The sequence below is a fragment of the Pseudoalteromonas sp. MMG012 genome (genome assembly GCF_018100875.1).
In the GTDB taxonomy this organism is placed as follows: domain Bacteria; phylum Pseudomonadota; class Gammaproteobacteria; order Enterobacterales; family Alteromonadaceae; genus Pseudoalteromonas; species Pseudoalteromonas aurantia.
The window spans coordinates 1-57,671 of record NZ_JAGJEF010000026.1; the positions used below are offsets into that span (position 1 = coordinate 1).

Here is a 57,671-nt window from a genome sequence, read left to right on the forward strand (position 1 = left end):
CATTAGAACCTCAATAATACACTTCAGTAATATCACCATAGCAAGGGCTTATGACACTATAAACGTGTTTATAAAAACATACTCTTGTGAAAGCAAAAAAGCATAGTCTGCACTATGCTTTTTTGTTAAAAGGCCACTCGGTAACACTGCGAGTCATCTATAAGCGAATACCGCCATCTATTTCTATCACACGGCCTGTGAAAAAGTCATTTTCAATAATGTACTTTGCTGTATGGGCAATTTCTTGCGCTTCACCAAGTCGACCGACAGGCTTCATTTTAACCAGTCGCTCTTTCGCTTCTGGTTTCATCGCATCAGTCATTTGCGTACGAATAACACCAGGTGCAATTGCGCCTACACGTATACCAAAACGACCTAGCTCTTTTGCCCACGTTGTAGTCAATGCAACTACACCAGTTTTAGCGGCAGAATAGTTAGTTTGGCCCATGTTACCGGCACGTGCCACACTCGACATATTAACGATCACACCACCTTCACCACCTTCAACCATTTTCACTGCCGCTTCTCTACCACACAAGAAAACACCCGTCAAGTTCACATCAATCACTGATTGAAATTGCGATAAAGACATTTTATCAATAATCTTGCCTTCTTTAGCTTTAAGTAATAAACCATCACGTAAAATGCCTGCATTATTGATTAACACATCAATGCGACCAAAGTCATCAGCTATACAGTTAAATACGTTTTCAACATCTGCTTCAACACTGACATTAGCTACGTAAGTGCTAACTGTTGTACCTAACTTGCTTAACTCAGCGGATGCCGACGCCAAAACGTCTTCTTGCATATCGATCAGTGCCAAATTTGCGCCCAGCTCAGCCATTTGTGTGGCCATCGCAAACCCTAAGCCTTGCGCACCACCTGTGATCACTACCGTTTTGTCTTTAATATCCATAATGAATCTTATTTTTCGCTAAAAAGTTTAAAAATCGCGCTAAAATCTTCTGAGCCTTTGCCTTGATTTTGCATCAAGTTGTACAAATTCTTCGCAAGTGCGCCCATCGGCGTTGCCGAATTGGTCTGTTGTGCAGCTTGCTGTGCTAAGCCTAAGTCTTTAGCCATTAAGTCAACCATAAAGCCCGGCTTATAATCATTAGAGCTCGGGGCATTCTCAAGTACATCTGGACATGGATTATATAATTCTAATGTCCAATTTCGACCAGAACTGTTGAGCATGATCTCACTCAGTACTTTGGGGTCTAAACCATGATCAATCCCCATCTGCAATGCTTCACTGGTCCCTGCCATTAATATACTTAGCAGCATATTATTACAGATCTTCGCGACTTGACCCGCGCCAATTTCACCCGCATGAAAAATATTTTTACCCATATCAGGGAGCACTTTATTGGCGCCATCAAAATCGTTTTGGCTACCACCAACAATAAAGGTCAGTGTCCCAGCCGCAGCACCTGCGACTCCGCCCGACACTGGTGCATCAACAAAACTCACGTCAGCATCACCCAGTGCCTTACCTACAAACTGCGCAGACTCCGCGTCTATGGTTGAACAATCGATAACCAGTGTGTCGGTGCTTAAATGATTAATTAACCCATTCTCACCACAATAAATAGCGCGCACATGCTTGCCGGCAGGCAACATACTGATCACATAATCTGCACCATCACATACCTGTGTTACATCACTTGCTGTGGACGCACCTTGCTCCGCAAGATGTGCCATTGCATCATCACTTAAATCAAATACCATTACCGTATGTCCTGCTTTTACTAAATTGCAGGCCATTGGGCCACCCATGTTTCCTAAGCCAATAAATCCAATCTTTGCCATGTTGTTCTGCTCCCTACATATTTGCTAACGGGTGTGCGTCGTCACTCCAACGCGCGCTCGTAAATGCTGATACAGTCTCATCTGATACTGAACTTATTGCATCAAACTGCCATTGTGGCGCACCATCTTTATCAATGAGTAATGCGCGAACTCCTTCTTGAAACTCACCCGCTTCACCCGCTTGTACAGACATACCCAGCTCAAGTAAAAAACATTCTTTTAAAGATTTGCCTTTACCAAGCTTGAGCTGCTCACTCACCAACACCGCACTTAATGGTGAGCCATGTTTTAACGACTTTTGCGCTCGACTTAACCATTTATTATCATCGCTTGGAATTGATAAAATATAGTCAACTTGCGCTTGCAGATCATGACAATTATTCACGTGCGAAATTTGCTCTATATTCGCCTGAATCTCACTTTTTGGAGGCTCACCTGAAATATTAGTCAATTCGGTTAGCATATTTGTTAGCATGTTATGGTTTGAACTGGTAGTTATCCCCCACTCCACTCCCAATAAGCCAGCCAATAACTCACCATACTTTTCAGCATCAATAAAGTGATCTGCCAAACCAACAAATTGTGCATCAGCAGCATTAATCGATGCACCTGTTAGTCCTAAAAATAGCCCAACGCCTTCTGGCATCTTATTCAAAAAGTAGCTACCGCCGACATCTGGGTATAAGCCTATGGTGATCTCCGGCATTGCAATGCGTGCTGTTTCAGTCACTACCCTATGACTTGCGCCAGCCATTAAGCCTAATCCACCACCCATGGTGATGCCATTGCCCCACAATAAAATTGGCTTTTCATAAGTATGAATTTGGTAATCTAAGCGGTACTCTTCGCTGAAAAATGTTTCAATGTAAGTATTTTTATCATTGGCAGCCATTGCATTATAAAGGCTCACCACATCACCGCCGGCGCAGAATGCTTTCTCTCCTTCGCCTTTCATAACAACCATAGCTATTTGGTCATCTTGTGCCCAAACATCTAATTGCTTCGCTAACAAACGGATCATGTCTAAATTAAGTGCATTTAAAGCTTTCGGTACGTTCAGCGTCGCGAAGGCCACTTGCATACCGTTGTCGCTTTGCGCGAGTTCAAATACAACGGGCGCATCAGCTTGGTTTAATAACTGCAGCTTTGCCATTAGCCATTCACCCAATTTGCTTTACGCTTTTCTAAAAATGCATTAACGCCTTCTTTTTGATCTTGCGTATCAAATAAAGTAACAAATAACTCTCGTTCTAACGGTAACGCACTATTAATGGTCCCTGTACGCCCTTTTTGGATCAATGCTTTACATGCTGTCACAGCAACAGGGCTCTGATCAGCTACTTTGGTAGCCAAAGCAATGGCAGCTTCTAAAGACGTACCTGTCGCCACAACTTCTTCTAATAACCCTATCTCAAGTGCTTTGTCTGCTTTAAGGCGCTCGCCACATAAAATCATGCGTTTTGCCCAGCCTTCACCTACTAACCACGACAGGTTTTGTGTGCCACCTGCACAAGGTAATAAGCCCACTTTCGCTTCTGGCAATGCCATTTGTGCTTGCTCTTCACCAATGCGAATATCACATGCCAGTGCGACTTCTAAACCACCACCCATTGCAAATCCGTTAATCGCGGCAATCGATACCCCTCTAAAGTCACTCAAAGTTTCAAAAGCTTCGCCGAATACACGAGACATATCCGCCGCAACACCTTTGTCACCACTTGCAAACACATTTAAATCAGCGCCTGCTGAGAAAAACTTCTCACCTTCACCTGTAATAACCAGCGCGTAAATATTTTTGTCTTGATTAAGATCTATAACCAGTTCTTTTAAGCCCACTAATGTGTCACGAGTCCAAGTGTTCGCTGGGGGGTTGCTCATCGTGATTACGGCTGTATTACCTTGCTTTTCAAGTTTAAGTTGTGCTGTCATGGGAACTCCTTACAATACGCTCGCGGCGCCTTGGGCTAAAATTCGACGTGCTATAATGACACGCATGATTTCATTAGTACCTTCGAGAATTTGGTGTACACGAACATCACGTACGTGTCGCTCTAGTGGGTATTCTTTTATATAACCATAACCACCATGGATCTGTAATGCATCATCACACACTTTAAAGCCAACATCAGTTGCAAAGCGTTTTGCCATGGCACAGTATGTGGTTTTTTCACTATCATTAGTGTCTAACTTAAAGGCTGCCAAACGTACCATTTGACGCGCAGCGACAAGCTCGGTATTCATATCAGCGATTTTAAATTGCAATGCTTGAAATGCTGCTAACGGCTTACCGAACTGCTCTCGTTCTTGCATATATTCTTTTGCCGTATTCAATGCTTGTTGTGCAGTACCAATGGAACAGGTCGCAATATTGATACGCCCACCATCTAAGCCTTGCATAGCGAATGTAAACCCTTCCCCTTCTTGACCGAGTAAATAGCTCGCAGGAATACGTACATTTTCAAAGCTAACTAATCGAGTAGGTTGCGCATTCCAGCCCATTTTCTCTTCGGCTTTACCATATTCAACACCAGCTGCATCAGCAGGTACTAAAAATGCAGAAATGCCTTTAGGACCGGCTTCACCAGTGCGAGCCATTACCACCAACACATCGGTTTCGCCCGCACCTGAGATAAACATTTTTGAACCATTGAGTACGTATTCATCACCGTCTAACACTGCTTTAGTTTTAAGTGATGCCGCATCTGAACCAGCTCCTGGTTCTGTCAAACAATATGATGCCAGTAACTCACCCATTACTAATTGGTCAATGAAAGTGTCTTTTACGGTATCAGTGCCGAAACTGGCAATCATCCAAGTTGCCATATTATGAATGGTTAGCATCGCCGTTGTGGCGGTACAGCCCATAGCCAGTTGTTCAAAAATAATACTAGAGTCTAAACGTGATAAGCCTAAACCACCGGCCTCTTCAGGGGTGTATAAACCACAAAAGCCCAGTTCGCCGGCTTTTTTGATAACTTCTTTTGGAAATATATGTTCACGATCCCATAATGCTGCATTGGGTGCGAGTTCACTCATTGCAAATTGGTGGGCGGTTTCGGCGAATGCCTGTTGATCTTCGTTCAGATTAAAGTCCATAGAGACCTCTTTTGTTGTCTAATGCAAGCCCACCTAACGTAGGCTTGATTGTTTTAATTATTGATGCGCTAACCTGAAATCAGGTTAGGCTACTACTTAGTTTCTGCAACTCTATGTGGTTACTTGTTTGATAACTAAATAAATTATTTAAGGTTAATACTCATATTCGGACCAGATACAGCGCCATCTTCAAACCAGCGAGATGTTATGGTTTTAGTTTCAGTGTAAAAACGTACACCTTGTTTGCCATAGGTATGTTGGTCACCATAGAAAGACCCTTTCCAACCGGTGAATGAGAAAAATGGCAATGGCACAGGGATCGGTACATTGATACCCACTTGACCAACTTCAATATGATGCTGGAACTTACGTGCTGCTGCACCACTTGATGTAAATAATGAGGTACCGTTACCATATGGGCTATTGTTGATCAGTTCGATCGCTTCTTCTAATGTATCTACAAACATACACGCGAGCACAGGACCAAATATTTCTTCTTTATATAAGTCCATCTCAGGTGTTACATCAGTAAATAAAGTTGGACCAACCCAGTTGCCATTTTCATAGCCTTCGACGGTAAAATCTGAACCGTCAAGTAAACACGTCGCACCTTGTTGTTTTGCCCCCTCAATGAGAGATAAAATACGTGCTTTTGCCGCGCCGGTTGTTTGTGGACCATATGCAGCTTCAGGATCATTCCACACACCTGGGCGTACTTTGGTAAACGCTTCTTTTAAATCAGCAACCCACTCTTTAGAATCACCCACAAAGACCGCTACTGAAATACCCATACAACGTTGCCCTGCAGCGCCAACAGACGAACCTACCAAATTATTGATCAGCTGCTCTTTTTTAGAGTCTGGCATGATCACCATATGATTTTTAGCGCCTACACATGCTTGAACACGTTTTAAGTTTTGCGTGCCTTTTGAGTAAATATATTGACCTACACCACACGACCCAACAAATGAAATAGCGCGTACTTCTGGTGCTTCTAAAATTTGATCTACTTGCGCTTTGGTACCATGTACAACTTGAAGTACCCCTTTAGGTGCTCCCGCCTCTTCAAACAGTTCAACCAAACGCATCGGCGTGAGTGGATCTTGTTCTGATGGTTTTAAAATAAACGTGTTACCACACACGATTGCAAGCGGAAACATCCACAATGGGATCATTGCTGGGAAATTAAATGGGGTAATACCTGCACACACACCCAATGGTTGCATATAAGAGTAGGTATCAATATTACGTGCAACGTTACCAACAGTTTCACCCATCATCATAGAAGGTGCATTTGCAGCTTGTTCTACAACTTCAATACCACGCCATACGTCACCTTTGGCATCTTCAAAAGTTTTGCCTAACTCATGACAAATAATCGTCGCTATTTCATCATGATGCTCTTTAAGTAACGCAGCATAACGCATCATCACCCGCGCACGTTCCGAAATAGGCACTTCTTTCCATGTTTTAAAGGTTTCCTGTGCTGAAGTAATTGCTGCTTGAACTTCCGCCTCGGTAGCACACGGAACTTTTGCCAATACTTCTTGATTGGCAGGGTTAACTACGTCAATCCAAGTGTCAGATGATGATTGTGAAAATTCGCCGTTGATGTATAAAGGTACTTGGTGCATGACGCACTCCTCCCCAGAGTAAATGAGATAAGGCACCGCTGGTTAGTAATATTTTTTATACCAGTTATTCGATGCCCGAATTTTTTAAATTAATGTCAAGTAAACGTTACACTTCGACTGCCAATGCAACCGCCTCACCGCCACCAATACACAAAGAAGCAATACCTTTTGATAAGCCTCTATTACGTAGTGCGTGAATAAGTGTCACTAAGATACGTGCACCACTTGCGCCAATTGGGTGACCCAGTGCACATGCACCGCCATTCACGTTTACTTTGTTGGTGTCTAAGCCCATTTCATTGATAGCAAGCATAGTAACCATCGCAAACGCTTCGTTAATTTCCCAAAGGTCGACGTCTGTTTTGCTCCAGCCGGTGCGTTCAAGTAACGTATTCATTGCACCAACGGGGGCTAATGTAAATTCTTCAGGTGCTTGTGAATGTGTTGCATGTGCCGCAATTTTACACAAAGGCGTTAAACCTTGACGTTGGGCTTCTGACTCACTCATTAAAATTAATGCCGCTGCACCATCCGAAATGGATGATGAATTCGCCGCGGTAATGGTGCCGTCTTTTTTAAATGCAGGGCGTAAGCTTGGGATCTTGTCAGGGCGTGCATTGCCTGGTTGCTCATCAATGCTAATTTCAACGTCGCCTTTGCGAGTGCTAATGATGTGCGCTGCAACTTCCGCGCTAAAGCTACCGTTTTCAATTGCTGCGTTGGCTTTACTTAATGAACCCAATGCAAATTCATCCATATGCTCACGCGTAATACCATATTGGTCAGCGGTATCTTGCGCAAAACAGCCCATCGCTTTATTATCGTAGGCATCTTCTAAGCCATCTGACATCATGTGATCTTTAATTTCACCATGTCCCATGCGCATGCCACCACGGGCCTTCGGGATAAAATACGGTGAATTTGTCATGCTCTCCATGCCACCGGCAATTGCAGAGGAAATGCTGCCAGCTTTAATTAAATCATGAGCTAGCATGGCTGCTTTTAAACCTGAGCCACACACTTTGTTGATTGTTGTTGCGCCTGTTGAACGCGCAAGTCCGCCGTGCAACATTGCTTGACGTGCTGGTGCTTGGCCTAATCCTGCTGGCAGTACACATCCCATGATAACTTCATCAATAGATGCATCTGACAAACCCGTTTCAGACATCACACTTTTAATCGCAGTTGCGCCCAGTTCGGTGGCACTTGCACCAGATAAAGCGCCCATAAAGCCACCCATAGGGGTGCGTTTTGCGGCTACGATGACAACAGCATCATTACTCATTTTTTGCTCCTATTCACAAGCGATTTAGCTTGAACAATAAATTTTATGTTTCGAGCATACATAATATTTACGTTTACGCCAACGTAAATCTAAAATCAAACAAACTTCGTTGGCCTAATTTGTAAAGTTATGCTGCACACAATCCTTGCCAAACACGTAATTTCCTTATTACAGCCTCGCTTTTCATATCTAGAATGGCTATTTACAACTGCTACCAAAGTATGATTTAAATGTTCAGCTTTACCTTTACGTAAACTTCACTTATATTGGTCTAATCAGTCACAGAAGTAAATGTGTAAACACCATGCAAGATAACAATAACGAACCTACTTTTTCTATTAGTGATTTAGCTAAGGAATTTGACATTACCACGCGAAGTATTCGCTTTTATGAAGATCAAGGATTACTTTCTCCTGAACGCCATGGACAGACTCGAATTTATTCCAAACGTGACAAAGTTCGTCTCAAGCTCATTCTGCGTGGCAAACGTTTAGGATTTACGCTAGCCGAAACAGGTCGTTTATTTGAGCTATACGACGCAGATAAGTCTAGCGCAAAACAGTTAGTTACCATGTTGAATTTAATTGAAGAGAAAAAAGCCGATTTAAGTCAACAGATGGACGATATAAAAGTTGTATTGATGGAATTAGTGACCGCAGAACGTCGCTGCCGCGATACCTTAGGTAATTTAGAAGAATAACTCTCACAGGATTATTATTATGAGCACCGTATCTTTATACAAAGAAATGAATTTTGGATTAGGCGAAACTGCGGACATGATCCGCGATCATGTGAATGGCTTTGCTACCGCTGAAATTGCCCCCTTGGCTGAGAAAACAGACTTAGACAACAGCTTCCCAAATCAGCTTTGGCCTCAGTTTGGCGAAATGGGACTGTTAGGTATCACCGTGCCTGAAGAATTCGGTGGTGCAGGTATGGGTTATCTTGAGCATGTTATTGCAATGGAAGAGATCAGCCGAGCGAGTGCATCAATTGGTCTTAGTTACGGCGCGCATTCGAATCTCTGTGTGAACCAAATTAATCGTAATGGTAACAATGCACAAAAACGTAAATACTTACCTAAGCTAATCAGTGGTGAGCACATTGGCGCATTGGCGATGAGTGAACCTAACGCCGGTTCAGATGTTGTTTCAATGAAATTGAAAGCACAAAAGAAAGGCGATAAATATATCCTCAATGGTAATAAGATGTGGATCACCAATGGACCTGATGCAGATGTATTGGTGATATATGCAAAAACAGACTTAGACGCCGGCTCAAAAGGCATTACCGCATTCTTAGTAGAAAAAGATTTCCCCGGTTTCTCAACTGCGCAAAAGCTTGATAAATTGGGCATGCGTGGCTCAAACACCTGTGAGTTAGTTTTTGAAGATTGTGAAGTGCCTGAAGAAAATATTTTAGGAGGCTTAAACGAAGGCGTAAAGGTGCTTATGAGTGGCCTAGATTACGAACGCGTGGTATTAGCTGCCGGCCCATTAGGCATTATGCAAGCCTGTATGGATATCGTCACGCCTTACATTCACGAGCGTAAGCAATTTAATAAATCAATTGGTGAGTTTCAGCTTATTCAAGGCAAGGTCGCTGATATGTATACACAAATGAATGCAGCGCGTTCATATGTATATACCGTTGCACGCTCATGTGATCGTGGCGAAACCACTCGTAAAGACGCTGCGGGTGCAATTTTATATGCCGCAGAGCTTGCGACAAAAATGGCACTCGATGCCATACAAATTCTCGGTGGAAATGGGTATATCAATGAATATGCAACAGGCCGGTTACTACGCGATGCTAAATTATACGAAATTGGGGCCGGGACATCTGAAATTCGCCGCATGCTAATTGGTCGCGAATTATTCACTGAAAGCCGTTAAGGATATAATTATGACTGTACTTAACTCTTCTGTTAATCCCCACGACAGTCAGTTTAAAGCGAACAGCGATGCGATGGCATCGCTGGTTAAAGATTTAAACGACAAAGTCAGCATTCTTTCTCAAGGTGGTGGTGATGCCCTTATTGCACGCCACCAAGGTCGTGGTAAGTTATTTGTACGCGACCGAATTGATACACTTATTGATGAAGGTTCGCCATTTTTAGAGATTTCCCAATTCGCAGCCTTTGGCGTGTACGAGCAAGATATTCCATGTGCAGGCGTTGTGGCTGGTATCGGTCGAGTTAAAGGCGTCGAATGTATGATTGTCGCCAACGATGCGACTGTAAAAGGCGGAACCTATTTTCCAATAACAGTGAAAAAACATTTACGTGCACAAGAAATCGCCGAACGTTGTCACTTACCCTGTATTTATTTGGTTGACTCAGGTGGTGCAAATTTACCCGAACAAGATGAGGTATTCCCAGACAAGTTACATTTCGGCCGAATTTTCTATAATCAAGCACGTATGTCAGCAAAAGGGATCCCACAAATTGCAGTGGTTATGGGCCTATGTACAGCTGGTGGCGCATATGTACCGGCAATGGCTGATGAAAGTATTATCGTAAAAGAACAAGGGACCATCTTCTTAGCGGGCCCACCTTTAGTAAAAGCGGCCACCGGCGAAGAAGTCAGCGCGGAAGATTTAGGTGGCGCTGATGTGCATTGTAAAACTTCTGGTGTGGCAGATCATTATGCAGAAAATGATGAGCATGCACTTTCGATTGCACGTCAATGTATCCAACGTACTAACCACCAGCGACCAACAAAGCCCATTTTGAAAGATGTGAAACCGCCTCGCTATGATATTCGCGAGGTATACGGCATAGTTGGTACTGACCTGAAAAAACCATTTGATGTACGAGAAGTCATTGCACGCGTAGTTGATGATTCACAATTTGATGAATTTAAACGTTATTTTGGAGAAACCCTCGTCACTGGCTTCGCGCAAATATACGGGCACCCTGTTGGCATCGTCGCAAACAACGGTATTTTATTTTCGGAGTCAGCACAAAAAGGCGCCCACTTTATTCAGCTATGTGCACAACGCGATATCCCCCTGCTATTTTTGCAAAACATCACTGGGTTCATGGTAGGTCAAAAATATGAGGCTGAAGGTATCGCCAAACACGGTGCTAAAATGGTAACTGCGGTATCTTGTGCAGATGTGCCAAAATTCACGGTATTGATCGGGGGATCGTATGGCGCTGGTAACTATGGTATGTGTGGCAGAGCTTACGAGCCAACGATGATGTGGATGTGGCCCAATGCCCGTATTTCAGTCATGGGTGGCGAACAAGCGGCTGGCGTACTAACTCAAGTTCGCCAAGATGGTTTAGCCCGTAAAGGTCAAAGTATGAACGACCATGAAGTTGCTGAGTTTAAAAAACCCATTATCGAGCAGTACGAAAAACAAGGCCATCCTTATTACGCCAGTGCACGCTTGTGGGACGATGGCATTATCGACCCTGCCGATACACGCACTGTGTTAGGTTTGGCACTCGATGCTGCGGCTAACGCGCCAAGCAAAGAATCTAAGTTCGGTATTTTCAGAATGTAACGGGAGCACACTATGTCTGTCACTTTAACCATAACAAAAACAAAAGTGGCGATTTTAGAATTAAGTCGCCCTGAAAAACATAATGCGTTCGATGATGCTGTGATAGCCGAGCTCATTAAGTGTATTGAGCATGCGAACTCGTTAGATATTCGTGCTTTAGTCTTAAAAACTGACGGAAAACACTTTTCTGCTGGTGCTGACCTTGGTTGGATGAAATCAATGGCTGGCAATAACTTTGATGAAAACGTGGCGGATTCAAAGCAGCTTGCAAAACTTATGTCGGTATTGGCGAATTGCCCACACCCAACGCTTTGTCTTGTGCAAGGCGCAGCATTTGGTGGCGCACTTGGGTTAATTGCTTGCTGCGACATTGCGGTCGCTACTGAAAACGCGAAATTCTGTCTAAGCGAAGTAAAGCTTGGCTTGATCCCAGCTGTTATTAGCCCTTATGTGATTAAAGCAATTGGTGAGCGCCAAGCCAGACGTTACTTCCTCACAGCTGAAGTATTCACGGCAAATACAGCTCTTGATCTAGGACTTATACACGAAATTAGCGATGACTTAGTCCATAGCCAAGCTAAGTTCATAGAGCTTCTGTTAAATAATGGCCCAAGTGCAGTTCGCTCTGCCAAGACACTTATCAATGAAGTGGCAGGTAATCCGATTGACGAGACGCTCATTCATCATACCGCTCAGCGTATCGCACAAATAAGAGTTAGCCCTGAAGGGCAAGAAGGCCTCAGCGCTTTTTTTGATAAGCGTGCGCCAAACTGGCAACACGCCGCTAAACAGTAAGGGATCACCATGCTTAAAAAAATCCTTATCGCCAACCGAGGCGAAATCGCATGTAGAATTATAAAAACAGCGAAACGTCTTGGTTTAAAAACCGTAGCGGTGTATTCCGATGCCGACGAAAATGCACTTCATGTACGCTCTGCCGATGAGGCATATCATATCGGCCCAGCTCCAAGTAAAGATTCTTATTTAGTGGCTGAAAAAATACTCGATGTTGCTAAACAAGCAAACGCAGACTGCATTCACCCAGGATATGGTTTCTTATCAGAGAATGATCAATTTGCGAATGCGTGCGAACAGGCTGGCATTGTGTTTATTGGTCCATTAGCAAGCTCTATTGAAGCTATGGGTTCTAAAACCCGTGCCAAAGAGATTATGGCACAAGCCAATGTACCGTTAGTGCCCGGCTATTACGGCCAAAAACAAGCCACCGATTTTTTAGCCAGTGAAGCAAATAAAATTGGCTACCCTGTTTTAATTAAAGCCGCCTACGGTGGAGGTGGTAAGGGCATGCGCGTGGTTCGACAAGCCCAAGAATTTATTAGTGCATTAGAGGGAGCACAACGTGAGGCACTTGCTGGGTTTGGTAATGACTTGGTGTTACTTGAACGTTATGTAGACACCCCACGTCACGTTGAAGTACAAGTGTTTGCTGACAATCACGGTAACTGTGTATACCTTGGAGACAGAGATTGTTCTTTACAACGTCGTCACCAGAAAGTCATTGAAGAAGCGCCTGCGCCCGGTTTGAGTGATGAATTACGTCAAGCAATGGGAGAAGCCGCGGTACGATGTGCCCAAGCAATCAATTACCGAGGTGCTGGAACAGTCGAATTTCTGCTGTGTGGCGACGAATTCTTCTTCATGGAAATGAACACTCGTTTGCAAGTAGAACACCCAGTAACAGAAATGGTGACTGGCCTCGATTTAGTCGAATGGCAAATTCGCGTTGCCAACAATCAAGCATTACCACTACAACAAGAGCAAGTGACTTTAACTGGCCATAGTTTTGAAGCGCGTATTTACGCTGAAGATCCAACTGAAAACTTTATGCCCTACTCCGGCACCTTAACACATTTGACTTTTCCACAATTAAATGAGGGTCTGCGAGTTGATACAGGTGTCGTGGCTGGCAGTGAAATTAGTTCATTCTATGATCCTATGATTGCCAAACTCATCGTTCATGCACCCGATCGTTCCATCGCATTACTTAAATTGCATCACGCTTTAGAAGAAGTTCATTTGGCTGGCGTGAAAAGTAACATTGCATTTTTACATCATTTATCGGGTCATCCAACATTTACAGCTGGCGCACCAGATACACACTTTATAGACAGTCAAACTGACACACTCACACAACAGGAATTGCCCGAAACTGAGTTGCTTGCGCTAGCTGCACTAGCCTACACAAAACATAAAAATGCAAGTAATGCAGCAACACCGTGGCAGTCAGAAACTGCATTTAGATTGAATCAACGTAATAGTATGAAGGTCCCCTTTACTGAGCATAATGTCTCCGTAACGCTTAACGACTCACATCATACATTGCATATCGATGATGACATATTAGCCGGCTCAGCAACTTTGCTAAATAATCAGCTAACTGCGCAAATTAATGGTAAGCAATATACTGCCAGCGTATTGATTTCCGAGGATGCAATTACGGTGATGTATGGTGCGATTGCACACCGATTTGAGCTCAAATCTAAGCATTTTATTAGTGAGCACGAACATGAAGCAGCACCTTTAGCCGCACCTCTTAATGGGACCGTTGTAAAACATTTACAAAAAGTGGGTAGCCAAGTTGCAAAAGGCGATCCTGTAGTTATCATCGAAGCCATGAAAATGGAATACACTCTGAATGCACCTTTTACAGGGATACTGAGTAGTTATTGTTTTGATGAAGGCGAACTTGTAAGTCATGGTGCAATGCTTGCCATTGTTGACGCTGTGGAGGGTTAAGTGATGCCATATCCAGCACACGTAAAAATTGTAGAAGTAGGCCCACGAGACGGACTACAAAATGAATCAACTGTTTCAAGCGAAGATAAAATACAACTCATCAACACATTGAGTGTCGCAGGGCTCAAACATATTGAAGCTGGTGCGTTTGTATCGCCAAAATGGGTACCGCAAATGGCTGACTCTCTGGATGTCATTAACGGCGTGTCTGTTGCTCCAGATGTCGTGCTAAGTGCATTAACACCGAATTTGCGAGGAGCACAAGCCGCACTCTCAGCTAATGTTAAAGAGTTTGCAATATTCACTGCAGCAAGCGAAACATTCACACAAAAAAACATTAACTGCTCTATTGAGCAAAGCATTGAGCGCTTTAAAGATGTGGTCCAACTAGCACAACAACATGGGATCAAAGTGCGTGGTTATGTAAGTTGTGTGCTTGGATGCCCTTATGAAGGCGATATTGAGCCTGAAGCTGTTTTAAAGGTTTGTAAACAATTGTTGGCTCTTGGGTGCTATGAAATTAGCTTAGGTGATACTGTCGGCGTGGGTACCCCAAACAAGGTTAAATCAGTGATTTCTTTATTGCTGCAACATATCCCCATAGACAAGCTGGCCGTGCACTTTCACGATACTTATGGCCAAGCTTTAGCGAACATTCACAGTGCCCTTGAATTAGGTATTGCCACCATCGATAGTGCTGTTGCAGGTTTAGGTGGGTGTCCTTATGCACAAGGTGCGTCAGGAAATGTTGCCACAGAGGATGTAATTTACTTACTGCAAGGGCTTGGCATTGACCCCCAAATTGATTTAGAAAGGCTAGCAAAAGCTGGATGGGCAATTTGTGACGCACTCAATAAGTCACCTGTAAGTAAGGTTTCTTTAGCATTACAAGCAAAATGCGCATCGTAATAACAACCCAGTGTTGATACACACTAATGCTAATTTTAGTATGTGTGTCACACTGAAGATAAAACAACAATGAGGAGTGGGCTAATGGCCGGTTTCGATAAAGTAGTGACAAGCTACGCCGAAGCGATGGAAGGCATCAAAGATGGTGATACCATCATTGCAGGCGGTTTTGGACTGTGTGGGATCCCTGAAGGTTTAATTAATGAAATTAAACGCAAGCAAACCAAAGAACTTACTGTTGTGTCAAATAACTGCGGCGTTGATGATTTTGGTTTGGGTATTTTACTGCACGATCGTCAAATTAAAAAAATTGTTGCATCATATGTTGGCGAGAATGCTTTGTTTGAACAACAATTGCTTGACGGCATTATTGACGTGGAACTTACCCCACAAGGAACCTTGGCCGAGAAAATGCGTGCAGGCGGAGCCGGTATTCCAGGTTTTTATACAGCTACTGGCTATGGCACTCCGGTTGCTGAGGGTAAAGAAGTCAAAGAATTTAATGGTCGCCCATACATCCTTGAAGAATCAATAACCGGCGAGTTTGCGATTATCAAAGCTTGGAAAGCCGATCGTTATGGTAACTTGGTATTTCGCCATACAGCCATGAACTTCAATCCAATGGCGGCCACTGCAGGTAAAATGACCGTGGTTGAAGTTGAAGAAATTGTTGAACCCGGTGAATTACAACCAAGTGAAATTCATACCCCTGGTATCTATGTAAATCGCGTAATTAAAGGTAACTTTGAAAAACGCATTGAACGTGTCACGACGAGTAAGTAAGGAGAATTAAAATGGCTTTATCACGTGAACAAGTTGCAATGCGTGTTGCGCAAGAGTTGAAAGATGGCTACTACGTCAATCTAGGAATTGGAATTCCTACCCTAGTCGCTAATTTTGTGCCTGTCGGTATCGAAGTTATGTTGCAGTCAGAAAACGGGCTTTTAGGTATGGGACCGTACCCAAGTGAAGACCAAGTTGACGCAGATATGATCAATGCGGGTAAAGAAACCGTGACAGCTGCGACAGGTGCGGCTATTTTTAATAGTGCTGAAAGTTTTGCCATGATACGTGGTGGTCATGTAGACTTAACGGTTCTAGGTGCATTTGAAGTAGATCAACAAGGCAATATTGCGTCTTGGATGATCCCGAAAAAGTTAATCAAAGGCATGGGGGGTGCAATGGACCTTGTTGCAGGCGCACAAAATATTATTGTGACAATGACCCATGCCAGTAAGCACGGCGACTCTAAGTTACTAGAAGCATGTACACTTCCCTTAACTGGAGTGAATTGCGTTAAGAAAATAGTGACTGATTTAGCCGTACTTGAAGTGAAAGATGGCGCGTTTTATTTATTAGAACGTGCGCCAAATGTAAGTGTTGACGAAATCATTAGTAAAACAGCTGGTAAGCTCATCGTTGAAGGTGACATCCCAGAAATGCAGTTTACGGATTAATTGACATATTACATAGTAGTTTAAAATGTACCGACCTCATTCCCAGTGCTTAGGCACTGAGTTACCCAAAACCCCTCGTTAGAGGGGTTTTTTTTATCTTTAGTATCGAGCCCTAACTGCTTTTAATTGGTGAAGAACCAACGTAAAAAAGTCACATAGCGAAGAGAGAAGCACCGCTAGAAACCGCTCATTGGGCGGCAACAAAATCTAACACTGTTGCATTTATGCAATAACGGTCTGTACCATTTGGCCCTTCATTTGCAAATACATGCCCCAAATGAATTCCGCTTGATTTCGAACGTATTTCCGTGCGCGTCATACCAAAACTTGTATCTTCATGATAAGTCACACTGCCCTTAACTGGATATTTAAACGATAGCCAACCAGTACCTGAATTAAAACGATCTTTGGTATCAAACAACGATGAACCACTTAACTTATCAATAAATACCCCTTCTGGTGTGTTTTTGAAAATATCGTATTCTTTGCAAAATGGACGTTGTGTTCCCTTTTGAAACGCGACTGAGTACGCTTCACTGTCTCCTAGTTTAAAAGCACCTAATGCTTTGTAAAAGCGAGTTTTATCCATAAACCCTTGATGACCAAATACTTCTTTACCATTTTCAACAAATAAAATTGTTGGGGTTGCCCATGTTGCTGACTTTATTTCTAAGTTATGTAGTTCATCTGCATACCTAAAATGTAAGCGGACATCGCCTTGGTAATCATTGAGAACTGTCTTTTTTAGCTTTTCACAGTATGGGCAATAGTTTTTCGAATCGATAACAACAATGTGCTTACCAGATAATAAAACATCATTGTTTTTCTCTTGTGTATTTACTGGTTTGAAAACAACGCCTGTTGAATGATCTGGGCAATACCCATTAGGATTTTTAACAAGGTAATTCTGATGATACTCTTCAGCCGGATAAAACTTTTTTAGCGGCTTTATAATGGTTTTAATGTCGCCATAACCTTTCGCTGATAACAGTATTTGATACTGCGCTTTTAAATCAACAGCAATATCCCGCTGGGTTTGTTCACTGAATAAAATAGTAGAACGGTATTGCGTACCAATATCATTACCTTGGCGATTCTTTTGCGTTGGGTCATGACTTTCAAAATAGCGCTGTAATAAAGTATCGGTAGTCAAAATATTTGCGTTATATGTGACTTTTACTACTTCAGCAAAATTACGTTCATCAAAGCGCCGGCTGTGTTTAATGATCTCTTGATAGCTGGCTTTGAAACCCGTGCCATCTGCATACCCTGACTCAGCGTCAATGACGCCGCGCATTGCTTCATACCGTTTCTCTGCCCCCCAAAAACAACCAGACCCTAAAACAAGTGTTTTAACATGCATACTGGCTTGCTCTGGCTTGGGCATCGGCATGTCAGTGGCATTCACGTTCAGTGAACTGACCACAACCACAGCCGTCAAAAGCGTTCTTTTCAAACTATTCGACATGTAATATGTACCCTTATTTGTTTCGCGTTTGGCTACCCTCTCCAATACGCTTTATATTATTACTATGCTTGAATAGACCTTCTGACGGCATTTTTGATTTCAGTTAATGCAATAAATTTATACTACGAAGTAATAAAAACAAACCATACTAAACGCTCATACTGCTTAAAGGTTGGTGGTAATTTAACTGTAATAACTGGCGGTTCAACGACTATTAGTTACTACCTTTACTTTTTTCAGGTAAAAGCTATTTTGATTTTTTACTTAGGATTTATCATGAAACTATCTTTTTCTTTGAGTGCTCTATCATTCGCTGTATTAAGCTCAGCAAGTGCTTTTGCTGCTGACTTTAATTTTACATCTCATTTAGTTAAAGGTGATGCACTTGTCGTTTTTCAAAATTCAGATGGTAATGCCAATCTTAAGTTTTTAGATAGCAACACACGAAAGCAATTAGAGCGTGCAACAAAAGCTGATGCATTTACAGGTGAGTACGGTAAAACCGTTGAAGTTATTGCGCCTATTGATAGTAAGTACAGTCGTATACTCATTGTTGGTCTTGGTAAGAAAGAGACATTAACCAACGCCAAAATGGCTAAGCTAGGTGGTAACATCCATGCGAAATTAGAGTCGAAAAAAGTAGTCTCTGCTTCACTCGCGCTCGCATCTATCGGCAACAGTAAAGACAATAGCGAATTGGCTGCACAATTCGCCCATGGCGCAAACTTACGTGACTATACGTTCGAAGTTTATAAAAAAGAGCCACAAACATTTAATGTTAGCTATAAAATTCATGTCGCTAACGATACACGTACCCGTGAACAATATCAGCAACTTGCGCACGTTGAGCAAGGTGTTTTTTTAGCCCGAGATTTAACTTCTGAAGTGGCAACAGAAATGACCCCAGTTGATTTTGCTAAAGCGGCAAAAGATCTAGAGCAATATGGTGTTAAAGTAACTATTTTAAAACCTGCGCAATTGAAAGAGCTTGGAATGGGTGCCCTCGAAGGGGTTGGTCGAGGTAGTAAGGAAGGTGCACGCCTAGTCGTTGCACATTATGAGGGCAACTCAGACACACCAATTGCACTTATCGGCAAAGGAATAACGTTTGACTCTGGTGGTTACAGCATAAAAAAAGGTGCCTCAATAGCTCGAATGAAATCAGATATGGCAGGTGCAGCAGCGGTACTTGGTACCATTAAAGCAATGGCACTCAATAAAGCAGACATGAACGTTGTCGCTGTTATGGGCATGGCAGCAAACATGGTATCACAATATGCCATCGCACCTGGGGATGTATTACGTACAGCTGAAGGGTTAAGTGTTGAAGTGGTCAATACAGACGCAGAAGGCCGCCTCGTATTAAGCGATGCCATGTGGTATGCCCGTAAGCACTTCAAGCCAGAGATAATGGTTGATGTTGCCACCTTAACTGGTTCAAAGATTCGTGCTGTCGGGAATCGATATTCAGCAATTTTCTCAGATGATGATCAGCTGATAAATGAATTTACACTCGCTGGCAAGCAGGTTAACGAACAAGTTTGGCGCTTACCCCTATGTTACAAAGATACCCTATCTTCTGATATTGCCGACTTTAAAAATATTGGTTCTAGTGGCCCAGGAGCAACAACCGCAGCGACTTTCTTGCAACAGTTTGCAGGTGAAACACGTTGGGTTCATATCGACATTGCAGGTAATGCACTCTCTAGCTCAGCGAAAGGAGAAGTTCCTCTAGGTGGAACAGGTTATGGCGTACGTTTATTAAGTGAGTGGCTATTAAAAACACAATAGAGCGATACATCAAACGATGTGAATTAACACTCTGAGTTAAAAAAGCCATGCATTGTGTGGCTTTTTTGTATCTGCAAGTAACAAATTCGATATACTATCGACAATAATAACAATGATATGGAAACGCAATGACTGATAAGCATTGTTACCTGCTTGGGGAGCATACAATTGTATTTACACTTACAACCCAAAACCCTGCCCGTAACGCGCAACGCCGTTTATTTGCACTGACAGCAAAATTATTGCAAAGTGATGCATTTTTTGAAGTGGTACCCGCTAAGGCTTCAGTCACTGTCTACCTCAAAAACCCGCAAGATCACCCTTTTTGGATAGCAAAGATCAATGCCCTATGGGACGAGTGTGAAGTGACCAGCTATACACCGACCACTCACACGTTAACTGTAAAGTATGGCCGCAATTTTGGCCCTGATCTGACCGCATTGGCAAATACGTTACAAATAACTGAAAAACAAATTGTCGAACTCCATTCATCCATACTGTACCAAGTTGAGTTTATAGGGTTTTTACCTGGTTTTGCGTACTTGGGAACACTCCCAAAAGCGCTGCAATTACCGCGTAAAGAAACCCCTAGAACTCATGTACCTAAAGGTTCTGTGGCTATAGCACAAGAACTCACCGCTGTTTATCCCAGTGCTTCTCCTGGTGGATGGCACTTAGTGGGGCTATGCGATACCCCCTTGTTTGACCCTCTGCGCGCACAGCCTAGTGTACTCATGCCTGGAGACCAAGTTAAGTTCATGCCGTCAAAGGAAGGATTATGTTAAACATCATTAAGTCTGGCGTGTTGTCCTCAATTCAAGACTTAGGCCGTGTAGGTTATAGGCATCTAGGTGTGAGTCAATGCGGTGCACTCGACCCAATTGCATTCCAGCTAGCAAATTTACTTGTCAACAATGCACAAAATACCCCCGTGATTGAAATAACCATTGGCCTCGCTCAATTTCAATTCACCGCACCTGTTAATTTCGCCATAACTGGGGGAGACTTGTCAGCCAAATTGAATGGCCAGCCTTTATATTCAGGATGGCGTTATTTCGCCAATGCTGACGACACTCTCACTTTTTCAACCAGTAAAAGTGCTCAAAGAGCTTATTTAGCGATTCAAGGCGGTATCGAAATTTCCGAAGTACTCGGTGCCAAATCTACCGATATACAAGCAAATTTTGGCGGATTTAATGGTAGAACTTTAAATGCCAATGACCAACTTACTTTTACGCCTTGCCCTACGCCGCTTTCTCGCATAGGCGCACAACAGCCTGCATACACCAATGAGGTAAGAGTACTTAAAGGGCCACACTGTGATAAACTGCCAGACGGCGCTTTTGAGCATTTATTGCAAACCACTTGGCATGTCAGTGAGCTAAATAACCGTATGGGTTCCCGACTTACAGCAAAAAATACCGTACAACACAACACAACGATAGCCAGCCAAGGGGTACATCCTGGCGTGATCCAACTGCCACCAAACGGAGAGCCTATAGTGCTGTTGAATGACTGTCAAACTACAGGGGGGTATCCAATTATCGCCACCGTAATTAACGCCGACCTTCGTTTATTTAGTCAATTAGGTACACAACAAACAGTCCAATTTGTTCAATCTACTGTTTCACAAGCATATAGTGCAAGTGAAAAGCAATCTGCTCACTTAGCGCAATTTACGCTAGCAAAAAATAATAAATAGAGTGATAAATATGACAGACTTAAACCTATTACCACTAAGTGGAATCGCAATCGTAGTGCTAGGCTTTGCACTGCGGTTTAACCCGCTACTGGTGGTCACCGCCGCAGGTATCGTCACCGGTTGGGCGGTCGATATGAACTTCTTGGCACTGATTGAAACGTTTGGTGAGAAATTCATGAATTCTCGTCAACTCGCAAGTTTTCTCCTGATTTTACCTGTGATCGCATTGCTTGAACGCTATGGTTTGCAACAACGTGCACAAAGCTGGATTGCGAGTATAAAAAGTGCAACGACTGCACGCATTTTATCCGTCTATTTCGTAGTACGAGAATGCTCTTCTGCGCTAGGCTTACTGAGTCTAGCGGGACAACCTCAAACGGTTAGGCCCTTATTAGCACCGATGGCATTAGGCGCTGCGACAAACCTACATGGCGAATTACCTAAAGAAGTCAAAGATATGATCAGTGCACATGCGGCCGCATGTGATAATATTGCTATGTTTTTTGGAGAAGATATCTTCATCGCTTTTGGCGCGGTGTTACTCATGGATGCTTTCCTAAAAGAAAATGGTATTACTGGTATTGAACCGCTCCATATTGGCTTATGGGCCATTCCCACAGCAATCGCCGCTTTACTCGTTCATTTATTTAGATTGGCTAGGCTCGAAGCAAAAATTAGTCGTGAGATTGCTTTTTATAAGAATCAACCTCAGACTAGGTTAACGGAGGAGCCATCATGAGTGCTCCGTCAAATGTTGTAAATACACCTCCCGCTATCATATCAATCGAAAACATATATTTACTTATTGGCTTTGTTGTTATGTTTTTAGTAATGAGAACGTTACAAGATAAAGGCCATCCGAAAAAATACAGTACCGCACTCTTTTGGCTATTATTTGGCAATGTGTTTTTATTTGGTGATCTTTCAATTTCACTGCTTGGTAAAGCCATTACTTATCAGTGGGTGGGTGTAAGTGTTATGGTCATTGCACTGCTCGCTGGGTTTGGGCGTGTATCAATAGGCACTTATGACACACCATCAGATGAGGCTAAATCACATAGTGCAGAAAAAATTGGCAATAAACTATTTATGCCAGCAGTTATGATCCCTATCGTCACCGTCATCTGTACCTTACTTCTCGGAGACTTAAATATCGATGGCTGGTACATATTCGACCAGCGTCATCTTACATTAGCTTCTTTAACCCTAGCCTGTAGTGTTGCCTTGTTAATTGGCTGGAAATTTACTTCTGGCAGCCCAATACGCGCACTCACTGAATCTCGTCGATTAGTAGATTCTATCGGATGGGCTGCTATCTTACCGCAAATGTTAGCGATGCTCGGTGGTGTATTCATAGTGGCTCAAACTGGCACCGCCATCCAAGATCTCGTCACGTTATTTATTTCACCTGATAACCGCTTTATGTTAGTTGTTTTGTATTGTGTTGGTATGGCGTTATTTACCATGATCATGGGCAATGCTTTTGCTGCATTTCCGGTCATGACAGCAGGCATTGCCGTGCCTTTCTTAATTCAAGGGCATGGTGCCTCTGCCGCACCACTCGTTGCAATTGGTATGTATTCAGGTTATTGCGGCACACTAATGACACCAATGGCTGCAAATTTCAATATTGTCCCTGCCGCATTGTTAGATTTAAAAGATAAATATCAAGTTATCAAGGTGCAAATCCCAACCGCATTAACTTTGCTCGCAATTAATATTTTACTAATGTATGGAGTAATATTTAATGACTAACTCACACAAACCTTGTGTTCTTATCACTGGCTTCGCTCCTTTTGGCGGTGAGTTAATTAATCCTTCATGGCTAGCGGTACAAGCGTTAGAAGGAATCGCTATTGACGGGTTAACTATCCGCACCAAAGAGCTCCCATGTGAATTCGATACATCTTTAGATGTACTACGTGGTGCAATTAATAAATATTCTCCACAATTAGTATTATGTGTCGGTCAGGCCGGGGGGCGAGCCGACATATCACTAGAACGAATTGCAATTAATGTGAACGATGCCCGTATTGCAGATAACGCGGGTAATCAGCCAATTGATACACCTGTCATTCCACTGGGGCCCGCCGCCTATTTCACCAACTTACCAATTAAGCGTATTTTACTTGCCCTGCACAAATCGGATATTCCCGCTGCCGTTTCAAATACTGCTGGGACATATGTATGTAATCATGTGATGTATGGATTAATGCATGAAATTACGCTGCACCACCACAATATAAAAGGTGGCTTTATACATATCCCCTATTTACCATCCCAAGCAGTGCATCACAATGGTGCATCAAGCATGGCTCAAGAAACGGTCATGTCAGCAATTAAAGTCATTATTGCGGCCGCGATCAGCAATGAGTCTGATTTAAAAGTTGCAGCTGGCACAACGCACTAAACCACCTTCCATATTGGTGCAATATCCTCATTTATTGCACCAATATAGTCATTAAACTCCCTTTAAAAAACCCACTTAGCTGTGTGACTTCTCTATGTATTTCTGGTAAATCTATAATAAGGAAAACACGGTATTAAACCGTCGTTCTTCATCAACAAAATAAATAATTAGCACTTTAGCTAACCAACGCAGGAATGAGGTATTTTATGTGTTCTATTTTTGGGGTATTAGAATTAAAATCTGATCCAATACAATTACGGGGTCAAGCAATAGAGATGTCGAAAACGCTCCGACATCGAGGCCCTGATTGGTCTGGCGTATATGCAACAGATAAAGCAATATTGGTACACGAGCGGTTAGCTATTGTCGGCGTATCAAGTGGGGCACAGCCACTATATAACCCCGAAAAAACCAACATACTTGCAGTCAATGGAGAAATATATAACCATAAAGAACTCGCTCAAAGCCTCACCACTGATTTTTCTTTTCAAACTGAATCTGACTGCGAAATTATTCTCGCGCTATATAAACAAAAAGGCCCGGAATTTTTGGATGACTTGAACGGTATTTTTGCATTTTGTTTATATGACGAAACGCAAGACAGTTATTTAATAGGCCGAGATCACATTGGTATTATCCCTCTTTATACTGGCCGAGATCAGCATGGTAACTTTTACGTTGCCAGTGAAATGAAAGCACTAACACCGATTTGCACCTCAATAGAGGAATTTCCTCCTGGGCATTACTTATATTCTAAAGAAGGCACGTTACGCCCTTACTATCAACGTGATTGGCAATCCTATGACGCCGTAAAAACTAATTCAGCGAACCCGTTGGATGTTAAAAATGCACTAGAAGCGGCAGTAAAACGTCAACTCATGTGTGACGTTCCGTATGGAGTGTTATTGTCTGGCGGCTTAGATTCATCCGTTATTTCGGCAATTACTCAAAAGTTTGCAGCTAAACGTATAGAAGACAATGATGCATCTGATGCATGGTGGCCGAAGTTGCACTCCTTTTCTATTGGTTTAGCTGGATCACCTGACCTCGCTGCTGCACAGGTTGTGGCCGATGAAATAGGCACTGTCCACCACCCTATAGTTTTTACCGTCCAACAAGGTATTGATGCATTAAGAGAAGTTGTTTACCACTTAGAAACTTATGATGTCACCACAATTAGGGCATCAACTCCGATGTATTTAATGTCTAGACAAATAAAAGCAATGGGTATAAAAATGGTACTGTCTGGCGAAGGCGCTGATGAATTATTTGGCGGCTACCTTTATTTCCACAAAGCCCCGAATGCAAAAGAGTTTCATGAAGAACTGAATCGAAAAGTATCTAAGTTACACATGTTTGATTGCCTTCGGGCTAATAAATCCATGGCCGCTTGGGGTGTCGAAGCGCGAGTGCCCTTCTTAGACAAAGAGTTTGTTGATATCGCAATGCGCAGTAACCCCGACTATAAAATGTGTAAAGATGGTCGTATTGAAAAGCATATTCTACGCGAAGCGTTTGATGGTTATTTACCTGACAGCGTACTTTGGAGACAAAAAGAGCAATTCTCTGATGGAGTTGGATATAGCTGGATCGATTCATTAAAAGCCCATGTCAACGATCAGGTATCAGATCAAGACTTAGCCAATGCTAAATACCGCTTCCCAATCAATACTCCAGACAGTAAAGAGGCTTACTTTTACCGAGTAATATTTGAAGAACATTTCCCGGGCGATGCTGCCGCAAATTGTGTACCTCATGGTAAATCAGTTGCATGTTCAACACCGGAAGCGCTTGCATGGGATGCTTCATTTCAAAACAATGCAGATCCATCTGGTCGTGCTGCCAATGTGCATAACGAAGCTTATGAATAAACGCGAATACCTATAAATATTAAAAAGGGCCTAAGGCCCTTTTTAATATAATCTTGTCGCTCGATAAAGTCAGACTAGATAAATTTCTTAATAATAAAATCAACCTTCACGCGTTTAGCTTGACCAAGTAACTTTCGAACCGGTAATGGATAATCATTTAATGATTCAATATCATCTGGGCCAGTAAGCAAACGACATTTATCTAAAATCGCCTGTTTCTCTTGCTCAATACCCGGTAATACCTGTTTTTGCGGGTCTTCAATCAAAATGCCATTTTCAATATCAAGCCCCCAAGCTCTAGGGTTCAAATTATGCCCACTTAGCAAATGTGTATGATTATCTTTGCAAATTCCCTTTAAATGGAATGAGTGTACCCCATCTTTCCACAAATAGACTTTTAATTGACCCGAAGTAATGTGACGCTTTTGGCTTTTGAGAAACTTCTGTAAAATCGTCTCATACAAGTAAGGTAAAGCGCCAATTCGGCTAAAGGGTTGTTCTGGGCAAATATAAAAGTCATTTGCCGTTTTATCACCCACCACCACTGTTACCTGCTTTCCTTGCTTTAATAATCGCCTGAGTGAACGTAAAAGAGGCGCCGGAAAGTTAAAATAGGGTGTGTATAAAATAAGCTCCTGTTCTGTTGTATCAAATAGGTTTTTAATTAAACGATTAAGCTTATTTGTACGACGACCAAACCCTAAAAACGCACGAATGTTAAGACCATTTTGATTGCTTGCTTCAGACAAATCATATTTGGCTTTTTTCAATTCTCGCATTAATTTTTTTTGTGCTAATTTGATATCACTAAATATAGGCAATGGTCGACGATCTATTCTAGGTACACCCTCACTGCTGATCAAATATCGGTCTGTAAAATCACAGAAACTATCGGCAAGTTGAGACTGATTTATTAAAAAATAACGATCTAAGCGATATTTTGAATCTTTGTGTAAATACACATCATTTAGACTTGCACCGCTGTACATAACGGTGTCATCCATTACAAATCCTTTTAAGTGTAAAACACCAAAAAGTTCTTTTGCTTTAACAGGCACGCCATATACTTTGACATTACTTTGAAAGTCACTCAATGCTTGGCAATATAAACTCGCATTGCCATCTGATTTTTGTGCGCCAATCAATCCGCGCTGTGCACGATGAAAATCGACTAATACATTGACTTTGAGATCTGGATTTGCAAGGGATGCATCATGTAGTGCAGTTAAAATCTCTCTCCCCGCATCATCATCTTGAAGATAAAGTGCCGTGATATAAATACGACGCTGTGCATCCTTTATCAACTGTAACAATTGTCCATGATACTGCTTTGCATCTGTCAGAATTTGAATGTTTTTAGCCTCTAATTCAAACCCTGGAGTTTCCTGCCAAAAAGCCATAAATACCTATAGTTGAGAGTCAATCCAGCGGACTAACGAAATATACTTCTTTAAAACATATCAAAAAAAACCCACTTGGTCATGAATAAGCGTTCATTTTCGTGCCAATGGCGCAAAAAACGCTCAAGTACAGTATTTTTGACATCTTCCTGATTTATCAAAAAATGAAATGTTGATTTTATTTTACATCTTGCTTGAATTTCTTAGAATCAACCTCATTCAATCAGAGTATATAACATTTTAGGAAATCATAATGAGTGATGGTAAACATTGTAAACTGCTTATTTTAGGATCTGGCCCTGCGGGCTATACCGCGGCAGTTTATGCAGCACGTGCAAATTTAAACCCGGTGCTAATCACAGGCATGCAACAAGGTGGACAATTAACCACTACAACAGAAGTTGAAAACTGGCCTGGTGATGCACATGGTCTGACTGGTCCTGCATTAATGGATCGCATGAAAGAGCACGCTGAACGATTTGAGACTGAAATCATTTTTGATCATATTAACAAAGTAGATGTTTCAAAACGTCCATTCACTTTAACAGGTGATCAAGGTACCTACACTTGTGATGCATTGATCATTGCCACTGGTGCATCGGCAAAATATCTAGGTCTTGAGTCTGAAACCGCCTTCCAAGGTCGTGGTGTATCCGCTTGTGCTACCTGTGATGGTTTCTTCTACAAAGGTCAAAAAGTGGCGGTTGTTGGTGGTGGTAATACCGCTGTTGAAGAAGCGCTTTACCTATCAAATATTGCAGATGAAGTGCATGTTATTCACCGTCGCGATTCATTTCGTAGCGAAAAGATCCTAGCAGATCGTTTAATGGATAAAGCTAAAAATGGTAACGTTACACTGCACTTAAACCGTAACCTAGATGAAGTACTCGGCGACGACATGGGCGTAACAGGCATTCGTATCAAAGAAACTGATTCAGAGAAAACGGAAGAACTTGACCTAGCAGGTGTCTTTATTGCAATAGGTCATAAGCCAAACACTGATATGTTTGAAGGACAGTTGGAAATGAAGGATGGTTACTTGGTTGTCCAGTCTGGATTACATGGTAACGCTACTCAGACGAGCGTTGAAGGTGTTTTCGCAGCTGGCGATGTATCTGACCATATTTACCGCCAAGCAATCACATCAGCTGGTACAGGCTGTATGGCTGCATTAGATGCTGAGCGTTACTTAGATAATCTATAAGTTACATGAATGGGGGCCTCTCCCCCATTTGATTTTTTTTGAATTTGCGTTATTTTATTTCCAATTTTACAATTACCGTAATTCGTAACTTTTACTATGACGCAGCAAATTATTCATTTATCTAGTGATAACTGTCAGTTTCCCCCATGTAACTTAGCACTCACACATCCGGATGGCTTATTGGCCGTCGGTGGATGTCTCTCATTAGCCCGACTACGTACAGCCTATAGCAAAGGAATTTTCCCATGGTTTAATGAACGAGAGCCAATAATGTGGTGGTCGCCAAGTGAGCGTGGAATCATTGAGTTAGATGAGTTTCATATTAGTAAATCACTGCGAAAAGCGATGCGTCGACTAAAGCCTAGGGTTACAATTAACCATGCTTTTTCTGATGTTATTACTGCATGCCGTACCCAGCGCCTAAACAGTGAAGGGACTTGGATAAATAGCCAAATACTTCAAGCGTACTTGGATGCCCATCACGCCGGTTTTGCACATAGCCTTGAGCTATGGGATGAAGAACACCTTATTGGTGGATTATATGGCATTATGCAATCTGGTGTATTCTGTGGTGAGTCCATGTTTTTTAACCAACCTAATGCTTCAAAGCTCGCTATGTGGGCATTGGTTAATTGGTTGAAGCGACACAATGCGCATTTCATTGACTGCCAGTTAGAAAATCCTTATTTAAACACACTCGGCGCAAAAGTTATCCCACGAACAGAATTTTTGACTAAACTTATCAAAGCAAACGCGTTCGATATGCCTGCCAACATGTGGCTAACACAAACCTTGGAAAACATATATGACTGAACACTTTCCATCTAAAATCGGTTTAAGTCAGCAATTTAGTTGTAGTTATTTACCTGAGCAGCAAGAGCAATTACTCGTTATTTTAGATCACAATTGTTATACACCAGAGCGTTTTGAAGGTTTATTAGAATTAGGGTTCCGACGCAGTGGTGACCAAATATATCGCCCGCATTGCCCCAAATGTAATGCATGTCAATCACTGCGACTGCCCACCTATGATTTTACGCAATCTAAGTCACAAAAACGTAAGTGGAACAAACTAAATAATGAATTTAGTATTGTAGAAAGTCATGAAGAACGCCCTAACTACTACCCACTCTACGAAAAGTATATTTCACTACGGCATCGAGATGGCAGCATGTTTCCACCTAACCATTTACAATACGAAAGCTTTTTGTTCTGCCGTTGGTTACCCATCACTTTCATTGAGCTTTGGCACTTTGATAAACTGGTCGCGGTTGCCGTAACCGATACGATGCCAAATTCTCTCTCTGCCATTTACACTTTTTTTGATCCTGATTACGAATCATATAGCCTTGGAACTGTCATGATATTAGCGCAAATAGATTATGCGCAGAGGGCGAAAAAGCAGTACCTCTATTTAGGATACCAAATTGATAGCTGCAAAAAGATGAAATACAAGTCGCACTATAAACCTGCACAACGTTTTATCAATGATATTTGGGTTAACAGCGATACCAACACGACGAAAAAGACAGCAAATAAATAACCCATTCATTATCGCTATTCGTTAAATTTCGTACCAAAAAAGTCGTTTTACTACTTTAATCGACATCATAGGCTAATAAAATAACAATTTTTTGACCCTTTCCTTTACTTATTGCAAGCTTTTGGGCAAAATCTCCTGCGTTTAAATATTCAAAGAGGTGTTACGCTACACATGGCGAAAGAAGACGTAATTGAAATGCAAGGCACAGTCCTTGATACTTTACCAAATACAATGTTCCGCGTTGAGTTAGAAAATGGTCACGTGGTTGTTGCTCATATTTCTGGAAAAATGCGCAAGAACTACATCCGTATTCTTACAGGTGACAAAGTAACGGTTGAAATGACCCCTTACGACCTAACCAAAGGACGCATTGTCTTCCGTGCTCGTTAATCGAACCGTGTAGAACTGTTCTTGGAACAGGTTGTAATACGTCGCTCATAGACGTGTTTAATCAGCCTACTCAATGGTTGTTATAAAAAAGTCTATTGAGCAGGGCTTAATATAGCCCAAAACAAAAAGCCTAGCATTGCTAGGCTTTTTGACATTAGTTACATAATGAATGCTTATGCAGAAACAAGCGCGTTTTCATAAGTAAATGCAATTTTGTTATCCTTAATACACACTTTAACTGATCCACCATCAACTAACTCGCCAAATAGTATTTCGTTAGCTAAAGGCTTTTTAAGCTGCTCTTGAATAACACGTGCCATTGGACGTGCCCCCATCGCCTTATCGTAGCCTAAATCTGCCAACCAAGACCGTGCTGCCGATGTGAGCTCTAAGTTCACAGACTTACGATCAAGCTGCGCCTGTAACTCAACAATAAACTTATCGACCACCTGTAACGTCACTTCTTTATCAAGATGATTAAACCAAATAATATTATCTAAACGATTTCTAAACTCTGGTGTAAACACTTTATTAATTTCAGATAACGCATCATGCGAGTGATCTTGTTCCTGAAAACCAATAGACTGACGAACGGTTTCCTGAACACCAGCATTAGTTGTCATAACTAACACAACATTTCTAAAATCAGCTTTTCGGCCATTGTTATCTGTCAGCGTACCGTGATCCATCACTTGAAGTAATATGTTGTAGATATCCGGGTGAGCTTTTTCTATTTCATCTAGTAAAACCACTGAATGAGGGTGCTTTATCACAGCATCAGTTAACAATCCACCTTGTTCATAACCTACATAACCAGGAGGCGCACCAATTAATCGGCTCACAGCATGGCGCTCAGAGTACTCTGACATATCGAAGCGTATGAATTCGACCCCCATACATTTGCCGAGCTGCTTCGTCACTTCTGTTTTACCAACTCCGGTTGGTCCCGCGAACAAAAATGAGCCTATTGGCTTATCTTCATTTGCAAGCCCTGAACGAGATAGTCTAATCGCTGACGTAAGTGCATCGATTGACTGGTCTTGTCCAAAAACCAACATTTTTAAATTGCGGTCCAAGTTTTTGAGAGTGTCTTTGTCGCTTGAAGAAACACTTTGCTGTGGGATCCTCGCAATTTTTGACACAATCATTTCAATATCAGATACACCAATGGTCTTTTTACGGCGTGACACCGGAAGTAAACGTTGATTCGCTCCAGCCTCATCAATAACATCAATTGCTTTATCTGGTAGCTGGCGTTCATTTATATACTTTGCACTTAACTCAGCGGCAGCTCGCAGCGCTTTTTGTGTATAACGAATGCCATGATGTTCTTCATAACGCTCTTTCAGCCCATATAGGATTTTTGTTGTATCTGCCACACTTGGTTCCACAACATCAATTTTTTGGAAACGGCGAACCAATGCTCTGTCTTTTTCAAAGATATTTTTAAACTCGTTGTAAGTTGTCGAACCCATACAGCGCAATTGGCCACTCGATAACAGCGGTTTAATTAAATTAGAGGCATCCATGACTCCGCCAGATGCTGCACCCGCCCCAATTATTGTGTGAATTTCATCAATGAATAAAATAGCATGAGGTTTTGCTTGCAGCTCTTTCAGTAGTGCTTTGAAACGTTTTTCAAAGTCTCCTCGGTATTTAGTACCCGCTAACAGCGCTCCCATGTCCAGTGAATAAACAACCGCATCTTCGATAACATCTGGCACTTGGTTGTTCACAATTCGATATGCCAACCCTTCAGCTATCGCTGTTTTACCAACACCAGCTTCACCCACAAGCAAAGGGTTATTCTTTTTACGACGACATAGCACCTGAACCGTTCGTTCGACTTCTTCATCACGGCCCACTAATGGGTCGATCTGACCAGCTTGTGCCATTACATTAAGATTCGCAGTGAAGTTTTCTAACTTAGATTTCTCTTCATTTTGAATGTCATTTGATTCTTCATGTATTTCTTCATGATCGTCATGATCCGACTCATCATCGTCTGACTTAGCGATACCATGGGATATAAAGTTAACAATATCTAACCGACTAATATCACTTTTCTTAAGCAAATATACAGCTTGACTCTCTTGCTCTGAGAAAATAGCCACAAGTACATTTACACCTGTAACTTCACTACGCCCTGACGATTGAACATGGAACACAGCACGCTGTAACACTCGCTGAAACCCAAGTGTAGGCTGAGTCTCTCTATCTTCTTCTAAATCTGGTAAGACCGGCGTTGTCTCATTTATAAACTCTGACAGCTCTCGCTTTAGAGTCTCAGTATTAACACCGCAGGCGCCTAACGCTTCTCCTGCAGATGGATTATCAATAAGCGCCAAAAGTAAGTGCTCTACTGTCATAAATTCATGACGGCGTGTACGAGCTTCACGAAATGCGGCGTTTAAGGTTATTTCTAGATCTTTGTTTAGCATTGGCAACCCCCAAACGAGAATTAAAAAGGTTATTCTTGCTCACAACTACAAAGCAACGGGTGTTCATTGTCGCGAGCGTAACGATTGACCTGCTCAGCCTTTGTGTGCGCTATATCGGCAGGATATATTCCACATACAGCCTTCCCTTCGTGATGAATTTGTAACATCACATCAGTTGCTCTTTCGCTATCCATATTAAAAAATGTCACTAAAATTTCGATTACAAAATCCATTGGAGTGTAATCGTCATTGTTTAAAATGACCTTGTACTTACGCGGAGGGCTAAGCTTTTGCTTCTCACTTTCACGTACCGTGTCTATAACACCTGAATCTTTTGTCCCACTCATAATTAAATATAGTCTTGTCTTGGTAACTCAAGCAAACTTGAATTAGAAAATAAATAAAATGTTAAAAAAATAGTAAATAACTTGACTGACTGCCTATTTAAACTACAGTCGTACTAGATTGCTTTATATGGGCAGTCTAGCAAATTATAAAGTTTAGATTAACTAAATTTAGTCACTTATAGAAGGATGTAGAAGTATGGCTTGCGGAAAAGTCAAGTGGTTCAATAACGCCAAAGGGTTTGGTTTCATCGTAGAAGACGGCAGCGAGGAAGATATCTTTGCCCATTACTCGACGATTGTAATGGATGGATACAAAACACTTAAAGCTGGTCAAGGTGTAACATTCGAGCTGCAAGAAGGCCCGAAAGGGTTACACGCTACCAACATCGCGCCAAGCGGTGAATTGTTAGTGTAACAGCAGCGATGACTATATAAAGCGAGTCGCATTCGCTGCTCGCTTCATTTTCTAAAACTTCCTTATATTTTTTCATTCTGGAACTTTAATTTTTTGAATTAGCCCCAATATGTAATGATTGATACAATTGCTACGTCTATTAGGTGGGTTAGATATTATTATTTTACCTAAAGTAAAAATATCTAACAAACTTGCTATACCCTTTTGCCTTAGGCAACATAGCGTTCCCTTTGCATTGTTGAATGGCTTTTAGAGGCCACAAATTCTAGGAATGATGATGACATCAAAAATTATTTACACTAAAACAGATGAAGCTCCAGCTTTAGCAACTTACTCTTTACTCCCTATTATTCAGGCGTACACTAACGTAGCCGGTGTAGAAGTCGAGACTCGAGATATTTCATTAGCTGGCCGTATCATTGCTAATTTCCCTGACTTTTTAACTGAAGAGCAACGTATCGGTGATGCACTTGCTGAACTTGGTGAGCTGGCTAAAACGCCTGAAGCAAATATCATCAAACTTCCTAACATCAGTGCATCTGTACCACAATTACACGCAACCATTAAAGAACTTCAAGCAAAAGGCTATGCACTTCCTGATTACCCAGCTGAGCCACAAGATGAAAAGCAAGCTGCGATTAAAGCAACTTACGATAAAATCAAAGGCAGCGCAGTAAACCCAGTACTTCGTGAAGGTAACTCTGACCGCCGCGCACCAGCATCAGTAAAAGCATATGCGCGTAAAAACCCACACTCAATGGGCGCATGGGCTAAAGATTCACAGTCTTATGTTGCAAGCATGACTGATGGCGATTTCTTTGGTTCAGAGCAGTCAACTACGGTTGAGCAAGCCACCAATGTGCGCATTGAGCATGTTGCAAGTAATGGTGATGTAACTACGCTTAAAGCAAGCACTGCCTTGTTAGCAGGCGAAATTATTGATGCTTCGCGTATGAGTGTTTCTGCATTGCAAGACTTCCTTGCTGCGGAGATTGCATCTGCAAAAGATAAAGGCGTACTATTCTCATTGCATATGAAAGCAACAATGATGAAAGTATCTGATCCCATTATTTTTGGCCATGCTGTTAAAGTATTCTATAAAGACGTATTCACTAAACATGCTGCACTATTTGCAGAGCTAGGTGTTGACGTAAACAACGGTTTAGGTGATGTATATACAAAAATACAACAACTAGATGACGCAAAGCGTGCTGAAGTTGAAGCTGATATCACAGCCGTATATGAAAGCAGCCCAAGCATTGCAATGGTTGATTCCGATCGTGGTATCACAAACTTACACGTCCCAAGTGACGTGATCATTGATGCGTCAATGCCAGCAGCTATTCGTACAAGCGGTCAAATGTGGAACACAGCAGGCAAGCAGCAAGATACCAGCTTTGTTATTCCTGACCGTTGTTATTCTGGCGTTTACCAAGCAACTATCGACTTCTGTAAAGAACACGGTGCTTTCGATCCTCGTACAATGGGTACTATCCCGAACGTGGGCCTAATGGCACAAAAAGCAGAAGAGTATGGTTCTCATGATAAAACATTTGAAGCACCATCAGCAGGTACAATTCGCGTTGTAGATGCAAATGATACCGTGCTACTTCAACATGATGTTGAGCAAGGCGATATCTGGCGCATGTGCCAGGTAAAAGATGCGCCAATTAAAGATTGGGTTAAACTTGCTGTAAACCGTGCTCGCGCAACCGCTGTTCCAGCTGTGTTCTGGTTAGATGCAAACCGAGCTCACGACGCTCAGCTTATTGAAAAAGTAAACACATACCTTGCAGATCATGACACTGCTGGTTTAGAGCTGCTGATCAAAGCACCTGTTGCAGCAACAGAGTACTCTTTAGCGCGCATGAAAGAAGGAAAAGATACCATTTCAGTTACAGGTAACGTACTACGTGATTACTTGACTGATTTATTCCCAATTCTTGAGCTAGGTACCAGCGCAAAAATGCTGTCTATCGTGCCACTAATGAATGGTGGTGGCCTATTTGAAACTGGCGCGGGTGGTTCAGCACCTAAGCATGTGCAACAATTTGAAAAAGAAAACCACTTACGTTGGGATTCTTTGGGTGAGTTTTTAGCGCTAGCGGCGTCACTTGAGCACCTGAGTCAAACTACTGGTAATGCCAAAGCACAAGTACTTGCTGATACGCTTGATCAAGCAACAGGCAAATTCTTAGATGAAAATAAATCACCTTCTCGCCGTGTAAATGAGCTGGATAACCGAGGTAGTCATTTCTTCTTGTCACTTTATTGGGCTCAATCTTTGGCGGCTCAAACAACTGATACTGAACTTCAAACTACATTCGCTGCTTACGCTGAAACACTAACAGCACAGGCACAAACAATTGTTGACGAGCTAAACAATGCTCAAGGCGTGGCTAAAGACGTTGGCGGTTACTTCCAGCCTAATGACGATATTGCCTATGCAGCAATGCGTCCGAGCAAAACATTTAACGATATCTTGGCAACCCTTGTATAATTGTTCATATTTCTAATTGAAAGGGTAGCCATTGCTACCCTTTTTCTTTAATAGACTATACGCCTTCAGCAAGTCATATTTTACCTGTAAAAATTAAATCTGCGACCAAAGTCACAAAATGTGGGCACTCTTGCACGTCAATTGATATAATCTAGCTCCTCGACTTTCACGCTCGGTTATAACATGGTACACAAAGCACGTTCATCTTCTCGAAACACACCAAAATCCTCACGACCAAGTCACCGAAAAACAACAAAACCAAGTATTGCGCCAGAAGATGTCAAAATTGTTTTGTTCAATAAGCCGTTCGATGTGTTGTGTCAGTTCACTGATGATCAAAACCGTGAAACACTTGCACAATATGTGAAAGAAAAAGGAGTGTATGCTGCTGGCCGACTGGATAGAGATAGCGAAGGGTTATTGCTACTCACAAATTGTGGTAAATTACAGCACAAGCTCACCGACCCAAAGAAAAAAACCAACAAAACATACTGGGTTCAAGTTGAAGGAGTTCCTGAGCAAAAAGACATTGATGCGTTATGTTCTGGCGTCGAGCTCAAAGATGGTTTAACACGCCCTGCGAAAGTAAAAATAATTCCCGAACCGAATATTTGGTCACGTAACCCACCAATAAGAGAACGAGCAAATATCCCAACGACTTGGTTAAGCGTCACCATTAATGAGGGAAAGAATAGGCAAGTTCGCAGAATGACCGCACATATTGGCCACCCAACACTACGACTAATTCGCTCTCAGATCGGTAAATTTACGCTCGATGGATTAAAAAACGGCCAATATAAAGTACTAAATAACCGATGATATTCATCTCGACTTTTAGCCACACACATTTGCGTGCTATAATCACGGCCTTTAAAAATCACATAGATTTACAGCAAAAATTATGAGCGATAATAGTCACATTAAAGTCATCGTTGGTATGTCCGGCGGTGTTGATTCTTCAGTTTCAGCTTACCTCTTAAAAGAACAGGGCTACCAAGTAGAAGGCCTATTCATGAAAAACTGGGAAGAAGATGATAATGATGAATATTGCGCTGCTGCTGAAGACTTAAAAGATGCCCAAGCAGTATGTGATAAGTTAAATATTGAACTCCACACTGTTAATTTTGCCGCAGAGTATTGGGACAATGTATTTGAATACTTCCTCGCTGAATATAAAGCAGGCCGTACACCAAATCCTGATATTATGTGTAACAAAGAAATTAAATTTAAAGCCTTTTTAGAGTTTGCCGCACAAGCACTTGGTGCCGATTATATTGCCACAGGGCATTATGTACAGCGTGAAGAACGTGACGGTAAATTTGTTATGTGTCGTGGGCTAGATGATAACAAAGATCAAAGCTACTTCTTATACACATTAAATCATGAACATATCGCACAAACCCTTTTTCCGGTCGGCGAAATAGAAAAACCAGAAGTGCGCCGCATTGCTGAAGAACAAGATTTAATTACCCATGACAAAAAAGACAGTACCGGTATTTGCTTCATTGGTGAGCGCAAGTTTAAAGACTTTTTGCAAAAATTCTTACCAGCACAACCGGGTAAGATAGAAGACACGGATGGACTAACAGTCGGCAATCATGAAGGTCTTATGTACCATACCCTTGGTCAACGAAAAGGCTTATTAATTGGCGGTATGAAAGAAGGTAACGGTGATCCATGGTATGTGGTAGATAAAGACATTGAACGCAACGTTTTAGTGGTTGGCCAAGGTAAAGACCACCCTCGCCTATTCAGCGACGGTTTAAATGCTGACCAGTTACATTGGGTCGATAGAGTTGGCCCACAAGGCACACTACGCTGCACGGTAAAAACTCGCTACCGCCAAACCGATATTGCATGTACCTTGCTCGTTGGTCAAGATGGGTTGGCGCGTGTGTTATTCGACGCGCCTCAAAAAGCTGTCACACCAGGTCAATCAGCCGTTTTCTACTTAAATGACGTATGCTTAGGTGGCGGCATTATAGACTCGGTGATTAAATAATGGCAGCAGAATATGTCATGCCGCTTGCGGCTATGTGTCAAATTACCAAGCTAATTCAAAAGGTGTCAAAATATGGACAGTTTGCTGAAACAGATGTTGCAAGCTTTTTAAAAAGTATTGTAAATCTTTCCCCAGAAAAACCTTCCGATGTCTATGAAGACAGCTTTGCTCTGAAGTCTGGTTTACGGACTTTGGTTGAGCAATTAACCCCAGCTGGTGAAAAAGACGTTGAAATGGTCAAATATGTTGGTGGGCTAATGCAATTAGAAAGAGCGCTTGCTAATAACCCTCAAGCGCTAAGTGAGCTGGCTCGTCGTTTAAAAGATGTAGAGCGTCAATTACAACACTTTGAAGTGTGTGATAGTACTATCATCGCCGCATTTGCTGACATATATAGTGAAGTATTGAGTCCGTTAGGGCAAAAAATTCAAATCTTTGGCAAACCAGAGATTTTGAAGCAACCTGGCACTCAACAAAAAATTAGAGCGCTGCTCCTTGCAGGGATCCGCAGCGCAGTACTTTGGCGACAACTAGGTGGCAAACGCCGTCAGTTTTTCTTTGGTAAAAAGAAAATTATCGCAGAAGCACAAAATAGAATTTAAATATCGTTCAAAACCAATTAGTTTAGGAGAAATTATGGAGCTTTCAGCGTTAACCGCTATCTCTCCAGTAGATGGTCGCTACGGCAGTAAAACTGCTGAGCTTAGAAGCATCTTCAGTGAGTTTGGCTTAATTAAATACCGTGTAACGGTTGAAGTACGCTGGTTGCAAGCTTTAGCGAAAGCTGAAGGCATTGCAGAAGTGCCTGCATTTAGTGATGAAGCAAATGCGCTTCTAGACAGCATAGTGACCAATTTTAGTGAAGCCGATGCTGCACGCGTAAAAGAAATTGAAAGCACAACGAACCACGATGTTAAAGCCGTTGAGTATTTACTAAAAGAAAAAGTTGCTGATAACGCTGAGTTACACGCTGTAAACGAATTCATTCATTTCGCTTGTACCTCTGAAGATATCAACAATCTATCTCACGGCCTAATGCTAACAGAAGCGCGTGATGAAGTATTGCTACCTTATTGCGACAAATTGCTTGCTGCAATCAAAGAAAAAGCGATTGAATACCGCTCAATTCCAATGATGACTCGTACGCACGGCCAACCTGCGTCTCCATCAACTATGGGTAAAGAGTTTGCAAACGTGTATGTACGCTTACAACGTCAGCGTAATCAAATTGCGGCAGTTTCTATTCTTGGTAAAGCCAATGGTGCTGTAGGTAACTACAACGCACACCTAAGTGCATACCCTGACTATAACTGGCATCAACATGCAGAACAGTTTGTGACAAGCCTCGGTTTGGCTTGGAATGCATTCACAACTCAAATTGAACCGCATGACTATATTGCCGAGCTTTTTGACGCAGTAGCCCGCTTTAACACGATTTTACTCGATTTTGATCGTGATGCATGGGGTTACATAGCACTAAATCACTTTAAGCAGAAAACCATTGCTGGTGAAATTGGTTCATCAACTATGCCGCATAAAGTAAACCCAATTGACTTCGAAAACTCAGAAGGTAACTTAGGACTAGCTAATGCGATTTTCTCGCACCTAGCACAAAAATTACCTGTGTCTCGCTGGCAACGTGACTTAACGGATTCTACCGTGTTACGTAACCTAGGTGTCGGTATGGGTTATACGCTAATTGCATACCAAGCCACCCTTAAAGGTGTGAGCAAGCTTGAAGTAAACGCTGATCGTTTACTCGAAGAGCTAGACCAAAACTGGGAGCTACTTGCGGAGCCAATTCAAACTGTGATGCGTAAATACGGTATTGAAAAGCCATATGAAAAGCTAAAAGAACTGACCCGTGGTAAGCGTGTTAATCAAGAGATCATGGCTGAGTTTATAGACGGTTTGGAACTGCCTGATCACGCTAAAGCTGAAATGAAATTAATGACACCAGCAAACTACATTGGTCGTGCTGAAGCATTTATCGACGAACTAGTATAACTCGCTCGTAAGTTAAATTTTAAAGCGAAAGAGCTCCTCTTTCGCTTTTTTTATGGAATAACCATGTACGAATTGACAATAAACCAATTAAGCCAAGCTGAGTTTCTCTCACAATATTGGCAAAAACGTCCTTTACTGATCAAAGGTGGCTTTACTGAATTTGAAGACCCTATCGAGCCTGAAGAGCTTGCGGGGCTTGCGATGGAAGAAAGTATAGAGTCACGTTTAATCACTAATCATAATAACGATTGGCAATCGTTCCATGGGCCATTCGAAGATTTTGCTAAACTTACAGACCAGCATAGCACGTTACTTGTTCAAGCCGTTGATCATTGGCACCCAGTTGCTGCGCAACTACTTGAACCGTTTCGCTTTATACCTAACTGGCGCATAGATGATTTAATGGTCAGCTACTCTACACCTCACGGTGGTGTGGGACCACACTTAGATCAATATGACGTGTTTATAATTCAAGGACAAGGGAAACGCCACTGGCGTGTAGGTTTACCCGATGCAAGCCTAAAGCAATTTGCACAAAATAAAAGCCTACTTCAAGTTGAGCAGTTTAATGCCACTATTGATGCTGTGTTAGAGCCTGGCGATATTTTATATATACCACCAGGATGCCCCCATGAAGGCTATGCGGTAGAAAATGCACTTAACTACTCTGTTGGTTTTAGAGCACCGGACCAAAAAGATTTTTTATCCGGCTTTGCCGACCACCTCATTGACTCTGAAACTGGAAATACGCGGTATTCCGATCCTATGTTGTCTCTTCGTGATTCAAAGGGTGAATTGAGTTCACAAGAAGTAGCCGGTATTCAGGCACTTATGCAAGATGCTCTGAACGACCCTGACCAGCTAAAGCATTGGCTTGGTGCTATGCTCAGCCAACCTAAGCATGATATGGACTTGGCACCACTTGAAACACCCCTACAACATACAGAGCTGGAAAGTTACATTACACCGAATGACATAATAGAACGTGCTGGTGGCGTCAGAGCAATTTATCAAAAACTAGCTCACTCTATCGTTTTAAGTGTTAACGGAGAAACCTTTAACCTAGCACTAAAGCACTTAGAGGCAATTAAGTTACTGACTGATTTTCCTTGCTTTTCAGCTTCTATGTTGGAAGAATCATTAAATTGCATTGAATTTGCACAAATGTTAACTAAACTAATAAATGAGGGAACGTATTTCTTACAAGAAGATGACTGATCTCGTATTACCTTACTGTATACGGATCACAGGTTTCCCCTGCTTTTTTAAGTTTAACTTATTCATCATTATGAATAAGTGTGGCTGTTTGCACTTAGTTAGCAGGTTAAAGCCATGGTTTTGTGCTTTGCGGAGGAATCATGAATTACCACGTCGACAGAGTCAATTGGCAACAAACTCAAAAACAGTTAAAGCAAATAAGAGAGCGCGTCTTTGTCTATGAATTCCATATGCCTATGGAAGTCGAATTTGATGGGTTAGACTCACATTCAGAACATGTAATAATCAGCGATGAAAAACATGAACCCGTTGGCACTGGCCGGTTGTGTCCTGACGGACTGATCAGCCGTATTGCAGTGATACAGGCCCATCGAAATCGCTCTGCGTACAGCTCTCTCCTTAACTTCCTTGTGTACATCGCAAAAGAGAGAGGTTTAAATGATATCTTTGTGAATTGTATACTGCAAGAAGTGCCCAACTTCATTGAAAATGGGTTTTTAAAGCAAGGTTGTGTTTTTATGGAAGCAGGGATCCCAAGACAAAAGCTCAAGTGCCCTATTTCTTCATTTAAAACGGACCCTTTTACGATGCTTCATTAGCCCATAATTGGTCATTATCGGCCACATCATATAAGCCATGGGCACGGCTAATTAGCAAGTTTGCAAACTCAACTTGAGATGGATCGTGTCCAGCATTCGCCATTATTGAATCCGCTTTTATTTGCCATTGGTATGAAAAGTGTTTCATCACCGCGCGTGCCGACGTCGCAGCTGTTACTTCAACATGATCTGTAGGTAACCTGCCCGTGATCACCCAATATGTTTTACCATTTTGTGCTTTCATTTTCCATACGGCACACAGTGGTGCTAAAAAACGACTGTCTTTGTCTATGACAGCATTGGGAATAATACCTTTTTCGGCTAGGTGTTTTTGGGCATTTTGAAAACACTCTCTTTGCCATTGAATTTCTCTTTGTTGTTTTTGTTCTTTTGTTAGCTCAGGTTGCTGTTGTTCACTCATATTATTACTTCTTAATACTAATTTAATGACATTAATGTAAGGGTTTGCCTAGCTACTTGCAACCAAAATGGTGCCATATATTTATCAGAGTTTTACTTTTGACAATATTTATACGCCAAAAAACTAGTTTTCAGTAAAAAACCTGAGCCAAAACGAGGCTAAAATCATAATAAGTACGTTATATTCAGCATATAGCAGCATTTTATTGGTTCTTATGCTAACTCACATTAATGCGTTAAATTAAATACACAATCGCCAGCATCATAGTATCGGACATTTATGTCATCAAAACGGATAGTAGCTTTTGGTTTATAACCATACAAATAGCTCAAAGAGGCCACGCTTTCAAAGCACTATTCAGTAGCGTTACCATCTACTAGCTTGTCGGTATATGAGTAAACTTATCAGCACGTAATCCAAATACTAACAAGCCTATCAGTATCGCTAACCGCTTGAACACAGAGTGTAGCAAACTCAAAATTCCCATTCATTCGTTAGCAATACCGTCAGAAATAAGCTTCTTCTGCTTGTTTTTAATTCTATTGTCGCGCCAATAAAAACGTAACATATACCCGAGGCCGCATGACAGAAAACCACCTCCAAAGGCAGTGTTTATACGAGCTCGTAGCAGCTGAGTTATTAGTAAACTACTCAGCCTAATCCACGCTTTAGCCGTTGCCTAATACAGAGGCTGGTGCTGTTTTAGTTGCTTGCCAAGCGGGATAAACACTCGCCAGTAATGCCAAAATAAAAGTTACTCCTAACGTGACTAAAATATCAGACCAAATCAATTTAGACGGTAAAAATTCAACAAAATAGACCCCTGCCAACGGGTTATTATCAGTTTGAGTGAATATGGCATTGAATAAGTCAGGCAAATTAATCGCCAGTAATATCCCTATGATAGTGCCAAACAGGGCACCAATTACTGCATAGCCAACTCCTTGTAAGGCAAATGTTGCAAATATCGTTCGATCTTTGGCGCCCATCGTTTTAAGTATCGCTATACTTGCTTGTTTTTCTTTCACTTCCATCACCATTGAGGAAACAATATTAAAACTCGCAACTGCAATAATCAAAAATACCACCAAAAAAACGATGGTGCGTACCATTTGAATATCTTGATATAAGCTCCCTTGGGTTCTAAACCAGCTATTCACATACACTAAATCAGGCAAGCTACTACCAGCAGTCATGGCTATTTGATGTGCATTGAACACGTCTTGTACTTTCGCCCTTAGCCCTGTTGTTTGGGTCGGTTCCAAACCCAATGCGCTCTGTAAATCAGCCAAATTGACCAATGCAATAGATTCATCGATTGGACCACCCATTTTAACCAAGCCAATAAGCGTAACACCAATACGCTTTGGTGCTGAAAGTGGCTGCTCTGCCTGTTTATTGGCGACCAGTAACGTTACTTTATCGCCAAGTGTCAAATTCAAGCTCGCAGCAATACGACTACCTAAAATCAGCGTGCCCGCATCTAATTCATCTAAGTTACGTCCCTCAATATAACGCGATACTGAGGAAACCTTTGCATGAATATTCGGCTCCACACCTTTGACTTTTGCGGCTTTAAGTTGCCCTTTAAATTGCACCATAGCCGTTAAGTTGATTTCAGGCGCCGCAGCCGAAATAGCCTGATGCTGATTTAATAACTCAACTTTAGCGTGCCAATCATTAATGGGATCATAGGGTGCTTCGTAACTAACATGGGGCACAACAGACAATAATCGTTCTTCTAGTTGTTGTTCAAAGCCGTTGATAACCGACAATGCAATGATCAGTACCGCAACCCCCAGCATCACACCTAACGTTGATGCTTTACTTAACAAACTAACAAACCCAGTTTTTCGCTTAGATTGACGAAACCGCTTACTTAAATAAAGACTAAGCATGCTTAACTCCGGGTTTAACCGCAGCCTCTGACAGTACTCCATCATCCAGCTGTACACTTCGGCCTAACTTTGCCGCTAATTCCAAATCATGCGTCACCACCACAAAACTGGTTTGTAATTCACGATTCAATTGTGATAAAAGCTCGTATATTTTCATCGCGTTATGCTTGTCTAAATTGCCAGTGGGTTCATCCGCTAATACTAAAGCCGGTTTAGTCACTAAAGCACGTGCAATCGCAACCCGTTGGCGCTCACCACCAGAGAGTTCCGATGGTTTATGATCCGCCCTGTGCGCTAGTCCTACCTTATCTAGCATCTCATTTGCGCTGAGTTGTGCTTGTTGCTTTTTTATCCCTTGGATCAGAAGCGGCATCGCCACATTTTCTAACGCAGTAAATTCCATCAGTAAATGATGAAACTGATAAATAAAACCTAAATATTGATTTCTAAATTCAGCTTGATTGTTGCGAGATAAGGCAGCTACTTCTTGACCCTTAATTTTTACGTTGCCACTTGATGCTTTATCTAAAGTACCCAGAATATGTAAAAGTGTACTTTTACCAGACCCAGAGCTGCCCACAATTGCCAACATTTCACCTTGTGTCACTGATAAGTTAACGCCTTTTAAAACCTCAACTTGATTTTTCCCATCTTGATACGACTTACCCAACTGCTTACATTCAATTACCAAATTACTCATATCTCAAAACCTCAGCGGGTAATACGTTAGCTGCTTTTTTAGCAGGATATAGCGTTGCAATAAAGCTCATTGCAATGCTGGCGGTCGCCATTGAAATCAGTCCTATTGGCGAAAATAATACCGGAAGCTTAGCGCCACCTAATAAAGACAAGCCTAAAATATCCAACACTTCGTTGATATTACTTGCAACTATCAGTCCCAAGATCAAACCAATTACAGTCCCTACTAAACCATTATAAAGGCCTTGTACCATAAAGACTCTGCCAATCATGTTGGGTGTAAATCCAAGCGTTTGCAATATTGCAACTTCTCCTTGTTTCTCTCGAACCATCATAGATAGCGCTGATAATATATTAAATACTGCGACAATGACGATTAAGCCCAATAACATTGACATGACGCGCTTTTCCATCGCAACAGCTGCAAACAAAGCCCCTTGCTGAGTCTGCCAATCATCCTTTTCATACCGGCTCAATAAGTCCGTAACTGAAGCATAAAAAGGTACTAATGCAAATGCATCTTTTAACGTGATGCTTATATCCATGTCACTGTTATCGGCTCGCCTCATCAATCGCCTCAAGCTTTTGCCATCTGAAAATGCCAAATGCATATCAGCTTCACTTTTTGAATTATATAAAGCGGCTACTGTAAATAAACGCTGCATCGGCACTCGACCTAATGGCGTATAACTGGTTACTTCGGGTAAAATTACCCGAACCTTGTCGCCGACACCAATGCCAAGCTTATTCGCTAAATATCGACTCAGCACCAATTGATACTTTTTTTTATCGAGTGTTTGTAATTTACCCAATTCAATATGCTTACTTACTGCATTATCATATCCGCTAAATAGTCCCTGTAATCTAACTCCCATTAATTCTTGGTTGGTTTGTAAAATCACATCAGACGTAATATAGGGTTGAGCACGCTCTACCATTGCATGTGTGTTTAATCGCGATAAGACTTGTTCTATTTGTGCATTCTCAGCATTATCTGCTTTTAATTGCACATGAGGAATGAGATCTAACATTGCACTTTTTAACGACTGCTCAAAACCATTCATAACTGAGCTAACCGTGATCAGAGACATTAAACCTAACGCAATTCCTGCGATAGAAAAAAAAGAAATGAAAGAAATGAAAGCATTTCCCTTCGCTGCTTTGGCATATCTTAACCCAACAAATAGGCTAACTGGTTGAAACATGGTTGATTATGTCTACATTCAAGGCTAATAGTAAGCGATACTACCACAAAGCAATATGGCTTGGGTACGCGACAAATTGTAAAAAAATATTGAAGTTCTGATAGTTAAAGGAACAATTTAGTGTAAAATGCGTGAAATCTCGCGGTATGGAAGTCCAATGTTGTCTTTATCTCGATTTAAGCACATGAATTTAAAGGGAGATTTATTCGGTGGTGTTACCACTGCGATAATTTCTCTACCTCTGGCATTAGCATTTGGTGTCGCCTCTGGTGCTGGCGCCGAAGCTGGTATGTGGGGGGCAATCCTCGTAGGCCTATTTGCTGCTCTATTTGGCGGCTCTACTTCCCTGATCTCTGAACCAACAGGTCCGATGACGGTTATTATGACCGCGGTCCTCACCACCATGATGGCCACCTATCCTGAAAACGGCTTAGCAATGGGGTTCACTGTTGTTATGATGGCCGGTGCATTTCAAATACTACTCGGTACACTCAAACTGGGGAAGTATGTGACATTAATGCCATACAGTGTCATTTCAGGATTTATGTCTGGTATTGGCGTCATATTAATTATTTTACAGTTAGCGCCATTATTGGGCCATAAAGCGCCAATGGGCGGTGTGATAGGCACCCTTGAAGCATTACCAAGTTTACTATTAGACTTACATTTCTCCGAATTATTTCTTGGCATATTAACGTTAGGTATTCTGTTTTACTTACCGCAGAAATACCGTCAATATGTGCCAGCTCAGTTGGTTGCTCTTGTTGCTATTACTTTAGTGTCAATTATCTTATTTGATACTGACAGCATCCGTAGAATTGGCGAAATTCCTAGCGGGTTGCCCTCTATTGTGTGGCCAACTTTTACCGCAGACTTATTTACCGAAATGGTCATCGATGCGTTGGTCTTAGGTACATTAGGCTGCATTGATACCCTGTTAACCGCTGTTATCGGCGATAGCTTAACACGTACCGAACACGACTCAGATAAAGAGCTGCGTGGTCAAGGTATTGCAAATATGATATCTGGATTATTTGGAGCACTCCCTGGTGCAGGTGCTACAATGGGTACCGTGGTTAATGTGCAAGTTGGTGCGCGCTCTCCACTTGCAGGAATATTTCGTGCGTTAATTTTAATGGCTGTTGTCTTCGTTGCCGGTAGTTTAACCGAACCCATTCCAATGGCAGTACTTGCTGGTATTGCCGTGTACGTCGGTTTTAATATCTTAGATTGGAGTTTTATTCAACGCGCCCATAAGCTCAGTCTAATGCAAATGGCCATCATGTACGGTGTAATGTTATTAACGGTATTCGTTGATTTGATAGTCGCTGTAGGCCTTGGCGTGTTTATATCCAACATTCTGGTGATCGAGCGCTTAAGCCAAGTACAAGCCGAGCAAGTAAAGGCCATTAGCGATACCGATGACGATGTGCCAATGACCGATATAGAGCGTAACTTGTTTGAACAAGCTAAAGGGCAACTGCTGTACTTTTACCTCTCAGGTCCCATGATATTTAGCGTCTCTAAGGCCATTGCGCGTCAACATCGCGATATTAATAAATATCAGGCGATGGTACTTGATTTAAGCGATGTTGCTATGCTTGATGTCACCGTAAGCTTGGCGCTTGAGAATGCAATAAAAGATGCACTAGATGCCAATTGTAAAGTATTTATTTTCTCACCAAACAAAGAGACCTGCGACCGCCTTCACCGATTCAACATTCGTGAAAAGCTCGGTAGCGATGCTTTTTGTAATAGCCGCGAAGATGCGCTCAATCAAGCGCTATCTTCGATGGATTTTGAGCATCAAAATGCGCAACCAAATAATCCAACAACAAGCGTAAGCTAGTTGGCATGTATTGTCTGGGCGGATATACCGCCCAGATCCCTTCACTTTTAGGCTTAAAGCTTGGAAGTATTTCAATTAATTGTTGATTCTCTAAAGCTTTTTCTACGTAATAATGCGGTAATTGGACTAACCCCAAGCCTTTACATGCCGCATCAAGCAGAGCCCACCCACTGTTACAGCTCAATGGTCCTGTCACTTTAATATTGCGCTCTTTATTCTTATCAAAAAAACGCCAATAGCTGCTATTACCGACTAAGCACATATGTTCAGCCAACTCATTTAGACTATGGGGTTGCCCATGGCGATTTAAATACTCGGGTGAAGCGCACACCAAAGTATTTCGCCACGAAAGTCGCCGCGCTTTTAAGCATGAATCTTTTAAGTGACCCAAGCGAATCGCAATATCAAAACCCATCGCAACCAAATCTAGTTGCTCATTTGACAATAGCATTTCAACTTTTACTTTGGGATAAATCGCCATAAAATCGTGGACTATTGGCATAATATAATGTTCGCCAAACATCACTGGGGCTGTTAATTTAAGTGTGCCTGTTGGTTGTTGATCTCTTTGCCGCAATGCTAAAGTGGCATCATCATATGCGTGCTGCAAATGTCTCGCATGGGTTAAAAATACCTCACCTTCTTGTGTCAGTGCCAGTTTTCGAGTCGTTCTTGTCAGTAACTGATGATCTAATTGCTGCTCCAGCTCTTTTACCCGCCGACTCACTTGTGCAACAGACGTATCTAACACTTTAGCCGCTTGAGTAAACGAACCGCTTGTTGCCACCGCAACAAATTCATCAATACCAATCCATCTATCCATTATTACAAATCTGTAAAAGTATTTTTTATAATTAGAGATTATCAAAAATAATAAAGTAATTATACTGTTTACAAAATCAAAGTAGATGGAAGTAATTATGTCAGAGTTTATTAAATCTAAAGCCGCTATTGCCTGGGGCCCTGGTCAGCCACTGAGTATTGAAGAAGTGGATGTTATGATGCCTAAAGCGGGTGAAGTGTTAGTTAAAATTATGGCTACTGGTGTATGCCACACCGACGCATTTACCTTATCAGGCGAAGACCCTGAAGGCATATTCCCAGCAATTCTAGGCCATGAAGGCGCTGGCGTTGTCGAGGCCATAGGGGACGGTGTGACCAGTGTTGCCATTGGTGACCATGTCATCCCACTATATACACCCGAATGTGGTGAATGTAAATTCTGTACATCAGGTAAAACCAATTTATGTCAGAAAATCCGTGAAACACAAGGTAAAGGCTTAATGCCTGACGGTACAACTCGCTTTTTTAAAGATGGTGAACCTATTTATCATTACATGGGCACATCCACCTTCTCTGAGTTTACAGTGTTACCCGAGATTTCATTAGCGAAGGTCAACCCTGAGGCACCGCTAGAAGAAATTTGTTTGCTTGGCTGTGGTGTCACTACTGGGATGGGGGCGGTCATGAATACTGCCAAAGTACAAAATGGTGATACAGTTGCAATTTTCGGCCTAGGTGGTATTGGCTTATCTGCCATCATTGGTGCAACAATGGCCGGCGCAAAACGTATCATTGGTGTCGACATCAATGAAGACAAATTTGAACTTGCCACCAAACTTGGTGCGACCGATCTGATTAACCCTAAAAACTACGATAAGCCGATTCAAGAAGTCATTGTAGAAATGACTGATGGCGGCGTTGATTTCTCATTTGAATGTATCGGCAACGTTGATGTAATGCGCTCAGCACTAGAGTGTTGCCATAAAGGTTGGGGCGAATCTGTCGTTATTGGTGTTGCTGGAGCTGGCAAAGAAATTTCAACTCGCCCCTTCCAGCTTGTCACTGGCCGTGTCTGGCGTGGTAGCGCATTCGGTGGTGTCAAAGGTCGTTCTGAGTTACCTGAAATTGTTGAACGCTATATGGCAGGTGAATTCAAACTTGATGATTTCATCACGCATACCATGAAGCTGGAAGGGATCAACGATGCTTTTGATTTAATGCATGAAGGCAAGAGCATTCGTTCAGTCATCCACTTTTAGAGGGATAAATTATGGAACTAGTCGCCAGCAATAAAGTGGTTGGTGGCTGGCATAAGCGATATCGCCACGCCAGCCAAACAACGCAATGTGATATGACCTTTGCTATATTTTTGCCGGAAATTGTAAATTCAGGTAAACAGGTCCCTGTTTTATATTGGTTGTCAGGATTAACCTGTACAGATGAAAACTTTATGCAAAAAGCGGGGGCGTTTAAAGTTGCCAATGAGCTCGGTATCGCGATTGTCGCGCCAGATACCAGCCCCAGAGGCGATTTAGTGCCAGATGATAAGGATGCAGCATACGATTTTGGTTTGGGTGCTGGATTTTATGTCAATGCGACACAAGTCCCTTATGATACCCATTACCAAATGTATGATTACGTGGTTAAAGAACTCCCAAGTCTCATTGAAAACCACTTTCCCGTCAATGAACATCGTGCGATCAGTGGTCATTCGATGGGGGGTCATGGCGCATTAACATTAGGGCTAAAAAATACAACTCGTTACAGTAGTATTTCTGCTTTTAGCCCTATCGTTCACCCGTCAGCATGCCCTTGGGGTGTAAAAGCGTTCACTGGTTACTTAGGGAATGATAAAGCTCAATGGCAAAACCATGATGCGGTTTTGTTAATTAAAAACAAGCAATATGAACAACCAATTCCGGTGCTAGTTAGTCAAGGAACCAGTGATAACTTTTTGGAAGAACAATTGCAGCCTTGGCATTTACAAAAAGTAGCCGCAGATCAAAATTACCCGCTGCACCTAGAAATGTGTGATGGATATGATCACAGCTATTTCTTTATTACCAGTTATATTGAACAACACCTTAGGTTTCACGCAAAGCACTTTTAATCTAAATCGAAAATAAGAGCATTTCTTCACAATGCTCTTATTTTATGAATTTCAAATTGCGCCAATTTACTCCCTCAAATATTTTTTATTAATATCTGTGCTATTATATAAGTCCTTTTATCTTAAAGATTTATGCTTCTTTAGACTCTGTCATTTAGCTTCAGAGTCTGTCAGTAATACACATGGGGAACACTATGTCAGAGCATGACGTCAAAGCAAAGTTGAATCCACCGGTTTTCTACTGCGCGTCAGGTTTGATCATTCTACTGGTCATCTTTACGGCATTTATGCCAAAAACCGCCGATACCTTATTCCAATCTCTACAAGCCAGTATTGTCCATACCGCGAGCTGGTTTTATGTTCTTACGGTCGCCATTATTCTCATTACCGTGGCGTATTTAGGCCTATCTAGGTTTGGTAATATAAAACTCGGACCAGATCACTCAACCCCCGATTATAGCCACACAACATGGTTTGCCATGCTGTTTTCCGCAGGTATGGGGATTGGTCTGATGTTTTTCGGCGTTGCCGAACCTGTTATGCACTTCCTTTCACCGCCAGTGGCGGAATCTGGCAGTGTTGAGGCTGCACGAGAAGCCATGAAAATAACCTTCTTTCACTGGGGCCTGCACGCATGGGCTATTTATGCCATTGTTGCGCTTATCCTCGCATTTTTTAGCTACCGCCACGGTTTACCATTAACACTTCGCTCGGCACTTTATCCCCTAATCGGTGATAAGATTTATGGCCCAATTGGCCATGCTGTTGATATTTTTGCGGTAATCGGCACAGTATTCGGTGTTGCTACTTCTTTAGGTTACGGCGTCTTACAAGTGAATTCCGGCCTAAACTACTTGTTTGATGTGCCCGTTGGCCTGACAACTCAAGTCGTATTAATTGCCGTTGTCACTGGTTTAGCCATTCTGTCAGTCACCACGGGTCTAGATAAAGGGATCCGTCGCTTGTCAGAGCTTAATATGGGCTTAGCTGTTCTCATGCTGTTGTTTGTGCTGATATTGGGCCCAACGATTTATCTATTACAAGCGTTTGTACAAAATGTGGGGGCATATACAGCTGACATTGTTCGCAATACCTTTAATTTATTCGCCTATGAAAAAACCGAGTGGTTAGGCGGCTGGACAATCTTATATTGGGGTTGGTGGATGTCATGGGCCCCCTTTGTTGGGCTCTTTATTGCTCGAGTATCTCGTGGTCGAACTATTCGTGAGTTTGCTATGGGTGTCTTGTTCATCCCTACAGGTTTCACACTCATGTGGATGACCTTCTTTGGTAACTCAGCCATCGATTTAATCATAAATAAAGGCGTCACCAGTTTGGGCGATGCTGTCTCAAAAGACGTAGCAGTGTCTATTTTTGTATTTCTAGAACAATTCCCTATGTCGGGTGTACTGTCATTTGTTGCAACGTTAATGGTCATTATATTTTTCGTGACCTCATCTGATTCGGGTTCAATGGTTGTAGACATGTTGTGTTCAAATGGTAATGACAATACACCAATTTGGCAGCGAATCTATTGGGCTGGTGGCGAAGGCGTTGTTGCGGCTGTACTGCTCATTGCTGGTGGCTTAGGCGCATTGCAGACGATGACAATCGCCAGTGCCCTTCCCTTTGCTGTTATTTTACTCATCGCGACATGGGGCTTAATTAAAGCACTCAGAGTGGATGTTGCAAAACGCGAAAGTTTACAGCTTAACACCGCTCAGTTAACGCCTGCCAATGGCAATACCGCAACAAGTTGGCAAGAGCGACTCGGTAACATCGTTGACTTCCCAAGTAAGCCCAATGTTAATAAGTTCATTAATAATACAGCCCTCTCCGCTGTTAATTCAGTCGCTAGTGAATTGAAACAACACAATATTGAAACTCAAATAGAGCAAGATGAGAAACTTGGTCGTATTAGTTTATTAGTGCTACTGGGCGAAGAACTTGACTTCAAGTACGAAGTGCGTCGCAGGGCATCTGATAAACCTAGCTACATAGAAGAAGACGATGATGATAGCGAAGATAAATATTATCGTGCAGAGGTGCATTTACGCGAAGGTGGGCAAGATTACGATATAATGGGTTGGTCAAAAGAGGCTGTTATCAATGACATTTTAGACCAGTACCATAAACACATGCACTTTTTACATACAGTACGCTAATTTCGTAGGATTATTGATCTTCAACATGCAAAAAGGCGCTCATTATGAGCGCCCTGCTTTGCTTAACATAGTTATTTAAAGCGTTACTTTAAATCACCATATTGATTACTTACAGTGAGCTTTACAGCCTTGCTAAAGCCTGGCAGCGTTAATTTATCCGCTTCAATCTTCAGCGCTGTTTCATCAAGCATTCCATTTCCAAACTTATAAATAAGGTCATATTGACCAAGATCTGCAGCCTGTTGATATTGCGCTTGCACTGTGTTTGTTTGTATTACTTTATCGCTATAACGTGCCCAGATACTGTCATCATATCGCTTACTTAATAGCTTTTTAGTCAAAGTCGGCGAAAATACAGTTGCCGTAGCATTGTTTCCACCAAACCCTTTTGAATTGACAAATGCAATATCCATGGGGTCACACTCATAATGCGCATTACGAATATCTAAATGTGTGGCATGCACATCTTCTGCAACTTTATTTATTGTGGTAATGCCTGGCATAATATTATGACTAAACACCCCTAACGCCATTGCTAATTGATCGCCACTTGCAGGGGCTATTGTGTGGCCAACAAACGCTTTTGGTGCCGCAAGCTTCCAACCATTAATAGAAAACGCTTCGGCTACTTTGTGATAAATCAAAGACTCAGTCACACGATTTTGCGGGGTACTTGAGCCGTGAGCCAAAATAAAGCTTCGCTCTCTTAGTGCTTCTGAACCTGCAATTTGCTCTGCCAAAGCAACCGATTTAGCCATTGTAATGTAGTTACCCGGTCCTGGCGCAGTAATCGATTTTTTTACGCCATCAGCATTAACAAATACGTCAACAACCGATCCCATAATGTCAGCACCAAGTTCCAGTGCCAGTGCGTCATCCATTAAAATAACGACTTGTGCGCCTTCACCAATTGTAAAACCACAATTATCTCCAAATGGACGACTGGTTCTACGATGATCAACTGTGTCAGTGTTATCTAATTTACGCAAACCTTCTTCATTTGCTAACGCCCCCATCGTACCAAATCCTTCGATAACTTCTGGTGTGAGCGCACATTCAACACTGGCAACAACCGCAACACGCGTTCGTCCTGCTTGAATATCATTCACGGCAGCACGCAAATTATACAAGAATGTTGCACAGGCCCCTGATGCTGTAAATGTTGTCCCCACGCTGCCAGTAACATAAGCATTAATAAAATCAGTCGACATCGTATTTAATCCCAGTGCCAACTGCTTGGTGCTTACTCGCTCACCTTTCATGCGACTACGAACTAAGCCCCCAAACCCCTCATCATTCATTTGTCCTGCAATTGACCCTGAATACGTACCGACTTTATCGGGTTCAACACTATCCATCACCGTTTGCCAATCAAGTCCTGTTGAGCGAATTGCATCCGTTGCCGCAAAAATAGTTGCCTGTAGCCCCCGAGGTTGATAACGACTGTTATACATGATCGCAGGGTCAAATCCGGTAGGAAATTGACCCGCAGCTTTAATTGGATTATCTCTATAGCTATCATGCTTAACATCAAGTTGATCGGGAACAATTACGTTAGCGGTCTTTTTATCAACTTCAGTTACTTGCCATGATGTTGGGATAGGGTTTGGTAAATCTTTAATACGACAAGTAAAACTGAGACCATCATCACTATTCGCTTTCATTGCCAATTTTTGCTGCCAATGTGTTGCATCAACATCAAAGTGATTCTTTTCTATTTTTCGGATCAATGTACCCGCTTTGATTTGCTCTCCGAGTACTGCCTCAATGTCGCTAACAACAATGACATCACCGTTAGACGTCACGAGTTGCTCATTTTCATACTTAACTAAGTTCATTAAAGTCGCTAAACCTAGAAATGTTTCTTGCCGCGCTTTTTGGTCTAGCTTGTCTAAAACAATACGTCTGAACCCTTGATGAAAAGATGTTCGGCCTGATGCGTTAATACCGCCCATACCTACGATAATTGGTAATGCTGTCATAATATTCTTGTCTTAATAACCGCTAATGACTTGATTCTAGTTGGAAGAGAATAAAAAATTTTATAATATAAGACAAATAAAGTGCAATACTCGCCAAAACAAAGTGGTCAGTCCAGATGAAACAACCGATAAATATCGCTTTTACACTATATGAACATATGTTGTTCACAAGTGTCACACTTCCTGCCGAAATGCTCCGAGCTGGTGAAGCCTATGCGAAGCGGCATTTAGGGCCAAAATTTAGACCATTGAAGCTCAATTGGCTTGCACAATATAATACCGCAATTGAAAATAATTTAGGGATGCAGCTCAGTCCAAATGGTGATTTAAATATGCTCGCTGAACAAGATTATGTCATTGTGCCAAGTATTTGGCGTAACCCAAGACCAGTGCTTCGGCGTCACAATGACATTGCGATACAACTTGCCTTAACTTGGCAACAAGGTGGAACCATTATTGGTGTCGGTACTGGAGTATGCTTTTTAGCTGAGTCCGGACTGTTGAACAACCACCCTGCAACAACCCACTGGCATTACGCTACACAATTTGAACGGAATTATCCGCAAGTAAACTTAAAGCCTGATTTTTTCATTACACAGTCCGAACGTATTTACACCGTTGCCAGTCTTAATGCTTTAGCTGATATCATTGTGCATTTAATTTCACAACTCTATGGTGTTGCTGCAGCCAATCACGTACAGCAAAACTTCTCTCATGAAATTCGAAAACCCTATGAAGAACAACGTTATTTAGAAGGAGCCGTTGATAAACATCCCGATGAACAAATCGCTGCTATTCAATTTTGGCTCAAACACAATTTCGCCAACGACATACTCTTAGCCAACGTAGCCAAACAATTTGATATGAGTTATCGAACCTTCAATCGTCGTTTTAAAGCAGCCACAGGACAAACTGCAGCTGATTATTTACAGGTTTTAAGGCTAGAAAATGCCAAAGAGCTGCTCGCAAATAGCAACCTTTCAATTCAAGACGTGGCAATGTCGGTTGGATTTAATGCACAAGGACTATTAACACGCGTGTTCAAAACTCGGCTACAACAAACCCCGAGTGAATATAGAAAAATAGTAAGAAAAAAATTATTCTTCTAAGTTGATTATCAAGCTATTGCATTGGTTGACTTATATGCTGACCACGCCAACGAAATTTACTATAGCCATGATTCTAAACATATTTACATTTACTCGATGGTGTGTGTTTTTACGTCTCAATAGTTGATTCTGTAACCAACCGGTTGGTGTCTCCTGTTATTTTTCGAGGTAATTACCGTTATATGTAGGTAACTTAATTACAACGTGAATAGGAAGGAATACCATGACACGACTGCTAACAGTACTCTCTACTTTAGGCGTGATAAGTGCGTTTAACACCTGGGCAAGTCCACTAGAAACAGCGAGCTATAGCCCATATATTGACTTTGAGTGGGGCAACTGCCCGACCCAGTTTCAAAGTTACGATGACAGAAACCAATGCAGCTTAGCTGAAGTACCGTTAGATTGGGATGCACCCAATGGTAAGAAAATTGATGTACTCGTTTCTAAATATCCCGCTAAATCAGGTAATAGCCAAGGTCAGATTTGGTTTTTACAAGGCGGTCCTGGTGCCTCTGCAAGCTTCTATGTCAAAGAGTTTGAAACCAATCTTAATCACTTCACTCAAGACTATGACCTTTATGTCATTGAACATCGTGGTGTTGGGTGGTCAACACATTTAGCGTGTACAACTCAACCCTCCGCTGATTACGCGGAGTATTCACAAGCCTGCTTTGACGAGCTCCACCAGCAATGGGGTGAAGGCCTGTACAAGTTTACCACTACCTCTGCTGCAAAAGATCTTGATTATATGATCTCTAAAAGTAAAACGATTGATTGGCTGCCCAGTTACGTTTATGGCGCTTCATACGGTACGTTGTGGGCACAAAGGTTTAGTCAAATCGCACCGACAGGCGCACAAGGGATCATTTTAGACTCGGTTGTACCGAGTGAAAAATTTGGCCTTGATTCATGGGATGAAAACTTCAATAATATTTTCGCTGATATGTTTTCATATTGCCAAAACGATGACTTTTGTCGCTCACAATTAAACCTCAACTCACTCGATGAACTTAAAATGTTAGTCAACAAGGTTTATTCAGGTCAACACTGCCCAGCGACAAATTTTAAACGCTTTGAACTGCAAGCCATCTCCTTGATTGCATTAAGTCGCTCTGTTGAGCAGATACTCATTCCTATGTACCACAGACTAGCTCGATGTAACACGAATGATGTGATTGCACTCAATAACTTACATCGCTTTATGTTTACCGGTACAGGCAAGCAGTTTATTGAATTGGCTGCCAAAGACCCATTTGACTCTTCCCCAATCGTATCGAAACTTATCGTACAAAATGAAATCAACTACAACGAGCGTGATATTCATACAAAACTTGAATATTGTAAGGATGCAATTTCATGTATTCCAGAATATATTCTTTATCAAAGACATATTGATAAACAAATGTGGGGAAATCGCTATATCGACCCCTATGCCTACCAGCCAACACAGCACTATATGCCAACATTGGTGCTCAATGGTGATTTAGACCCACAAACACCCCATTACTATATTCCGATTGTCCAAAGTGCCTTTACCAGCAGTAATCAGCGCTATGTTGAATTACCAGAAACAGAGCATGGTGTGATCTTTGTGTCACATAGTACCAAGGAAAATGCCAATACCTGTGGCGTAGACATTATGCAAAGCTTTATCCGTAACCTATGGTCAAAAC

At 41.9% G+C, this 57,671-nt stretch carries 50 protein-coding genes (1 of these 50 running past the window's edge); 33 read left to right on the top strand and 17 right to left on the bottom strand.

Going from position 1 to position 57,671, the window contains the following annotated elements:
* Positions 1-157 precede the first annotated feature (157 nt).
* From J8L97_RS10780 to J8L97_RS10810, 7 genes are all read right to left on the bottom strand, one after another.
* Positions 158-919, bottom strand: coding sequence for an SDR family oxidoreductase (locus J8L97_RS10780; RefSeq protein WP_211049576.1), 762 nt, complete (start codon positions 917-919; stop codon positions 158-160).
* Positions 920-927: 8 nt separating this feature from the next.
* Positions 928-1,815, bottom strand: coding sequence for a 3-hydroxyisobutyrate dehydrogenase (mmsB, locus tag J8L97_RS10785; protein WP_211049579.1), 888 nt, complete (start codon positions 1,813-1,815; stop codon positions 928-930).
* Between the two features lie 13 nt (positions 1,816-1,828).
* Complete coding sequence (locus tag J8L97_RS10790) at positions 1,829-2,968, bottom strand: enoyl-CoA hydratase/isomerase family protein (RefSeq protein WP_211049582.1); 1,140 nt, start codon at positions 2,966-2,968, stop codon at positions 1,829-1,831.
* Entirely contained in the window at positions 2,968-3,744 is a 777-nt protein-coding gene (locus J8L97_RS10795; protein WP_211049585.1) for an enoyl-CoA hydratase, read from the bottom strand. Before J8L97_RS10795 ends, J8L97_RS10790 begins: the two co-directional genes overlap by 1 nt.
* 9 nt (positions 3,745-3,753) lie before the next feature.
* Positions 3,754-4,911, bottom strand: a complete 1,158-nt coding sequence (locus J8L97_RS10800; RefSeq protein WP_210997192.1) for an acyl-CoA dehydrogenase family protein — start codon at positions 4,909-4,911, stop codon at positions 3,754-3,756.
* 143 nt (positions 4,912-5,054) lie between these two features.
* The gene (locus J8L97_RS10805) at positions 5,055-6,545 is read right to left on the bottom strand and encodes a CoA-acylating methylmalonate-semialdehyde dehydrogenase (RefSeq protein WP_192507713.1); all 1,491 of its coding nucleotides are present in this window, start codon (positions 6,543-6,545) and stop codon (positions 5,055-5,057) included.
* Between the two features lie 106 nt (positions 6,546-6,651).
* Positions 6,652-7,830, bottom strand: coding sequence for an acetyl-CoA C-acyltransferase (locus tag J8L97_RS10810; RefSeq protein ID WP_192507714.1), 1,179 nt, complete (start codon positions 7,828-7,830; stop codon positions 6,652-6,654).
* Positions 7,831-8,134: 304 nt separating this feature from the next.
* On the opposite strand from J8L97_RS10810, the gene J8L97_RS10815 reads away from it, so the two are divergent.
* The 8 genes from J8L97_RS10815 to J8L97_RS10850 all read left to right on the top strand — a co-directional run bounded on the left by J8L97_RS10815 (position 8,135) and on the right by J8L97_RS10850 (position 16,466).
* Positions 8,135-8,530, top strand: a complete 396-nt coding sequence (locus J8L97_RS10815) for a MerR family transcriptional regulator (protein ID WP_010363179.1) — start codon at positions 8,135-8,137, stop codon at positions 8,528-8,530.
* 19 nt (positions 8,531-8,549) lie between these two features.
* Complete coding sequence (locus J8L97_RS10820; protein ID WP_211049587.1) at positions 8,550-9,725, top strand: isovaleryl-CoA dehydrogenase; 1,176 nt, start codon at positions 8,550-8,552, stop codon at positions 9,723-9,725.
* 10 nt (positions 9,726-9,735) lie between these two features.
* Positions 9,736-11,343: a carboxyl transferase domain-containing protein gene (locus J8L97_RS10825; RefSeq protein ID WP_211049590.1), complete on the top strand. Its 1,608-nt coding sequence runs from the start codon at positions 9,736-9,738 to the stop codon at positions 11,341-11,343.
* Between the two features lie 12 nt (positions 11,344-11,355).
* Positions 11,356-12,138 (top strand): enoyl-CoA hydratase/isomerase family protein, encoded by a 783-nt coding sequence (locus tag J8L97_RS10830; protein ID WP_211049592.1) that lies wholly within the window; start codon positions 11,356-11,358, stop codon positions 12,136-12,138.
* A gap of 9 nt (positions 12,139-12,147) precedes the next feature.
* Positions 12,148-14,100 (top strand): acetyl/propionyl/methylcrotonyl-CoA carboxylase subunit alpha, encoded by a 1,953-nt coding sequence (locus tag J8L97_RS10835; protein ID WP_211049595.1) that lies wholly within the window; start codon positions 12,148-12,150, stop codon positions 14,098-14,100.
* A gap of 3 nt (positions 14,101-14,103) precedes the next feature.
* Complete coding sequence (locus tag J8L97_RS10840; RefSeq protein WP_211049688.1) at positions 14,104-15,009, top strand: hydroxymethylglutaryl-CoA lyase; 906 nt, start codon at positions 14,104-14,106, stop codon at positions 15,007-15,009.
* Positions 15,010-15,093: 84 nt separating this feature from the next.
* Entirely contained in the window at positions 15,094-15,792 is a 699-nt protein-coding gene (locus J8L97_RS10845; protein ID WP_192507720.1) for a CoA transferase subunit A, read from the top strand.
* Positions 15,793-15,803: 11 nt separating this feature from the next.
* Entirely contained in the window at positions 15,804-16,466 is a 663-nt protein-coding gene (locus tag J8L97_RS10850) for a 3-oxoacid CoA-transferase subunit B (RefSeq protein WP_211049598.1), read from the top strand.
* 187 nt (positions 16,467-16,653) lie between these two features.
* On the opposite strand, the gene msrA is transcribed toward J8L97_RS10850, so the two are convergent.
* A complete protein-coding gene (gene msrA / locus J8L97_RS10855; RefSeq protein WP_211049601.1) occupies positions 16,654-17,934 on the bottom strand; it encodes a peptide-methionine (S)-S-oxide reductase MsrA in 1,281 nt (426 codons plus the stop codon).
* 276 nt (positions 17,935-18,210) lie between these two features.
* On the opposite strand from msrA, the gene J8L97_RS10860 reads away from it, so the two are divergent.
* From J8L97_RS10860 to asnB, 7 genes are all read left to right on the top strand, one after another.
* Entirely contained in the window at positions 18,211-19,725 is a 1,515-nt protein-coding gene (locus J8L97_RS10860) for a leucyl aminopeptidase (protein WP_211049604.1), read from the top strand.
* Positions 19,726-19,853: 128 nt separating this feature from the next.
* Positions 19,854-20,510, top strand: coding sequence for a 5-oxoprolinase subunit PxpB (pxpB, locus tag J8L97_RS10865; protein WP_211049608.1), 657 nt, complete (start codon positions 19,854-19,856; stop codon positions 20,508-20,510).
* The gene (locus tag J8L97_RS10870; protein WP_211049611.1) at positions 20,504-21,427 is read left to right on the top strand and encodes a biotin-dependent carboxyltransferase family protein; all 924 of its coding nucleotides are present in this window, start codon (positions 20,504-20,506) and stop codon (positions 21,425-21,427) included. The genes pxpB and J8L97_RS10870 overlap by 7 nt, the downstream gene beginning before the upstream one ends.
* A gap of 10 nt (positions 21,428-21,437) precedes the next feature.
* Complete coding sequence (locus J8L97_RS10875; protein WP_211049614.1) at positions 21,438-22,166, top strand: DUF969 domain-containing protein; 729 nt, start codon at positions 21,438-21,440, stop codon at positions 22,164-22,166.
* Positions 22,163-23,182, top strand: coding sequence for a DUF979 domain-containing protein (locus J8L97_RS10880; RefSeq protein WP_211049615.1), 1,020 nt, complete (start codon positions 22,163-22,165; stop codon positions 23,180-23,182). The genes J8L97_RS10875 and J8L97_RS10880 overlap by 4 nt, the downstream gene beginning before the upstream one ends.
* Entirely contained in the window at positions 23,175-23,837 is a 663-nt protein-coding gene (gene pcp, locus J8L97_RS10885) for a pyroglutamyl-peptidase I (protein ID WP_211049618.1), read from the top strand. The genes J8L97_RS10880 and pcp overlap by 8 nt, the downstream gene beginning before the upstream one ends.
* Before the next feature lie 206 nt (positions 23,838-24,043).
* Positions 24,044-25,708, top strand: a complete 1,665-nt coding sequence (gene asnB / locus J8L97_RS10890; RefSeq protein ID WP_211049621.1) for an asparagine synthase B — start codon at positions 24,044-24,046, stop codon at positions 25,706-25,708.
* 74 nt (positions 25,709-25,782) lie between these two features.
* Here asnB and pssA read toward each other — a convergent pair whose 3' ends face one another.
* Positions 25,783-27,108, bottom strand: a complete 1,326-nt coding sequence (pssA, locus tag J8L97_RS10895) for a CDP-diacylglycerol--serine O-phosphatidyltransferase (RefSeq protein ID WP_211049624.1) — start codon at positions 27,106-27,108, stop codon at positions 25,783-25,785.
* A gap of 253 nt (positions 27,109-27,361) precedes the next feature.
* Between pssA and trxB the strand changes: the two genes are divergently transcribed.
* The 4 genes from trxB (at position 27,362) to infA (ending at position 30,245) form a co-directional block, all read left to right on the top strand.
* Positions 27,362-28,312, top strand: a complete 951-nt coding sequence (trxB, locus tag J8L97_RS10900) for a thioredoxin-disulfide reductase (protein WP_211049626.1) — start codon at positions 27,362-27,364, stop codon at positions 28,310-28,312.
* A 96-nt stretch (positions 28,313-28,408) separates the two neighbouring features.
* Positions 28,409-29,125, top strand: coding sequence for a leucyl/phenylalanyl-tRNA--protein transferase (aat, locus tag J8L97_RS10905; protein WP_211049628.1), 717 nt, complete (start codon positions 28,409-28,411; stop codon positions 29,123-29,125).
* A complete protein-coding gene (locus J8L97_RS10910; RefSeq protein ID WP_211049630.1) occupies positions 29,118-29,855 on the top strand; it encodes an arginyltransferase in 738 nt (245 codons plus the stop codon). Before aat ends, J8L97_RS10910 begins: the two co-directional genes overlap by 8 nt.
* 171 nt (positions 29,856-30,026) lie before the next feature.
* The gene (infA, locus tag J8L97_RS10915) at positions 30,027-30,245 is read left to right on the top strand and encodes a translation initiation factor IF-1 (RefSeq protein WP_058029687.1); all 219 of its coding nucleotides are present in this window, start codon (positions 30,027-30,029) and stop codon (positions 30,243-30,245) included.
* 173 nt (positions 30,246-30,418) lie between these two features.
* Here infA and clpA read toward each other — a convergent pair whose 3' ends face one another.
* Together clpA and clpS are read right to left on the bottom strand one after the other, a co-directional pair.
* A complete protein-coding gene (gene clpA, locus J8L97_RS10920; RefSeq protein WP_211049632.1) occupies positions 30,419-32,686 on the bottom strand; it encodes an ATP-dependent Clp protease ATP-binding subunit ClpA in 2,268 nt (755 codons plus the stop codon).
* Positions 32,687-32,715: 29 nt separating this feature from the next.
* Entirely contained in the window at positions 32,716-33,033 is a 318-nt protein-coding gene (gene clpS, locus J8L97_RS10925) for an ATP-dependent Clp protease adapter ClpS (RefSeq protein WP_192507735.1), read from the bottom strand.
* 196 nt (positions 33,034-33,229) lie between these two features.
* Between clpS and cspD the strand changes: the two genes are divergently transcribed.
* The 8 genes from cspD (at position 33,230) to J8L97_RS10965 (ending at position 41,774) form a co-directional block, all read left to right on the top strand.
* Positions 33,230-33,448 carry a cold shock domain-containing protein CspD gene (cspD, locus tag J8L97_RS10930; protein ID WP_010363137.1) on the top strand — a complete coding sequence of 73 codons (219 nt, stop codon included), beginning with the start codon at positions 33,230-33,232 and terminating at the stop codon, positions 33,446-33,448.
* A gap of 277 nt (positions 33,449-33,725) precedes the next feature.
* The gene (locus J8L97_RS10935) at positions 33,726-35,948 is read left to right on the top strand and encodes an NADP-dependent isocitrate dehydrogenase (RefSeq protein WP_211049633.1); all 2,223 of its coding nucleotides are present in this window, start codon (positions 33,726-33,728) and stop codon (positions 35,946-35,948) included.
* Positions 35,949-36,131: 183 nt separating this feature from the next.
* On the top strand, positions 36,132-36,767 hold the full coding sequence (locus J8L97_RS10940) for a pseudouridine synthase (protein ID WP_211049636.1): 636 nt from the start codon (positions 36,132-36,134) through the stop codon (positions 36,765-36,767).
* 82 nt (positions 36,768-36,849) lie between these two features.
* Positions 36,850-37,950: a tRNA 2-thiouridine(34) synthase MnmA gene (gene mnmA, locus J8L97_RS10945; RefSeq protein WP_211049639.1), complete on the top strand. Its 1,101-nt coding sequence runs from the start codon at positions 36,850-36,852 to the stop codon at positions 37,948-37,950.
* Complete coding sequence (hflD, locus tag J8L97_RS10950; protein ID WP_211049642.1) at positions 37,950-38,552, top strand: high frequency lysogenization protein HflD; 603 nt, start codon at positions 37,950-37,952, stop codon at positions 38,550-38,552. Before mnmA ends, hflD begins: the two co-directional genes overlap by 1 nt.
* Before the next feature lie 34 nt (positions 38,553-38,586).
* Positions 38,587-39,957 (top strand): adenylosuccinate lyase, encoded by a 1,371-nt coding sequence (gene purB / locus J8L97_RS10955; RefSeq protein WP_211049645.1) that lies wholly within the window; start codon positions 38,587-38,589, stop codon positions 39,955-39,957.
* A 63-nt stretch (positions 39,958-40,020) separates the two neighbouring features.
* Positions 40,021-41,175, top strand: coding sequence for a cupin domain-containing protein (locus tag J8L97_RS10960; RefSeq protein WP_211049648.1), 1,155 nt, complete (start codon positions 40,021-40,023; stop codon positions 41,173-41,175).
* Between the two features lie 140 nt (positions 41,176-41,315).
* A complete protein-coding gene (locus J8L97_RS10965; protein WP_211049651.1) occupies positions 41,316-41,774 on the top strand; it encodes a GNAT family N-acetyltransferase in 459 nt (152 codons plus the stop codon).
* Here the strand turns inward: J8L97_RS10965 and J8L97_RS10970 are convergent.
* The 4 genes from J8L97_RS10970 to J8L97_RS10985 form a co-directional block, all read right to left on the bottom strand.
* A complete protein-coding gene (locus J8L97_RS10970; RefSeq protein ID WP_192507743.1) occupies positions 41,758-42,195 on the bottom strand; it encodes a DUF4826 family protein in 438 nt (145 codons plus the stop codon). The two genes, J8L97_RS10965 and J8L97_RS10970, sit on opposite strands and share 17 nt — an antisense overlap.
* Before the next feature lie 668 nt (positions 42,196-42,863).
* Positions 42,864-44,093: a lipoprotein-releasing ABC transporter permease subunit gene (locus J8L97_RS10975; protein WP_211049654.1), complete on the bottom strand. Its 1,230-nt coding sequence runs from the start codon at positions 44,091-44,093 to the stop codon at positions 42,864-42,866.
* Complete coding sequence (gene lolD / locus J8L97_RS10980; protein ID WP_210997168.1) at positions 44,086-44,793, bottom strand: lipoprotein-releasing ABC transporter ATP-binding protein LolD; 708 nt, start codon at positions 44,791-44,793, stop codon at positions 44,086-44,088. The genes J8L97_RS10975 and lolD overlap by 8 nt, the downstream gene beginning before the upstream one ends.
* Positions 44,786-45,997, bottom strand: a complete 1,212-nt coding sequence (locus J8L97_RS10985; protein ID WP_211049656.1) for a lipoprotein-releasing ABC transporter permease subunit — start codon at positions 45,995-45,997, stop codon at positions 44,786-44,788. Before J8L97_RS10985 ends, lolD begins: the two co-directional genes overlap by 8 nt.
* Positions 45,998-46,154: 157 nt before the next feature.
* On the opposite strand from J8L97_RS10985, the gene J8L97_RS10990 reads away from it, so the two are divergent.
* On the top strand, positions 46,155-47,846 hold the full coding sequence (locus tag J8L97_RS10990) for a SulP family inorganic anion transporter (protein WP_211049659.1): 1,692 nt from the start codon (positions 46,155-46,157) through the stop codon (positions 47,844-47,846).
* Here the strand turns inward: J8L97_RS10990 and J8L97_RS10995 are convergent.
* Positions 47,770-48,669 carry a LysR family transcriptional regulator gene (locus J8L97_RS10995; RefSeq protein ID WP_211049662.1) on the bottom strand — a complete coding sequence of 300 codons (900 nt, stop codon included), beginning with the start codon at positions 48,667-48,669 and terminating at the stop codon, positions 47,770-47,772. The two genes, J8L97_RS10990 and J8L97_RS10995, sit on opposite strands and share 77 nt — an antisense overlap.
* Before the next feature lie 97 nt (positions 48,670-48,766).
* On the opposite strand from J8L97_RS10995, the gene J8L97_RS11000 reads away from it, so the two are divergent.
* From J8L97_RS11000 to J8L97_RS11010, 3 genes are all read left to right on the top strand, one after another.
* Positions 48,767-49,888 (top strand): S-(hydroxymethyl)glutathione dehydrogenase/class III alcohol dehydrogenase, encoded by a 1,122-nt coding sequence (locus tag J8L97_RS11000; protein ID WP_211049667.1) that lies wholly within the window; start codon positions 48,767-48,769, stop codon positions 49,886-49,888.
* Positions 49,889-49,896: 8 nt separating this feature from the next.
* Positions 49,897-50,739, top strand: a complete 843-nt coding sequence (fghA, locus tag J8L97_RS11005; protein WP_312037151.1) for an S-formylglutathione hydrolase — start codon at positions 49,897-49,899, stop codon at positions 50,737-50,739.
* 194 nt (positions 50,740-50,933) lie between these two features.
* The gene (locus J8L97_RS11010; protein WP_211049672.1) at positions 50,934-52,904 is read left to right on the top strand and encodes a choline BCCT transporter BetT; all 1,971 of its coding nucleotides are present in this window, start codon (positions 50,934-50,936) and stop codon (positions 52,902-52,904) included.
* Between the two features lie 83 nt (positions 52,905-52,987).
* Here the strand turns inward: J8L97_RS11010 and J8L97_RS11015 are convergent, their stop codons facing one another.
* A complete protein-coding gene (locus J8L97_RS11015) occupies positions 52,988-54,886 on the bottom strand; it encodes a beta-ketoacyl synthase (protein WP_211049675.1) in 1,899 nt (632 codons plus the stop codon).
* A 116-nt stretch (positions 54,887-55,002) separates the two neighbouring features.
* On the opposite strand from J8L97_RS11015, the gene J8L97_RS11020 reads away from it, so the two are divergent.
* Together J8L97_RS11020 and J8L97_RS11025 are read left to right on the top strand one after the other, a co-directional pair.
* A complete protein-coding gene (locus tag J8L97_RS11020; protein ID WP_211049679.1) occupies positions 55,003-55,995 on the top strand; it encodes a GlxA family transcriptional regulator in 993 nt (330 codons plus the stop codon).
* Between the two features lie 223 nt (positions 55,996-56,218).
* On the top strand, positions 56,219-57,671 hold the 5' portion of the coding sequence (locus J8L97_RS11025) for an alpha/beta fold hydrolase (protein ID WP_211049682.1). It continues 203 nt past the right edge of the window; only the first 1,453 of its 1,656 coding nucleotides appear in the window; the start codon lies at positions 56,219-56,221; its stop codon lies beyond the right edge, outside the window.

Bases quoted from the DNA above. Each gene is read 5' to 3' on its own strand.
- J8L97_RS10830 (WP_211049592.1), top strand. From the start codon at position 11,356: ATGTCTGTCACTTTAACCATAACAAAAACAAAAGTGGCGATTTTAGAA.
- J8L97_RS11015 (WP_211049675.1), bottom strand. From the start codon at position 54,886: ATGACAGCATTACCAATTATCGTAGGTATGGGCGGTATTAACGCATCA.
- J8L97_RS10800 (WP_210997192.1), bottom strand. From the start codon at position 4,911: ATGGACTTTAATCTGAACGAAGATCAACAGGCATTCGCCGAAACCGCC.
- J8L97_RS11010 (WP_211049672.1), top strand. From the start codon at position 50,934: ATGTCAGAGCATGACGTCAAAGCAAAGTTGAATCCACCGGTTTTCTAC.
- hflD (WP_211049642.1), top strand. From the start codon at position 37,950: ATGGCAGCAGAATATGTCATGCCGCTTGCGGCTATGTGTCAAATTACC.
- J8L97_RS10845 (WP_192507720.1), top strand. From the start codon at position 15,094: ATGGCCGGTTTCGATAAAGTAGTGACAAGCTACGCCGAAGCGATGGAA.
- J8L97_RS10840 (WP_211049688.1), top strand. From the start codon at position 14,104: ATGCCATATCCAGCACACGTAAAAATTGTAGAAGTAGGCCCACGAGAC.
- J8L97_RS11000 (WP_211049667.1), top strand. From the start codon at position 48,767: ATGTCAGAGTTTATTAAATCTAAAGCCGCTATTGCCTGGGGCCCTGGT.
- purB (WP_211049645.1), top strand. From the start codon at position 38,587: ATGGAGCTTTCAGCGTTAACCGCTATCTCTCCAGTAGATGGTCGCTAC.
- J8L97_RS10835 (WP_211049595.1), top strand. From the start codon at position 12,148: ATGCTTAAAAAAATCCTTATCGCCAACCGAGGCGAAATCGCATGTAGA.
- mnmA (WP_211049639.1), top strand. From the start codon at position 36,850: ATGAGCGATAATAGTCACATTAAAGTCATCGTTGGTATGTCCGGCGGT.
- clpA (WP_211049632.1), bottom strand. From the start codon at position 32,686: ATGCTAAACAAAGATCTAGAAATAACCTTAAACGCCGCATTTCGTGAA.
- J8L97_RS10880 (WP_211049615.1), top strand. From the start codon at position 22,163: ATGAGTGCTCCGTCAAATGTTGTAAATACACCTCCCGCTATCATATCA.
- J8L97_RS10810 (WP_192507714.1), bottom strand. From the start codon at position 7,830: ATGAGTAATGATGCTGTTGTCATCGTAGCCGCAAAACGCACCCCTATG.
- J8L97_RS10825 (WP_211049590.1), top strand. From the start codon at position 9,736: ATGACTGTACTTAACTCTTCTGTTAATCCCCACGACAGTCAGTTTAAA.
- J8L97_RS10985 (WP_211049656.1), bottom strand. From the start codon at position 45,997: ATGTTTCAACCAGTTAGCCTATTTGTTGGGTTAAGATATGCCAAAGCA.
- mmsB (WP_211049579.1), bottom strand. From the start codon at position 1,815: ATGGCAAAGATTGGATTTATTGGCTTAGGAAACATGGGTGGCCCAATG.
- aat (WP_211049628.1), top strand. From the start codon at position 28,409: ATGACGCAGCAAATTATTCATTTATCTAGTGATAACTGTCAGTTTCCC.
- J8L97_RS10910 (WP_211049630.1), top strand. From the start codon at position 29,118: ATGACTGAACACTTTCCATCTAAAATCGGTTTAAGTCAGCAATTTAGT.
- J8L97_RS10815 (WP_010363179.1), top strand. From the start codon at position 8,135: ATGCAAGATAACAATAACGAACCTACTTTTTCTATTAGTGATTTAGCT.
- J8L97_RS10940 (WP_211049636.1), top strand. From the start codon at position 36,132: ATGGTACACAAAGCACGTTCATCTTCTCGAAACACACCAAAATCCTCA.
- J8L97_RS10870 (WP_211049611.1), top strand. From the start codon at position 20,504: ATGTTAAACATCATTAAGTCTGGCGTGTTGTCCTCAATTCAAGACTTA.
- J8L97_RS10970 (WP_192507743.1), bottom strand. From the start codon at position 42,195: ATGAGTGAACAACAGCAACCTGAGCTAACAAAAGAACAAAAACAACAA.
- J8L97_RS10875 (WP_211049614.1), top strand. From the start codon at position 21,438: ATGACAGACTTAAACCTATTACCACTAAGTGGAATCGCAATCGTAGTG.
- trxB (WP_211049626.1), top strand. From the start codon at position 27,362: ATGAGTGATGGTAAACATTGTAAACTGCTTATTTTAGGATCTGGCCCT.
- pcp (WP_211049618.1), top strand. From the start codon at position 23,175: ATGACTAACTCACACAAACCTTGTGTTCTTATCACTGGCTTCGCTCCT.
- J8L97_RS11020 (WP_211049679.1), top strand. From the start codon at position 55,003: ATGAAACAACCGATAAATATCGCTTTTACACTATATGAACATATGTTG.
- asnB (WP_211049621.1), top strand. From the start codon at position 24,044: ATGTGTTCTATTTTTGGGGTATTAGAATTAAAATCTGATCCAATACAA.
- J8L97_RS10795 (WP_211049585.1), bottom strand. From the start codon at position 3,744: ATGACAGCACAACTTAAACTTGAAAAGCAAGGTAATACAGCCGTAATC.
- clpS (WP_192507735.1), bottom strand. From the start codon at position 33,033: ATGAGTGGGACAAAAGATTCAGGTGTTATAGACACGGTACGTGAAAGT.
- msrA (WP_211049601.1), bottom strand. From the start codon at position 17,934: ATGTCGAATAGTTTGAAAAGAACGCTTTTGACGGCTGTGGTTGTGGTC.
- pxpB (WP_211049608.1), top strand. From the start codon at position 19,854: ATGACTGATAAGCATTGTTACCTGCTTGGGGAGCATACAATTGTATTT.
- J8L97_RS10960 (WP_211049648.1), top strand. From the start codon at position 40,021: ATGTACGAATTGACAATAAACCAATTAAGCCAAGCTGAGTTTCTCTCA.
- J8L97_RS10805 (WP_192507713.1), bottom strand. From the start codon at position 6,545: ATGCACCAAGTACCTTTATACATCAACGGCGAATTTTCACAATCATCA.
- J8L97_RS10995 (WP_211049662.1), bottom strand. From the start codon at position 48,669: ATGGATAGATGGATTGGTATTGATGAATTTGTTGCGGTGGCAACAAGC.
- cspD (WP_010363137.1), top strand. From the start codon at position 33,230: ATGGCTTGCGGAAAAGTCAAGTGGTTCAATAACGCCAAAGGGTTTGGT.
- J8L97_RS10790 (WP_211049582.1), bottom strand. From the start codon at position 2,968: ATGGCAAAGCTGCAGTTATTAAACCAAGCTGATGCGCCCGTTGTATTT.
- J8L97_RS10820 (WP_211049587.1), top strand. From the start codon at position 8,550: ATGAGCACCGTATCTTTATACAAAGAAATGAATTTTGGATTAGGCGAA.
- J8L97_RS10780 (WP_211049576.1), bottom strand. From the start codon at position 919: ATGGATATTAAAGACAAAACGGTAGTGATCACAGGTGGTGCGCAAGGC.
- J8L97_RS10850 (WP_211049598.1), top strand. From the start codon at position 15,804: ATGGCTTTATCACGTGAACAAGTTGCAATGCGTGTTGCGCAAGAGTTG.
- J8L97_RS10965 (WP_211049651.1), top strand. From the start codon at position 41,316: ATGAATTACCACGTCGACAGAGTCAATTGGCAACAAACTCAAAAACAG.
- lolD (WP_210997168.1), bottom strand. From the start codon at position 44,793: ATGAGTAATTTGGTAATTGAATGTAAGCAGTTGGGTAAGTCGTATCAA.
- J8L97_RS10935 (WP_211049633.1), top strand. From the start codon at position 33,726: ATGACATCAAAAATTATTTACACTAAAACAGATGAAGCTCCAGCTTTA.
- infA (WP_058029687.1), top strand. From the start codon at position 30,027: ATGGCGAAAGAAGACGTAATTGAAATGCAAGGCACAGTCCTTGATACT.
- J8L97_RS10990 (WP_211049659.1), top strand. From the start codon at position 46,155: ATGTTGTCTTTATCTCGATTTAAGCACATGAATTTAAAGGGAGATTTA.
- pssA (WP_211049624.1), bottom strand. From the start codon at position 27,108: ATGGCTTTTTGGCAGGAAACTCCAGGGTTTGAATTAGAGGCTAAAAAC.
- J8L97_RS10860 (WP_211049604.1), top strand. From the start codon at position 18,211: ATGAAACTATCTTTTTCTTTGAGTGCTCTATCATTCGCTGTATTAAGC.
- J8L97_RS10975 (WP_211049654.1), bottom strand. From the start codon at position 44,093: ATGCTTAGTCTTTATTTAAGTAAGCGGTTTCGTCAATCTAAGCGAAAA.